The 57,399-nt window shown below is 36.8% G+C and carries 57 protein-coding genes, 2 pseudogenes and 1 other annotated feature (1 of these 60 cut by a window edge); of the genes and pseudogenes, 16 read left to right on the top strand and 43 right to left on the bottom strand.

The window, feature by feature from the left end; all coding sequences use genetic code 11:
* Positions 1–145: 145 nt before the first annotated feature.
* Entirely contained in the window at positions 146–1,480 is a 1,335-nt protein-coding gene (locus ACK3CR_RS16385) for a hypothetical protein (protein ID WP_488975777.1), read from the top strand.
* 102 nt (positions 1,481–1,582) lie between these two features.
* Here the strand turns inward: ACK3CR_RS16385 and ACK3CR_RS16380 are convergent, their stop codons facing one another.
* The 3 genes from ACK3CR_RS16380 to ACK3CR_RS16370 form a co-directional block, all read right to left on the bottom strand.
* On the bottom strand, positions 1,583–1,876 hold the full coding sequence (locus ACK3CR_RS16380) for a DUF3231 family protein (protein ID WP_328124740.1): 294 nt from the start codon (positions 1,874–1,876) through the stop codon (positions 1,583–1,585).
* On the bottom strand, positions 1,873–1,995 hold the full coding sequence (locus tag ACK3CR_RS16375; protein WP_488975776.1) for a hypothetical protein: 123 nt from the start codon (positions 1,993–1,995) through the stop codon (positions 1,873–1,875). The genes ACK3CR_RS16380 and ACK3CR_RS16375 overlap by 4 nt, the downstream gene beginning before the upstream one ends.
* A 306-nt stretch (positions 1,996–2,301) precedes the next feature.
* A complete protein-coding gene (locus ACK3CR_RS16370; protein ID WP_328124744.1) occupies positions 2,302–2,547 on the bottom strand; it encodes a DUF3231 family protein in 246 nt (81 codons plus the stop codon).
* 254 nt (positions 2,548–2,801) lie between these two features.
* Between ACK3CR_RS16370 and ACK3CR_RS16365 the strand changes: the two genes are divergently transcribed.
* Positions 2,802–3,029, top strand: a complete 228-nt coding sequence (locus tag ACK3CR_RS16365; RefSeq protein WP_488975775.1) for a DUF3953 domain-containing protein — start codon at positions 2,802–2,804, stop codon at positions 3,027–3,029.
* A 117-nt stretch (positions 3,030–3,146) separates the two neighbouring features.
* Complete coding sequence (locus tag ACK3CR_RS16360; protein ID WP_410914910.1) at positions 3,147–4,373, top strand: FAD-dependent oxidoreductase; 1,227 nt, start codon at positions 3,147–3,149, stop codon at positions 4,371–4,373.
* A gap of 12 nt (positions 4,374–4,385) precedes the next feature.
* Here the strand turns inward: ACK3CR_RS16360 and cysI are convergent, their stop codons facing one another.
* The 6 genes from cysI to ACK3CR_RS16330 all read right to left on the bottom strand — a co-directional run bounded on the left by cysI (position 4,386) and on the right by ACK3CR_RS16330 (position 12,109).
* A complete protein-coding gene (gene cysI, locus ACK3CR_RS16355; protein WP_243510359.1) occupies positions 4,386–6,110 on the bottom strand; it encodes an assimilatory sulfite reductase (NADPH) hemoprotein subunit in 1,725 nt (574 codons plus the stop codon).
* A 26-nt stretch (positions 6,111–6,136) separates the two neighbouring features.
* Positions 6,137–7,951 carry an assimilatory sulfite reductase (NADPH) flavoprotein subunit gene (locus ACK3CR_RS16350; protein WP_488975774.1) on the bottom strand — a complete coding sequence of 605 codons (1,815 nt, stop codon included), beginning with the start codon at positions 7,949–7,951 and terminating at the stop codon, positions 6,137–6,139.
* A 358-nt stretch (positions 7,952–8,309) separates the two neighbouring features.
* Positions 8,310–9,773: a nicotinate phosphoribosyltransferase gene (locus ACK3CR_RS16345; protein ID WP_243510363.1), complete on the bottom strand. Its 1,464-nt coding sequence runs from the start codon at positions 9,771–9,773 to the stop codon at positions 8,310–8,312.
* Positions 9,774–9,792: 19 nt separating this feature from the next.
* Positions 9,793–10,698 (bottom strand): cysteine hydrolase family protein, encoded by a 906-nt coding sequence (locus ACK3CR_RS16340; protein ID WP_243510364.1) that lies wholly within the window; start codon positions 10,696–10,698, stop codon positions 9,793–9,795.
* A gap of 86 nt (positions 10,699–10,784) precedes the next feature.
* Positions 10,785–11,585, bottom strand: a complete 801-nt coding sequence (locus ACK3CR_RS16335) for an NUDIX domain-containing protein (protein ID WP_328124750.1) — start codon at positions 11,583–11,585, stop codon at positions 10,785–10,787.
* Positions 11,586–11,923: 338 nt separating this feature from the next.
* Positions 11,924–12,109, bottom strand: coding sequence for a hypothetical protein (locus ACK3CR_RS16330; RefSeq protein WP_488975773.1), 186 nt, complete (start codon positions 12,107–12,109; stop codon positions 11,924–11,926).
* Positions 12,110–12,408: 299 nt separating this feature from the next.
* On the opposite strand from ACK3CR_RS16330, the gene ACK3CR_RS16325 reads away from it, so the two are divergent.
* Positions 12,409–13,614, top strand: coding sequence for an MFS transporter (locus ACK3CR_RS16325; protein WP_243510368.1), 1,206 nt, complete (start codon positions 12,409–12,411; stop codon positions 13,612–13,614).
* Positions 13,615–13,777: 163 nt separating this feature from the next.
* A complete protein-coding gene (locus ACK3CR_RS16320; RefSeq protein ID WP_243510373.1) occupies positions 13,778–14,266 on the top strand; it encodes a CBO0543 family protein in 489 nt (162 codons plus the stop codon).
* Between the two features lie 36 nt (positions 14,267–14,302).
* Here ACK3CR_RS16320 and ACK3CR_RS16315 read toward each other — a convergent pair whose 3' ends face one another.
* Positions 14,303–15,643: an amino acid permease gene (locus ACK3CR_RS16315; protein ID WP_410914539.1), complete on the bottom strand. Its 1,341-nt coding sequence runs from the start codon at positions 15,641–15,643 to the stop codon at positions 14,303–14,305.
* 472 nt (positions 15,644–16,115) lie between these two features.
* Between ACK3CR_RS16315 and ACK3CR_RS16310 the strand changes: the two genes are divergently transcribed.
* Complete coding sequence (locus ACK3CR_RS16310) at positions 16,116–16,586, top strand: hypothetical protein (protein ID WP_243510375.1); 471 nt, start codon at positions 16,116–16,118, stop codon at positions 16,584–16,586.
* A 523-nt stretch (positions 16,587–17,109) separates the two neighbouring features.
* Here the strand turns inward: ACK3CR_RS16310 and ACK3CR_RS16305 are convergent.
* The 4 genes from ACK3CR_RS16305 to ACK3CR_RS16290 form a co-directional block, all read right to left on the bottom strand.
* The gene (locus tag ACK3CR_RS16305; protein WP_488975772.1) at positions 17,110–17,838 is read right to left on the bottom strand and encodes a hypothetical protein; all 729 of its coding nucleotides are present in this window, start codon (positions 17,836–17,838) and stop codon (positions 17,110–17,112) included.
* 98 nt (positions 17,839–17,936) lie between these two features.
* The gene (locus ACK3CR_RS16300; protein WP_430238869.1) at positions 17,937–18,521 is read right to left on the bottom strand and encodes a DJ-1/PfpI family protein; all 585 of its coding nucleotides are present in this window, start codon (positions 18,519–18,521) and stop codon (positions 17,937–17,939) included.
* A gap of 128 nt (positions 18,522–18,649) precedes the next feature.
* Positions 18,650–19,900, bottom strand: coding sequence for a tyrosine--tRNA ligase (gene tyrS, locus ACK3CR_RS16295; protein WP_488975771.1), 1,251 nt, complete (start codon positions 19,898–19,900; stop codon positions 18,650–18,652).
* A gap of 39 nt (positions 19,901–19,939) precedes the next feature.
* Positions 19,940–20,160: a binding site (T-box leader), on the bottom strand.
* 11 nt (positions 20,161–20,171) lie between these two features.
* Positions 20,172–20,633 carry a MarR family winged helix-turn-helix transcriptional regulator gene (locus ACK3CR_RS16290; protein ID WP_430239767.1) on the bottom strand — a complete coding sequence of 154 codons (462 nt, stop codon included), beginning with the start codon at positions 20,631–20,633 and terminating at the stop codon, positions 20,172–20,174.
* A 216-nt stretch (positions 20,634–20,849) separates the two neighbouring features.
* On the opposite strand from ACK3CR_RS16290, the gene ACK3CR_RS16285 reads away from it, so the two are divergent.
* Entirely contained in the window at positions 20,850–21,290 is a 441-nt protein-coding gene (locus tag ACK3CR_RS16285) for an Hsp20/alpha crystallin family protein (protein ID WP_488975770.1), read from the top strand.
* A gap of 154 nt (positions 21,291–21,444) precedes the next feature.
* On the opposite strand, the gene ACK3CR_RS16280 is transcribed toward ACK3CR_RS16285, so the two are convergent.
* The 4 genes from ACK3CR_RS16280 to ACK3CR_RS16265 all read right to left on the bottom strand — a co-directional run bounded on the left by ACK3CR_RS16280 (position 21,445) and on the right by ACK3CR_RS16265 (position 24,776).
* Positions 21,445–21,816, bottom strand: coding sequence for a GIY-YIG nuclease family protein (locus ACK3CR_RS16280; protein ID WP_019395484.1), 372 nt, complete (start codon positions 21,814–21,816; stop codon positions 21,445–21,447).
* A 57-nt stretch (positions 21,817–21,873) separates the two neighbouring features.
* Complete coding sequence (locus tag ACK3CR_RS16275) at positions 21,874–22,998, bottom strand: NAD(P)/FAD-dependent oxidoreductase (RefSeq protein ID WP_488975769.1); 1,125 nt, start codon at positions 22,996–22,998, stop codon at positions 21,874–21,876.
* Positions 22,999–23,100: 102 nt separating this feature from the next.
* Entirely contained in the window at positions 23,101–23,355 is a 255-nt protein-coding gene (locus tag ACK3CR_RS16270; protein ID WP_243510387.1) for a sigma-G-dependent sporulation-specific acid-soluble spore protein CsgA, read from the bottom strand.
* A 17-nt stretch (positions 23,356–23,372) separates the two neighbouring features.
* A complete protein-coding gene (locus ACK3CR_RS16265; protein ID WP_243510390.1) occupies positions 23,373–24,776 on the bottom strand; it encodes a Na+/H+ antiporter NhaC family protein in 1,404 nt (467 codons plus the stop codon).
* A 96-nt stretch (positions 24,777–24,872) separates the two neighbouring features.
* Between ACK3CR_RS16265 and ACK3CR_RS16260 the strand changes: the two genes are divergently transcribed.
* Positions 24,873–25,781: a DMT family transporter gene (locus tag ACK3CR_RS16260; RefSeq protein WP_243510397.1), complete on the top strand. Its 909-nt coding sequence runs from the start codon at positions 24,873–24,875 to the stop codon at positions 25,779–25,781.
* A gap of 19 nt (positions 25,782–25,800) precedes the next feature.
* On the opposite strand, the gene ACK3CR_RS16255 is transcribed toward ACK3CR_RS16260, so the two are convergent.
* The gene (locus ACK3CR_RS16255; protein WP_061805189.1) at positions 25,801–26,547 is read right to left on the bottom strand and encodes a TraR/DksA C4-type zinc finger protein; all 747 of its coding nucleotides are present in this window, start codon (positions 26,545–26,547) and stop codon (positions 25,801–25,803) included.
* Positions 26,548–26,725: 178 nt separating this feature from the next.
* Between ACK3CR_RS16255 and ACK3CR_RS16250 the strand changes: the two genes are divergently transcribed.
* Positions 26,726–27,943, top strand: coding sequence for a CynX/NimT family MFS transporter (locus ACK3CR_RS16250; RefSeq protein ID WP_243510400.1), 1,218 nt, complete (start codon positions 26,726–26,728; stop codon positions 27,941–27,943).
* Between the two features lie 10 nt (positions 27,944–27,953).
* Here ACK3CR_RS16250 and ACK3CR_RS16245 read toward each other — a convergent pair whose 3' ends face one another.
* The 4 genes from ACK3CR_RS16245 to ACK3CR_RS16230 all read right to left on the bottom strand — a co-directional run bounded on the left by ACK3CR_RS16245 (position 27,954) and on the right by ACK3CR_RS16230 (position 33,009).
* Positions 27,954–28,979 (bottom strand): acyltransferase, encoded by a 1,026-nt coding sequence (locus ACK3CR_RS16245; RefSeq protein WP_268584910.1) that lies wholly within the window; start codon positions 28,977–28,979, stop codon positions 27,954–27,956.
* A gap of 112 nt (positions 28,980–29,091) precedes the next feature.
* Positions 29,092–30,828 carry a serine hydrolase gene (locus tag ACK3CR_RS16240; protein ID WP_488975768.1) on the bottom strand — a complete coding sequence of 579 codons (1,737 nt, stop codon included), beginning with the start codon at positions 30,826–30,828 and terminating at the stop codon, positions 29,092–29,094.
* Between the two features lie 103 nt (positions 30,829–30,931).
* Positions 30,932–31,774 carry an aldo/keto reductase gene (locus ACK3CR_RS16235; protein WP_243520872.1) on the bottom strand — a complete coding sequence of 281 codons (843 nt, stop codon included), beginning with the start codon at positions 31,772–31,774 and terminating at the stop codon, positions 30,932–30,934.
* A gap of 32 nt (positions 31,775–31,806) precedes the next feature.
* A complete protein-coding gene (locus ACK3CR_RS16230; RefSeq protein WP_243510403.1) occupies positions 31,807–33,009 on the bottom strand; it encodes an MFS transporter in 1,203 nt (400 codons plus the stop codon).
* A 187-nt stretch (positions 33,010–33,196) separates the two neighbouring features.
* Here ACK3CR_RS16230 and ACK3CR_RS16225 point away from each other — a divergent pair, with 187 nt between their 5' ends.
* Positions 33,197–33,583 (top strand): winged helix-turn-helix transcriptional regulator, encoded by a 387-nt coding sequence (locus tag ACK3CR_RS16225; RefSeq protein ID WP_243510404.1) that lies wholly within the window; start codon positions 33,197–33,199, stop codon positions 33,581–33,583.
* A gap of 29 nt (positions 33,584–33,612) precedes the next feature.
* Here ACK3CR_RS16225 and ACK3CR_RS16220 read toward each other — a convergent pair whose 3' ends face one another.
* Positions 33,613–34,605: an LLM class flavin-dependent oxidoreductase gene (locus ACK3CR_RS16220; RefSeq protein WP_488975767.1), complete on the bottom strand. Its 993-nt coding sequence runs from the start codon at positions 34,603–34,605 to the stop codon at positions 33,613–33,615.
* Between the two features lie 95 nt (positions 34,606–34,700).
* On the opposite strand from ACK3CR_RS16220, the gene ACK3CR_RS16215 reads away from it, so the two are divergent.
* Complete coding sequence (locus tag ACK3CR_RS16215) at positions 34,701–35,144, top strand: YndM family protein (RefSeq protein ID WP_488975766.1); 444 nt, start codon at positions 34,701–34,703, stop codon at positions 35,142–35,144.
* A gap of 28 nt (positions 35,145–35,172) precedes the next feature.
* Here the strand turns inward: ACK3CR_RS16215 and ACK3CR_RS16210 are convergent, their stop codons facing one another.
* Positions 35,173–35,862, bottom strand: coding sequence for an MgtC/SapB family protein (locus tag ACK3CR_RS16210; protein WP_243510406.1), 690 nt, complete (start codon positions 35,860–35,862; stop codon positions 35,173–35,175).
* Between the two features lie 137 nt (positions 35,863–35,999).
* Entirely contained in the window at positions 36,000–36,392 is a 393-nt protein-coding gene (locus tag ACK3CR_RS16205) for a hypothetical protein (protein ID WP_488975765.1), read from the bottom strand.
* A 329-nt stretch (positions 36,393–36,721) separates the two neighbouring features.
* On the opposite strand from ACK3CR_RS16205, the gene ACK3CR_RS16200 reads away from it, so the two are divergent.
* Positions 36,722–37,537 (top strand): Cof-type HAD-IIB family hydrolase, encoded by an 816-nt coding sequence (locus tag ACK3CR_RS16200; protein WP_488975764.1) that lies wholly within the window; start codon positions 36,722–36,724, stop codon positions 37,535–37,537.
* A 31-nt stretch (positions 37,538–37,568) separates the two neighbouring features.
* Here the strand turns inward: ACK3CR_RS16200 and ACK3CR_RS16195 are convergent, their stop codons facing one another.
* The 14 genes and pseudogenes from ACK3CR_RS16195 to ACK3CR_RS16130 form a co-directional block, all read right to left on the bottom strand.
* Positions 37,569–38,000: a threonine/serine exporter family protein gene (locus ACK3CR_RS16195; protein ID WP_019395467.1), complete on the bottom strand. Its 432-nt coding sequence runs from the start codon at positions 37,998–38,000 to the stop codon at positions 37,569–37,571.
* Between the two features lie 25 nt (positions 38,001–38,025).
* Positions 38,026–38,787 (bottom strand): threonine/serine exporter family protein, encoded by a 762-nt coding sequence (locus ACK3CR_RS16190; RefSeq protein WP_019395466.1) that lies wholly within the window; start codon positions 38,785–38,787, stop codon positions 38,026–38,028.
* A gap of 299 nt (positions 38,788–39,086) precedes the next feature.
* Positions 39,087–39,290, bottom strand: a complete 204-nt coding sequence (locus ACK3CR_RS16185) for an IDEAL domain-containing protein (RefSeq protein ID WP_019395464.1) — start codon at positions 39,288–39,290, stop codon at positions 39,087–39,089.
* Between the two features lie 237 nt (positions 39,291–39,527).
* Entirely contained in the window at positions 39,528–39,824 is a 297-nt protein-coding gene (locus ACK3CR_RS16180) for a hypothetical protein (RefSeq protein WP_488975763.1), read from the bottom strand.
* 103 nt (positions 39,825–39,927) lie between these two features.
* Positions 39,928–40,521 (bottom strand): NAD(P)H-binding protein, encoded by a 594-nt coding sequence (locus tag ACK3CR_RS16175; protein ID WP_488975762.1) that lies wholly within the window; start codon positions 40,519–40,521, stop codon positions 39,928–39,930.
* Positions 40,522–40,572: 51 nt separating this feature from the next.
* Positions 40,573–41,538 carry a DMT family transporter gene (locus ACK3CR_RS16170; protein ID WP_488975761.1) on the bottom strand — a complete coding sequence of 322 codons (966 nt, stop codon included), beginning with the start codon at positions 41,536–41,538 and terminating at the stop codon, positions 40,573–40,575.
* Positions 41,539–41,558: 20 nt separating this feature from the next.
* Positions 41,559–42,212 (bottom strand): GntR family transcriptional regulator, encoded by a 654-nt coding sequence (locus ACK3CR_RS16165; RefSeq protein ID WP_488975760.1) that lies wholly within the window; start codon positions 42,210–42,212, stop codon positions 41,559–41,561.
* Between the two features lie 70 nt (positions 42,213–42,282).
* The gene (locus ACK3CR_RS16160; RefSeq protein ID WP_268584897.1) at positions 42,283–43,665 is read right to left on the bottom strand and encodes a DEAD/DEAH box helicase; all 1,383 of its coding nucleotides are present in this window, start codon (positions 43,663–43,665) and stop codon (positions 42,283–42,285) included.
* A gap of 230 nt (positions 43,666–43,895) precedes the next feature.
* Positions 43,896–44,063, bottom strand: a complete 168-nt coding sequence (locus ACK3CR_RS16155) for a hypothetical protein (RefSeq protein ID WP_488975759.1) — start codon at positions 44,061–44,063, stop codon at positions 43,896–43,898.
* A 372-nt stretch (positions 44,064–44,435) separates the two neighbouring features.
* Positions 44,436–44,510: pseudogene (locus ACK3CR_RS16150) on the bottom strand (S-layer homology domain-containing protein); the annotation flags it as partial.
* A complete protein-coding gene (locus ACK3CR_RS16145; protein ID WP_488975758.1) occupies positions 44,511–45,005 on the bottom strand; it encodes an S-layer homology domain-containing protein in 495 nt (164 codons plus the stop codon).
* A 481-nt stretch (positions 45,006–45,486) separates the two neighbouring features.
* Complete coding sequence (locus tag ACK3CR_RS16140) at positions 45,487–45,675, bottom strand: hypothetical protein (protein ID WP_243510424.1); 189 nt, start codon at positions 45,673–45,675, stop codon at positions 45,487–45,489.
* 260 nt (positions 45,676–45,935) lie between these two features.
* Positions 45,936–47,207: a cation:dicarboxylate symporter family transporter gene (locus ACK3CR_RS16135; protein WP_243510425.1), complete on the bottom strand. Its 1,272-nt coding sequence runs from the start codon at positions 47,205–47,207 to the stop codon at positions 45,936–45,938.
* Positions 47,208–47,566: 359 nt separating this feature from the next.
* Positions 47,567–48,274, bottom strand: a complete 708-nt coding sequence (locus ACK3CR_RS16130; RefSeq protein ID WP_488975757.1) for a DsbA family protein — start codon at positions 48,272–48,274, stop codon at positions 47,567–47,569.
* 215 nt (positions 48,275–48,489) lie between these two features.
* On the opposite strand from ACK3CR_RS16130, the gene ACK3CR_RS16125 reads away from it, so the two are divergent.
* A complete protein-coding gene (locus tag ACK3CR_RS16125) occupies positions 48,490–49,113 on the top strand; it encodes an SIMPL domain-containing protein (RefSeq protein ID WP_488975756.1) in 624 nt (207 codons plus the stop codon).
* On the opposite strand, the gene ACK3CR_RS16120 is transcribed toward ACK3CR_RS16125, so the two are convergent.
* A complete protein-coding gene (locus ACK3CR_RS16120) occupies positions 49,110–49,613 on the bottom strand; it encodes a GNAT family N-acetyltransferase (protein WP_243510441.1) in 504 nt (167 codons plus the stop codon). The genes ACK3CR_RS16125 and ACK3CR_RS16120 overlap by 4 nt on opposite strands.
* Positions 49,614–49,858: 245 nt before the next feature.
* On the opposite strand from ACK3CR_RS16120, the gene ACK3CR_RS16115 reads away from it, so the two are divergent.
* The 3 genes and pseudogenes from ACK3CR_RS16115 to pucL form a co-directional block, all read left to right on the top strand.
* Positions 49,859–51,469 carry a PucR family transcriptional regulator gene (locus ACK3CR_RS16115; RefSeq protein ID WP_328124764.1) on the top strand — a complete coding sequence of 537 codons (1,611 nt, stop codon included), beginning with the start codon at positions 49,859–49,861 and terminating at the stop codon, positions 51,467–51,469.
* Positions 51,470–51,645: 176 nt separating this feature from the next.
* Positions 51,646–52,959 carry a nucleobase:cation symporter-2 family protein gene (locus ACK3CR_RS16110; RefSeq protein WP_243510447.1) on the top strand — a complete coding sequence of 438 codons (1,314 nt, stop codon included), beginning with the start codon at positions 51,646–51,648 and terminating at the stop codon, positions 52,957–52,959.
* Between the two features lie 121 nt (positions 52,960–53,080).
* Positions 53,081–54,085, top strand: a pseudogene (gene pucL, locus ACK3CR_RS16105) (factor-independent urate hydroxylase); the annotation flags it as partial.
* A 330-nt stretch (positions 54,086–54,415) separates the two neighbouring features.
* Here the strand turns inward: pucL and ACK3CR_RS16100 are convergent.
* Both ACK3CR_RS16100 and lpdA read right to left on the bottom strand, forming a co-directional pair.
* Positions 54,416–56,263 carry a sigma-54-dependent Fis family transcriptional regulator gene (locus ACK3CR_RS16100; RefSeq protein WP_488975755.1) on the bottom strand — a complete coding sequence of 616 codons (1,848 nt, stop codon included), beginning with the start codon at positions 56,261–56,263 and terminating at the stop codon, positions 54,416–54,418.
* 176 nt (positions 56,264–56,439) lie between these two features.
* Positions 56,440–57,399: the 3' portion of a dihydrolipoyl dehydrogenase gene (gene lpdA, locus ACK3CR_RS16095; RefSeq protein WP_488975754.1), read on the bottom strand. 420 nt of this gene lie beyond the right edge of the window; only the last 960 of its 1,380 coding nucleotides appear in the window; the start codon falls outside the window, past its right edge; the stop codon is at positions 56,440–56,442.

Genomic DNA, 57,399 nt, shown 5'->3' with positions numbered 1-57,399 from the left:
TTTAAGACATGTTTGTTTAATAGTCTTAAATTATCTGTTAAAATTATAATAGCAGGTCTTAACTTAGTTTGTAAATAATTTGTCAGAAAATTTAACATATTCAAATAAATTATTATTTGCTTTTTCGAGAGGAGAAAGGTTCCTTATGTTAACGTTACACATAGGCATCATTGGACCAAAAGATTTAATCGATCAAATAGTAAAGGAGCTAAACACTTATCAATTAAATAATCTTGAATATCATTTTTTCTTCATTCAACAAGTTGAAGATACAAGAACCTTAAATTATGAGGATCTTCATCAATGTGACTTACTTCTCTTTGCTGGACAAATGGCTCATAATATTTATCTTGAACAAAAAAAGCTAGAGCGCAATCAAAAAAACGTACCAACAATCTCTATTAAATATGATGAGTCTGCCCTGTATAAGACACTATACGAACTTGCAATAGAAGAGAAAGGTTCTATTTCGTCTTTCATTCCATTTACAATTGACGTTCTTCACCAAGATGAAGGTCATCATTTATTACGAGAAATTGATTTAAAAGATTGGATGTTTATTAATGGTCTAGCCACATATACAACAAATCAGTGGGCGACCCTTCATGAAGAATTTTACAAGCAAGGGAAAAGCAAGTATGCCATTACCTGTTTAACAAGTGTTGCAGAGGAACTTGTCAAACGTGGCATACCGGTAAAGCGCGTTATGCCTACCTATTCGTCTATTAAAACAGCTATAGAACTTTTAGTTGTAACATCTGAAAATCTTATACGACAAAAGCAACAAATAACAGCTATTTATATTGAATGGATAGAATCTGAACGCAGGCCACAAAATCGATATGTTATCTACCGTCAAAAGCTTAAATTCGAAAGTATCATCGTGGATTTTTGCGAACAGTATGGTGCTTCACTTGCTTTTTCTGATCAAAACAAAGCATCTGTTTATACAACAAAAGCTGTTGCAGAAGCATTCACCAACCATTTTCACAGCTTCCCTCTTCTTCAAAAACTTACAGAAGAGACAAGTACTCAAATATTCGCTGGTATTGGATTGGGGGATGAAACCTCAACAGCTGAGTATTCTGCTACTAAAGCTTTAAAATTTGCGTTAGTAAAAGGGAAATCATGTGCCTATGTTATGTTTGCAGATGGAAAAATGAAAGGACCATTGCAAGGAGATAACTATATTCCTTTATCTTTTACTACCATTTTAAAGGAAGAGGAATTAAGTAAAATCGCGCAGAAAGCTCACTTAAGTGCGATGACGGTTTCAAAACTTTTATCCTTAATTGAACAAACAAAAGAACCTTATGTAACAGCATATACAGTGGCAGAAGGATTTAATATTTCTCTCAGAAGTGCAAATCGCATTTTAACAAAACTTGCAGAAGCCAATTTGGCAGAGCCTTGTGGAGAAGAACAGCCTCCAGGACGTGGACGACCGCGAAAAATGTTCCGTCTTTGTTTCTTACCCTAGGTCGGAAAGTAAACATGTATTTCAAGACTCGTCCACCTGATAGATTTTAATAGTAACAAACCTTGTACTTTTTAAAGTACAAGGTTTGTTACTGTTATTACTTCATAATTTGAGGCGGTTCTTCCATCCATGTTTGATCATCATTTTTGCTCCTTCATGGGCATATTGAAAAATATCTTTCATAAAAACAGACAATTTTCTAGGTAAATCATTTCTCATACTAAAAGCCGTGCCAAGCGAATTTCCTCCTAGCGAAAAGCTGCAAAAAAGACTTACACAATAAAGCATCATTTTATCTGAAAAAGGAGGAATTGTAGACGTTGTGATGTTCCCTCCCGCTATTCCTGGAACAGGGATGTTATCCTCTAAAAAGAAGTTTCCTAACTCTTTAATCATACTTTTAGCAAGTTCTCCTCCTTTATTCCAACTTCTTTTTTTTCAGCACACTGAGCAAATCCAAAAATCATTTTCATTCCCATCATATTTGATTCAATAGCATGATAGATATGAGCCATTTCTACAGTGTTTAATGACCTTTTTCCTTTGATAGGGTTCAGGACACCTAAATAACTCGCACCCTTAACAAATTCAACAGATTTTACAGGGTCAACAAAAGGTGACTTCGGAATGAGTCCGCTCTCAATTAAATACTCTGTACAGAAATCAAAATATTTTTGGATAACGATTGATAATTAACGAAATATTTCTCTTAAATCTTTTCGATATGACATCGTTAAGTTCAAAGTATGTATAGCCATACTAATTTCTTTAATTAATCGAACAAGCATAATATCAAATCCGTTGTCATATAGCTTAGGTGCTTATTTATGCACATCTTCAGCTGTGAACCCTATCGGAACTGGAATTTCTTCTTTTTGAAATATCCCTTGTATTTTCTCTATAAATGGGTTAATTTCTTCATAAAGATTTTTCATAATCTTTTTTGCTTCATCATCTTCATCTTTTTCAATAAAATATTCTAACATTCGGGCGACCATTGTTTTTTCTTGATATGTAATCCATAAGACTCCAATTTCAGAAGAAGAGATAGAAGGATGTTGCGACATTGTGATTCCTCCATATTTCAAATTTTATTTTCTTATATTTTAGCGATACTTTATAACAAAGCACTTTTTATTATCGTTTGCCTCGCATGCTAAAACATACATTGTAGAGGAAGTATTTTTCATCTTATTTCACATTCCTGTATAGCTTTTTTTACAAAAAATAAAGCGCTTTTATTGACTCACTGTCTCGTTTTCTTTTATAAAGCTCGGAGATTTGATATGATGAGATTACATACATATGATGGAGGTCACCAGTGAAGATACTACGTTTTATGGTCGCGATTATTGTTATCTGTTCTGCTCTTTACACTCTTTTTTTTAACAATTCTACTTCCCTTTCTATTATGCAAATTTCTTTATGTATCTTGATTTTTATTTCAGGTTTTATCGAGCTACAAAACAAAAGAAAAGGCTATGCCATTTTTATGTTCTTAGTGGGCCTTTTTCTTGTTATAACAACGATTTATATTTCTTACGGATGAATTTTGGGATGAAAGAACGGTATAGTAACCGTTCTTTTTTAAGACCTTTTTTCGTCTATAAAGAGAATTGAATCATAACATATTAAAAAAGATGTATTGGGGATGGAGGAGACTTATATGCTTGTAGGCATTATCGGAGGTGGCATTGGAGGCCTTACGCTTGCTCAAGCTCTTCGCGAAGCAAATATTAATGTTATTGTATTTGAACGTGATCAAAAGCCTACACAAACCAGTGGATATCATTTGCACCTTCATACAGATTCGTTGAACGCACTCCGTAAAGTTCTCCCTCAGAAACTTATGAAGGCACTGCTTTCTAGCGGTACAGGCAAAGAATCATTCACAAAGTTTTCTCTCTTGGATCATCACGGCAACACAAAGCTCTCTTTTCCCGTTGAAGAGGAAGAAGTCCTTATGATTGGTAGAGTGCCGCTTAGAACAATTTTAGCGTCAAACTTAGAACATATTATACGCTGGAACACAGCATTCTCACACTATGAAGAGAAAAAAGATCGCGTTGTTGTTCATTTTTTCAATCGAAAAAGTGTTGAAGTTGATGTATTAGTTGGAGCAGATGGGGTGCATTCAGCCGTTGCCAACCAGCTTCTTGGTAAAAAAAGTGCCAAAAGCGCTAATACAGCTGCTATTGCAGGAAAAGTTCCTTTAACAGTTGAAGTAAAGAAACTCCTCCCTAATGACCTATTTCATGGGCCAGCCTTTGCGATAGGCCCAAAAGGAATTGGAATGTTTCTGACCGTTCACAATCAGTTGAAATCCCCAGGAAACGAGCTAGCACAAAACGAACCTCCATATGTTGTTTGGTCTGTTGGGGCACCTGCATCTTTCTTTCATAACAAACTCTCTTCACAAGAACTTCAAAACGAAGCACTTTCTCTTATTTCGAAATGGGATAGCTGTTACCAAAAACTAGTTTCTCTCTCCCCTGCTCAAAATATTGCTTTTTTTCATTTTTACTTTCCAGCAGCACTTGAACCTTGGCGAAATTCGAAAGTAACGGTTATTGGTGATGCGATTCATCCAATGCCGCCTACAGGAGGTGTTGGCGCAAGTACAGCGATCATTGATGCAGTAAACTTAGCTCAAAATCTAGCAAACCGTGATCAGATCAGCTTAGCTCTTAAAGCTTATCAGGCTGAAATGCTCCATTATGCTCCACAAGCTGTAGATGAAGCACGTCCTCCACTTTTTTGGCAGCGGAGATTTGCTAATCCTGTTATTAGAACATTTGCCATGTCATGTTTTCTTCCCCTCGCTCACCAAAGTATAATGATAAAAGAACGATTGAGAAGAAAAAAAGCTAAAGAAAAAAAGGCTGCTAATTAGCAGCCTTTTTTATCAATCATGAAAGTTTGTTCCGTCTGTTACAGCTTTTATGACTCCAACACGTACAACAAAGTCACCGAAGTGTTCTCCTTCTTCACGCTCTTTCGCATAGCGACTAAGAAGTGCTTTCAACTCTTCTAAGATTTCAGCTTCTCCAATGTTTTCACGGTACATTTTACTTAAGCGACTTCCGTCAAAAGCTGCACCAAGATACATATTGTACTTGCCTGGCGCTTTTCCGATAAAAGCAATCTCTCCAAGCGTTGGGCGCGCACAGCTGTTCGGACAGCCTGTCATCCGCACGTTGATTTCTTCATTACGAAGACCGTTCTCATCTACAATTTCTTCAATTTTATCGATAAGTTTCGGTAAATAACGCTCAGCTTCAGCCATCGCTAGACCACATGTTGGAAGAGCTGCACATGCTAGTGAATTACGGCGAAGTGCTGTATGATGTGATCCATCTGTAAGACCATATTGATTCATAAGTGCTGTTACTTCGTCTTTAATTTCTTCTGTGATATTAGCAATCACTAAGTTTTGATTTCCTGTTAAACGAAAATCACCAGTATGAATTTTTGCAATTTCACGCAAACCTGTTTTCATCTTGTAGTCTTCAAAGTCCCCAACGCGGCCTCCTTCTACAAAAAGCGTATAGTGCCAATTTCCATTGATCCCTTGTGTCCAACCGTAACGATCACCATTATGATCGAAATGATATGGCTTTGCTTCTTGAAGTCTGAAACCAAGACGATCATAAAGCTCTTCTGTTACAGTTTCAAGCCCTAGTCGATCCACTGTATATTTAAAACGAGCATTTTTACGAACTGAGCGGTTTCCGTAGTCGCGCTGAATTGTAATAACTTTTTCTGCTACATCAAGCACCTGATCTGGTGTACAGAAACCAATCACTTTAGCAAGCTGAGGGTACGTTTCTTTATCACCATGGGTCATCCCCATTCCGCCCCCAATTGCAACGTTAAAACCAATTAGCTCGCCATCCTCAACAATAGCAATAAAACCAAGGTCTTGAGAAAATACGTCAATATCGTTTGAAGGTGGAACAGTGATACCGATTTTGAACTTACGAGGTAAATAAAGAGCACCATACATTGGTTCTACTTCTTCCCCTTCAGGTGTTCCAGCCACTTTTTCTTCATCTAACCAAATCTCATGATATGCTCTCGTGCGAGGAAGCAAATAGTCGCTTAATTTCTTCGACCATTCATAAACTTCTGCATGAACTTCAGATTGGTATGGATTAGGGTTTGCCATAACGTTACGGTTAACGTCACCACAGGCTGCAATCGTATCTAAGAGGGAAGCATGAATTTTTTGAATTGTTGTTTTCATGTTCCATTTTAAAATACCGTGCATTTGGAAAGCTTGACGTGTTGATAATTTAAGCGTTCCATTTCCGTATTGCTCAGAAAGATCATCCATCACAAGCCACTGCTCTGGTGTTGAAACTCCTCCTGGTGTACGAACACGAAGCATAAATTGATAAGCTGGTTCAAGCTTCTGCTTTTGTCGTTCATTACGAAGATCTCGATCATCTTGCAAGTAGCTTCCGTGGAATTTCATTAAACGGTTATCATCATCCGAGATTCCAGAGCTAATGCGGTCAAGCATCGTTTCTTTTAACGTTCCACGCAAATAATCACTTCGTTCTTTAATTTCTTCTACATCACTAGGTGGTCCTTCTGGTGCTTTTAATAGTTGGTTCACTTTCCCCATGTTGAATTACTCCTTTCAATCCAAGCTCAATATACGTCGCGTTGATAACGCTTTTGTTGCTGCATATTTGCTACATACTCTTCTGCATTTTGACGAGACATATTTCCTTCTTTTTCAATAATATCGATGAGTGTTTCATGAACATCGTGTGCCATATGTTTCTCATCTCCACAAACGTAAAATGAAGCTCCCTCTTCAAGCCATTCGAATAGCTCTTTGCCTTGTTCTTTCATTCGATGTTGAACATATACCTTCTCTTCTGTGTCACGAGAAAAAGCAACATCCATCTTCGTTAACACACCATCTTTGAGCCACTTTTGCCATTCTGTTTGATACAAGAAGTCTGTTACAAAATGCTGATCCCCAAAGAACATCCATGATTTTCCCTCTGCTCCTATTTCTTCACGCTCTTGCATAAAAGAACGGAAAGGAGCTACACCTGTTCCAGGTCCAACCATAATAATTGGTGTATCTGGATTTTCAGGAAGCTTAAAGTTTTGGTTACTTTGAATATAAATTGGCAGTGTATCGCCTGGTTCTAAGCGCTCTGCGCATAAAATTGAACATACGCCATTTCGGTCACGACCATGGGTATTGTAACGAACAGCTCCAATTGTTAAATGAACTTCGTCTGGATTCGCTTCTAAACTGCTTGAAATCGAATAGAGACGAGCAGGCATTTTACGAAGAATAGCAACAAAATCATTTGCAGAAACAGGCCATGGACCAAAGTCACGGACAAGATCCAGTAGGTCGCGTCCATCGATATACTCTTTTACCTTTTCTTCGTTTCCTGCTGCTAATAGCTCTGCAAGATCGTCATTTCCTGAAAGTTTTAGAGCTTGCTCAAGAAGCGGTTTTGTAAGAACAGTAATTTCAAAGTGAGAAATTAAAGCTTCTTTTAAAGGACGAACGTCTCCTTGTTTATTTGTTGTTACAATTTCTTCCGGATCCCAATTTAACTCTTCGATAAGAAGGTCAACAAGCTTTGGATCGTTCTCTGGATAAATTCCAAGGCTATCACCTGGTTTGTACGTTAAACCTGAATCTTCAAGCGATAATTCTAAATGACGCGTTTCCTTATTTGAACCACGGCCATTTAGATTAATAGATTCAAGCACTTCCGCTTTGAACGGGTTTTTTCTTGAATATGGAGATTCTACAACGGCTTCTGCTGTTGCCGCACTTTGTGCTAATCCTACATTTTGTTCTTGCCCTTCATTTAGACCTTCAATAACACCATTTAGCCACTCTTCAGCAGGCTCATCGTAGTCAAGATCACAGTCAACACGTGGATGAAGACGCGTGCCGCCAAGTTCTTCAAGACGAGCGTCAAATTCTTTTCCTGTTTGACAGAACTGTTCATATGAACTGTCCCCTAAAGAAAGAACAGAGAAACGAAGATCTTCAAGTTTTGGAGCGCGTCTTCCATGTAAAAATTCGTGGAATGATAAGGCATTATCTGGTGGGTCTCCCTCACCATGCGTACTCGCTACAATAAGAAGATTTTTTAGTTTTTTCAAACTGTTTGGTTTAAAATCACTCATAGATGAAACAGTTACTTTAAACCCTTTTCCTTCAAGCGTTTTTCCCGCCTGCTCTGCTAAGCCTTGAGCATTACCAGTTTGCGAACCGTAAAGAACGGTTACTTCTTTTGAAATAGTTGGCACTGGTGCAGCAGGTGTAGCTACTGGTGTAGTTACTGCACCGCTGTTTACGGCACTTGAAGCTAGATAACCGCTTAACCATACTTTTTGGGTTTCTGTTAATGTCGGTAGAAGACGATTTAGAAGCTCTACCTGCTCCTCATTAAACGGACTGTTTATTACCTGAAGTTGCAACACTATCCACCTCACAAAAATATAAGCTTAATTTTTCGCCATCATATGTATCATGACTTTTTCAAAAATTCTCTCTATTCACCTTCCAAAGAGAGAAGTAATTACTATAATCATAATTTCACTATTCCTATAAGTCAAGTCGGTTTTAAAGTTATCTTTTGATTTTCTTCAAAATTCATAATAGATTTCTATTATAATAGTACAAAAAGGGGGAGAAATACAAGAGAGTACGAACGATTTATCTTGTGAAAGTTAAAAAAATCGGTCATTCCCTCCTAAAACCACTATTCCAACTTGTTTACTTTGTTTTAAAAGTATTATAAAAGAGAAGATTAGCCAAACTAATCTCCTCTTTTCTTTATAAGTTGTTCTTTTTAACTTTTTCTTTCATTTCATTAAAACAACGCATTTTATGATCCCAGCACTCTTGACTTAAGTCAACAGGATATTCTTCAGGATTAAGCGTTCGTTTATATTCGTCCCATAACAGGCTCATATTATCACGTGCAAACGCTTGAACTTCAGGCAATTTGGGACGGGTACATGTTATTTTCCCATCTGTTACAACTTCTACATGAAGCTCTTTTGCCGTAAAATTTGTTACAAACTTGCTAATGTACGTATGCACAGGGTGAAACATTTTTAACTTTTCTTCCGCTTCAGGATTTTCATGTTCAAGCGCAATATAATCTCCTTCAGAATGTTGATTTTCATTATTAATAATTCGATATACTCGCTTCTTTCCTGGTGTTGTCACTTTTTCTGGGTTTGCTGAAATCTTAATTGTATCCATCATTTCTCCGTCTTCATCTTCAATAGAAACAAGCTTGTATACCCCTCCAAGTGCAGCTTGATCGTAAGCTGTAATCAGTTTCGTCCCAATGCCCCATACATCAATTTTAGCTCCTTGAGCTTTTAAATTCATAATGGTATATTCATCTAAGTCATTTGAAGCTACAATTTTCGCATCATGGAATCCTGCTTCATCAAGCATTTTACGAGCTTTTTTAGAAAGATACGCAAGATCCCCGCTATCAAGGCGAATGCCAATAAAATTAATTTTATCTCCATACTCTTTTGCAACACGAATAGCGTTCGGAACTCCTGAGCGAAGTGTATCGTACGTATCAACTAAAAATACGCACTCTTTATGTGTATCTGCATACTTTCGAAATGCTGTATATTCATCTCGATAAGCTTGAACCATTGCATGTGCGTGCGTACCTGCGATTGGTAAGTCAAACATTTTTCCCGCTCTTACATTACTTGTTGCTGAAAATCCACCAATATAGGCAGCTCGCGTTCCCCATACCGCTGCATCCATCTCATGCGCGCGGCGTGTTCCAAACTCCATTGCAACATCATCGCCAATAACTTGCTTAATTCTAGAAGCTTTTGTGGCAATAAGGGTTTGATAGTTCACAATATTTAAGAGCTGTGTCTCAACAAGCTGTGCTTGAGCAAGAGGCGCTTCAACTCGCAAAAGCGGCTCATTTGGAAAAACAAGCTCCCCCTCTTTCATTGACCGAATACTTCCTGTAAATTTCATCTCGCTTAGGAAAGTAAGATAATCTTCTCCATATCCTTCGCTTCGTAAATATTCAATATCACTTTCTGAAAAACCAAAGCTCTCTATAAATTGTAAAACACGTTCAAGCCCTGCATAAACGGCATATGCATTACCAAAAGGGCTCTTACGGAAATAAAGTTCAAATATTGCTTTGCGATTGTGAATCCCGTCTCTCCAATACGTTTCAGCCATGTTAATTTGATAAAGATCAAGGTGAAGCATAATGCTATCATCACTATATTTTCCGCTCATTGTTATTCCTCCACATTTTTTATAGTCGAACATCTTTCCAATTCATTAATTTAATACCATACGTTTTCGCAAGATGCGCATATTCTTTTTCTGTTTCTTCCTCAAAACCCTGAATAGAGGACATGCAGTCTTGCAGGACGATTATATTTGAAGTTAAGTTATCATCGTTTCTATAATAGTGTGTAATTTGCTTAATAGATTCCAACACACAGTGAGACTTTGCTTCTCCTGCAATAATAATTCTGTCATACTCTTTTAAACGATTAAGAAAGCTATAATTTGTATCATCTTTTTCAGCATGTTCAGACTTAATAATGCCGTACATTTCACTTAAAGGATTTTCTCCTTTTACAATTTTCTCAATCGGTGTTTTATGCACTGAGCTATGATAATGAATCATGTTTGCAAACTGGCCCTCTAAGGAAGCTCCTTCTGTTCCTTTTATACAATGATAGTTCCAAATACAAAGCTGTTTTTTGCCATACTTCTCTAAGTTTTGAACATATTTTAAACTTTTCTCTCTTTCATAAAGAGGTTTCCATTTATTTGTTAACACATCTTCCGCTGTGATGATTGTAAATGGTTGCGGGTGTTTCCCTTGCTCATTTTCCCACCAACATTCATGAAAGATTTGGGAAGGTTCATGTGTATCAAGCGAAACAGAGATATTTGTAATCTTTTCTAAGTTTTCATAAATAAAACGCGTTACGTTTTCCACATCTCTGTGCGAACCGAGAACAGGAAGTGCTCCATCTTCCATAAAGTCGTATTGATAGTCGATTCCAATAAACAAAACTTTTTTCCGTTTTTCTTCTATTGGTAGTTTCTCTTTTGAGGACAGTGTTAATACATCACCAAGTTTTTTTTCATTCCTCTTTCCGATTTTTTCTATCTCAACAATGTGTTCAAAAGGCGCTTTTTTCATCTTCTTCATCCTCCATTAATTGTAATTGGTAATTGTAAAATTACAAATTAGTAAAATTAAAGTTTGATTAGGAAAGAAACTCTTTCCTAATGATAAACAGACTGAACGACTTCAATATTATTGAAACGGTAAAGCTGTGATGGTCGAAATGAATTGCGCTTTGTTTTTTTCGGCTGACCTTTTTCATCCAATACTTTCTCAATAAACGGAAGTTTTGGTGCCTTTGTAAAAAAAACAGAATCTGTTGAAATACGAGGATCTTCTCCGACGGTTAATAGAACACGTTGTAGTTCAGATAATGAAAATTCACTCGGTAGAAAATTTTTAGCAAGCGTTGTTTGAATCATATCTTTTTTTATAAAAGAAAGAGCATCTTCAATGATTTGTCGATGATCAAAAGCAAGATCAAGCTTGAATACTTCTTCCATTGTGAAGAGTTCTACTTCTGCTGCATCGTCACTTGCTTTTCGCTGTTCTACAAGTTCTTCAGGTACAACAGCATAAAAAGCATTTGAAATCATCCATCCCCGCGGATCTCGCCCAATGCGATCATACACGCCAAAATGCTGAATATGAAGACCGTCTATGTTTGTTTCTTCTTTGAGTTCTCTTTTTGCTGCTTCAGAAGCTGTTTCCTTATGATTCGCATCAACAAACCCTCCCGGAATTGCCCATTTTCCTCCTTCGACATTCGGATTTCCTTCTTTATCTTTTTCAGCTCGTTTAATAAGCATAAGAGAAAGCTTCATAACTGGTGGTGCTTTTTCTTCTTTCTTATATGACTGGATGGTGAAAATGGCGATGTCTGACGTATAGCCATCAGGCGTAATATAGTCTGATGAACGATAATGATCTAACATCTCTTTTTCTGTCTTGTATTTCGCCACACGAATTCCCCTTTTTTTTCATTTTCTTCACTTTAGTAATTTGTATTTATCGAATTACTATTTATATATACAGCATACGCTTATTCTTTTCTCTTTGCAACTAGTTTTTCAGAAAAAATGATAAATATACGACTTGTTTATGATTGTTAATACCCAAAACTAGAGTCCCTTACTCTTCTATTGTAAAGTTAATCAAAAAGTAAAGAAGGTTCGTGTGTTCTTCATTCTTTTTACATCTTTTATATTTCATTTCAATGTTTACAATCTGGCTTGATACGTTCACCGTATCAAGTCTGTTAAATTTTCATACAAAAAGAGCATCTAAACCTAGACGCTCCTCACGTTCTTTTCTTATGATCAACCTTCCAAAAAAGCAGTGAAAAAAACAGAACAAGGCCTAGAAAAAAGCCAGAAAATTGGACTATAAACACTTCTCCTGTTTTTATATACTTTAAAAAGAACGTCCCTCCAAAAATAACCATCATACAGAGGGAAAGTTGAAACAAAGTTTTGTAAAGTGACATCCCCACATCCCCCTTTGCTCACACTCCTATTTTATCACAAATAAGGATGTTTATAGAAGTTATCCTCTAAAATGGAACCTGACTTAGCGAGATCTATTGCTTTTTCTAAGTCAGAGCTTTTATATTTATAGCTCTCCTCTGTGTCCTTTACATTACATATTTTCGCTCTTATTCTATTAAACTTAATGGTTATTTTAATTTCTTCCCTTGTATAATTCCTATGAATTCAGTATGATAAATAACTGGACTGCATTTTAGATATATTTTATTCCATTTTATAAAGAAAGGCTGAATAGGTTATGAATTCTTCACAAGCTCAAAAGCTTAGCGGAAAAAAAGAGCCTTTTCCAATTGCTCTTCTTTCCCTAACGTTAGGTGCTTTTGCCATTGGAATGACAGAGTTCGTTATTATGGGCATCCTTCCAAACGTTGCGGAAGACCTTCACGTTAGTATTTCAAAAGCAGGACAGCTTATTACAGGCTATGCGTTAGGCGTTGCCATTGGGGCCCCTATCCTAACGATTTTCACACACAGGGTTCCTCAAAAAATGCTGCTTTGCTTACTTATGTTTTTATTTATTCTTGGAAATGCCTTTGCTATTATTGCCCCAAATTATGAATTATTAATGGGCGCTAGACTTTTAACTGCATTATGTCACGGTACATTTTTTGGTGTTGGAGCTGTTATTGCTTCAAAGCTTGTTCAAGCACACAAACGTGCAAGTGCTGTTGCTACAATGATGGCAGGCTTAACGATTGCTAATATTGTCGGCGTGCCTGTTGGCACCTTCATTGGGCAACATTTAGGATGGAGAGCTTCATTTGGAGCAATTACAATAATGGGGCTGATTGCTTTTATTGGCATCATTATTTTCATTCCAAAACTTCGTCAAGAAGCGTCTTCAAACTTAACAAAACAGTTTGGCGCATTTAAGCAGCCAAAGCTTCTTCTTTTTCTTCTGCTTAGTGCATTAGGATGTGGAAGTTTATTTACTGTTTTCACTTACATTACGCCGTTGCTTGTAGACGTCACTGGCTTTCATGAACATAGCGTAACATGGATTCTTGTGCTGTACGGCTGTGGCGTTACGTTAGGAAACATTGTAGGAGGAAAACTGGCAGATTGGAAGCTTATGCCCTCTATCTTCGGAATATTTGCGGCCATTTGTATCCTTCTTTTAGTATTCACTGTTACAGTAAAAAGCCCTGTGGCAGCAGTTATTACAATGTTCTTTTGGGGAGCAGCAGCGTTCGCTGTTATGCCTGGTGTTCAAGTTAAGATTATGAATCTTGCACACGAAGCCCCTGCTCTTGCTTCAACATCTAACCATTCTGCAGCAAACTTAGGAAATGCATTTGGAGCTTTTCTTGGAGGAGTTGTTATTACTCATATGGGGCTTACATCTCTCCCTTGGATTGGCGCTATTTTCGTTGCGGTAGCGTTTCTAATAGGATTTTCAATTTATGTTGTTGAAAGTAAAGGGCAAAGCCGTGTTCAAGCATAATGAAAAAACCGTCTGTTTTTAAAAAGGCAGACGGTTTTTTCTATTGTTCTTTTCTCTGTATAATACGCCTAGTTCTCATCCACAATAAGCGACAGAAGCTAAGTATCTTATTATCATAACAGCATTCCCTTATTATCAAGGATCGCAAAAGGTGGTTGAAAACATGAGCAAAGCATTTGAGAAAGGCTTTTTGAAATTTTTGTTCTTCTTCACATTGCTACTATGCCCTTTTTTATTAAAAAGAATGGGAATGAAAAACTTTTTGCTAACCTTCTTGCTGAATGGCTTTACAAATGGAATTATCGACAGGTTTGTTGTTAATAGAAAATTAATCAAATATCCCGTTAGACTGCTAAAACGGGATTTCAAAATTCACGTCCTGTTTGATTTTCTCTTATACCCTGTAACGTCCATCCTTATCAACGAAACAACAAAGAAGGACGGAGTAATAATGACAGTTTGTAAAACACTATGTTTTATCAGCGTCATTGTCCTAGTCGAAACGTGGGCTGAAAAATATACAAAGCTGATTAGATGGAGCAGGAAATGGACTTGGTATTATAGTTTCCTTAGTATGGCAGTAAAATCATTGCTAAATAGGATCATTATCGGATCATTACGCAAAACAACAACAACAAAGAAAATAACCTAAAAAAAGCGTGTGAAATATCTATTTCACACGCTTTTTTTATCCTGCTTTATGCTGCTCGTTTTCGTTAGCTAATGTGGAACGTTTATGAATTCCAAATACATAATAACTAATCGTTACAATAATGAGAAAAACAATCCCGACAACTAGCGATACTCTTGTTTCATCGTTAAACCACATTCCAACAAGAACCATTAATAAAAAGGCAATTGTTAAGTAGTTTGTGAAAGGAGCAAAAGGCATTTTGAATGGATGTTTCTTCATTTCTTCTCCTTTAGCCTTTCTAAAACGGATTTGACTAATTAAAATCACAAACCAAGGTACCATACCTGGAAGAACACTTGCACTATATACGTACACAAAGATTTTAGGAGGTGCAACGTAATTTAACACAACGCCAATTGCTAAGCCGATAAGCACAGCTATCGTACCGTATAGTGGAACACCATTGCGAGAAACTTTTGTAAAAAACTTTGGTGCTTGTCCATTTAGACCTAATGTGTAGAGCATGCGTCCTGCACTGAAAATTCCACTGTTACATCCTGACATTGCTGCTGTAATGACTACGAAGTTAATGATCCCTGCCGCTGCTGTAATACCTACTTTTGCAAATGTAGACACAAATGGACTGCCTAATGAGTTAAGCTCGTTCCAAGGATACACCGTTACAATAACAAAAATAGCTCCAATGTAGAAGATTAAAATACGCCAGATAATACTTTGAATGGCACTTCTCAATGTTTTCTGTGGATTTTGTGCTTCCCCTGCTGTAATTCCAATGAGTTCTACTCCTTGATAAGCAGCAATTACAAGAGAAAGGGCAAAGAAAAACCCAGACCAGCCTCCAGCAAAAAAGCCGCCATGCTCCCAAAGATTTGAAATTCCGATTGCATCTCCGCCATTTCCAAGTCCAAAGAAGATAAGGCCAATTCCAGCAATAATCATAAGGACAATTGTAACTATTTTAATCATAGCGAACCAAAATTCAAATTCCCCAAATGATTTAACAGACACTAAATTAGCCGCTCCGAGAATAGCCATAGCTACGATCCCTGGAATCCAAGCTGGCAAGTCTGGAAACCAAAATTTCATGTATGCTCCAACTGCAATAATTTCGGACATTCCAACAATAATCCACTGAAACCAATTGCTCCATGCTGTCATATATCCTGCTAATGGATGAATATACTTATGACCAAATGTGGCAAAAGAACCTGTGCTTGGTTCAACGTAAAGCATTTCCCCCATTGCTCTCATAACAAAAAAGATAAAAATACCGCAAATCGCATATGCTAGGAGTACGGACGGGCCTGTCCACTGAATTGTACTTGTTGAGCCCATAAACAACCCAACACCGATTGTTCCTCCTAGAGCGATCATTTGAATATGACGCGACTGCAGTCCTCTTTGTAGCTCTTCTTTCTCCACTTTTGTTCCTCCTCTTTTCTCTGTAGTCTCCACGTGATGAAAGAGGGCTAAGCTTTTTCTGTTTGTACTAAAGCTGCCTTCCAAAATCATCTTTATATTTACTGGAATAGTTGAGAACATGCTTATTATTTATAAGTGCAATACTTTATTACTTATTCTATAATAATAAATTCTCCCTAAAAATACAATTGTTTTTTTCAGGAGAACAGCATATCCTTTCTATAATGATAGAGAAAATAAAAAGAGGTTCTCATTTTCTAAATATTTCCTTATGAGAATATAACTAAATTCAAATATTCAGAAAACTTTAGATAACTCTTTTCTTTTTCTAACCTTTCCTCTCCTTTTGTATAACTTTCCTCTATAACGTTCATTCTAAGAAAACACAGATTTTTTTATAAAATTTTGCTGAAAGGAAAAGAGAATGGTTGGACTGATTGTTGCTATTATTGTATTTAACGTGATCGCCTTTAAAACAAATAGAACGTTAACAGCTCATCAAATTTTACATATTTGGATGTTTACCATTGCCTTTCAGCAACTATTTGATCTGATGATTGAATATAAATATCACGGTTATTGGTACTTTGATCGGGAAATTGACTGGCTAGGGCTTCTTCCTCATACACTGTTGATTCCTCCTGTAAATATTATGTTTTTAAATTGGTATCCTGTTCATAAAACATTGATTCAAAAAGCAGCTTATATTGTCCTTTGGGTAATTTTCATTCTTCTCTATGAAGTAATAACAAAGTTACCTGAACCATGGGGGTATTTTCACTATGGCTGGTGGAGATTATGGCATGCTGCAATTCTTGATCCTTTCTTGCTACTAATTTTGCTTGGCTATTATAAACTAATAGCTTTCTTAGAAGAACGTGCCATTCAAAAATAAATTTTATGCTATAACTGCTTTTTCAACCTATCAAACAAGGCAACAAATACGTGAACAGCTTATTCATTCCCGTATTTATAACAGAAATGTTAGAAAATAAAAAACCTGACGTTCACTATAGAGCGTCAGAATATAAAAGAGGAAATTTTATTTTTCAACTGCTTTTATCAATGTATCACGTATGAAGTGCCTTGCGCTTTCAGCTTTTTCTAACCTTCCGCTATGTGTAAATCCGTGTACTGCTCTTTATATTGTTTATATTTCACCTCTATGCCAGCCTTTTGTAATTTTCCTGCATATAATATTCTATTTCCTTTGCAAGCGAGTCTCGCTCAACTGTAATGATAAGCACAGAAGGCATTCTGTTGAAGTCCTCCGCAAAAAGGAGTTAAAGGAGCAAATTTAGCGTTTCTTGTCATTTTGAAACATAGAGATCATTGAAAAGTTCTGCTACTTTAGGAGGGATCACTTCCTCAAATGGTGGTTTTTATTGAAAAAAGGCTTTTAAAAAGCCTTCTTTGTTTTACTGCTTATGAACATAGTTAAATAAAAGGTAGGTCATAACAAGCAAGTTTTCATGATGCTGAAACTTTTCTTTTACGTCAAAATAGTATCGATTCTTCAAAAATTCATATCGCCCGCCTTCTGCTACCAGTTCTCCCCCTTTTTTCACCTTTATATTTGATCCAATGCTAGAACAGGAGAATTCATAAAGAGAGCCGTTATAGTGCAAACAAAGCTTTTCTTTCAACTTAGCCGAATTTTTCAGTGAAAAATCAGTTTTAATCATTCCAATTTCCTTGTTATCCTGGATAATTTTCCAGCCCCAATTCAGCTTCCATACTTTTTCAGTTTGGTCAATAAATCGGATTTCATCTCCAGCCTCCCATTTTACAGCTAGGTTCATATACCACTGTCCGTCTCCTTCAAGAATGTCCACAATTATTTTATGCCCCCACTTCGCATAGTAACGGCGGTATTCTCCCCGCTTTGTTTCACCGAAATAAAGCATTTTTCTTCCTTTTGAATGTCGTTCGCCTATTTGGGTTGTCCAAAGCTTGTTTTCTGATTGTGCTGGTATGTACTTTTCATCAAGGCTGACTCTCCACTTTATAAAAATTAAAAGAAAAAACGCTCCAACTAGAAAGAAAGAGACTATTACAATATGCTCCCACTCAAATTCCCCCAAAATAATATAACGTAAAATAATGCCAAGCAGGGCAATAAAAAATAAAAAGAGCAATCTACCCAAAGTGTGGCCCACCTCCTTCTCTTATCATATACGAAAAAGGGAGAGAAAGGTTACCACTTTTACTATTTTTTTCTTAAGAAATTGTTTACATAATAAGTTTATGAGAAACCCATTAAACCTCTTACTTTCTCAACGTTTTTTCTGGAAGTTAACTTTTCTAACATAAGAAAGGAAACATCAAACCCTACCGATGGACTTGCGCATGTAATAATGTTTCCCTCATCAATAAGCGGAGCTTGGACTACCTCTGCTCCAAACTGTTGTAACTCCTGCTTTCTCGTACTTCCAGGATAGCTGTATGTTGTGGCTTTTTTCCCTTCTAAAATTCCGCTTTTTCCAAGCGCTAAAGCAGCCATGCAAATAGCTCCAATTATTTTTTTCTGCTGATGAAACTGCTGAATAATATCTTGAAATTCTTTAGAAAATGCATCTGTAAAATACCCTGCTTGTTCAAATCCTCCACCAATAGCAAGGGCATCGAAATCTTCTACTTTTACATCCTGTAAAAGCATTTCAGGCTTCACTCGAAAATTCCACGTACATTTCAATTCTTCCCTCAGTCCTGCTGTCACAAGTTCTGTCTCACCGTTACCTTCTATTTTGTTCCATCCAAAAACATCTGTAAAAACACTCGCTTCAACAGCTTCAAATCCGTCTGCTAAAAGAAGCAACACTCTTTTCATTTTGACCTTCTCCTTTTCACCCTATATGTAATGCTTTCTTCTGTTGTTATCATAAGCTAATAGTGTAAAGATTATTTACGGAATGGCTATGTTCGCAAAAAAAAGAAAGAGAGAGGTCCTCTCTTTCTTTAAGCTTTTACTCTTATTTTTGCAAATTTGCGTTTTCCAATTTGAATAACTAAACCATCAGAGATTACTAACTGCTCATCTTTGTGGACCACTTTCTCTCCATTTATTTTTACGGCGTTATTCTCAATCATTCTACGGGCTTCGCTTTTAGAACCAAGTAAGTTAGCGTGCATAATAAGATCAATAGGAGACGCTGTTTCTCCGCCCTTCCATTCTATTTCAGCTACATTTGTTGGGATCGCTCCTTGTTGAAATACGGAAGCAAAGTGTTGGCCTGCTTTTTTAGCTGCTTCTTCATCGTGGTACATGCTTACAATCGTTTTAGCGAGAAGCATTTTAGCTTTTTTCGGATGAAGCTCACCTTTTTCTAAACCTGCCTTTATTTTAGCTATTTCCTCTGGAGTGAACTTTGTTACAAGCTCAAAGTATTTAATCATCTGCTCATCTCTAATAGACATAGCTTTTCCATACATCTCCTCAGGAGTTTCGTCAATTCCAATGTAGTTATTTTTAGATTTCGACATTTTTTCAACACCGTCAAGTCCTTCTAACAAAGGCATTAAAAGCGCAACTTGTTTTTCTTTTCCAAACTTTTCTTGAAAATGTCTTCCCATTAAAATATTAAAATGTTGATCTGTTCCACCTAGTTCAATATCACACTCTAACATCACAGAATCATATCCTTGCATCACAGGGTAAAAAAATTCATGTAAGGAAATTGGTTTTCCTAATGCAATACGTTCTTCAAAGTCATCTCTTTCTAATAATCTTGCTACAGTTATTTTACCAGCTAAGCCGATAACCTCTTCAAAATTTAGCTTTGAGAGCCATTTAGAATTATAGTAAAGGTCTACTTTTGACATATCCATTACTTTTCCAAATTGCTCAAAGTATGTTTTAGCATTTCTCTTTACTTCTTCATCTGTAAGCTGTTTGCGCGCTACTGATTTTCCTGTTGGATCCCCAATTTTCCCCGTGAAGTCCCCAATTAACAGCTGAATCTTATGTCCATTTTCCTGAAACTGACGCATTTTATTCAATACAACCGTGTGTCCGAGATGCACATCAGGAGCAGAAGGATCTAATCCTAGTTTAATTTTTAAGGGTTCATTGTTAAGAATTGACTTAGCGAGCTTCTGTTCTAATTCTTCTGCCGGAATGATTTCTTGCACACCTTGAGTGTACAACTTCATTTGTCTCTTTACTTCTTCTTTTTGTTCTCTTGTTAATTTCTCGATGAAATTTTCCATTTTTCTTCCTCCTTAAATATAAAAAAACCACGTCTCCTAAAAAGGGACGTGGTTTTTGTTGACACGCGGTACCACCCTTATTGAAGAATACAAGTATTCTTCCACTTCATGATTAACGGTTCTTCCGTTCTTTGCTTTTTTATCAGGCAAAGAAAGCTTAAGGATTGTATTTCGCATTATCTTTATATCGACTCACACCACCCGCCGACTCTCTGAAATAGGGAGATAACCGCTACTAGAGTTCCTCTCATTGCTTTTTAAATATGAACTTTTAAAATTTGTTCGCTCGAATTACTTTTCGAAGCAGATGTGACATATAGTCTTTCTCCTCTGAGTCTAAACTTGAGACAATCTCAACTTCACCTTGATGAAAATGAGGATAAAGCTCTTCGATCACTTTTTTCCCTGCATCTGTTAAAAAAACATATGTTTTGCGCCGATCTCTAACATCACTTTTACGGTAACAAAGTTCTTTACGCTCAAGCGTCTTCGTAATATTGCTAATTGTAGCCTTTGTTACGCCAGCTGACGCGGCTAATGCTTTTGTTTCTTCTCCTTCTCTTACCCACAAATCATAAAGAAGTGAAAAAGCAGTCCATGATAATCCATATTGAGAGAGCACTTCTCTCTCCATTTTATTCCGTAGTCCTTGTGCAACTCGATAAATGTTTGTCACAACAGCAATGGCTTTCAAATCAAGTGAGCCAACTTTGGCATTTGTTAAAACATCCATGATTTCTTTCTCTTCTTGCAAAAGCTTTCCTTCCTTATCAAATGAATAAATATGACTCACCTCATTGAATTTTCAAAATCATTAGCTATGAAACGATTTTAACAAGAAAATATTTTTCTTGCAAGCTTAAAATAAATTATATTGTTTTTTATTGCACGTACGTTTTGAAATCAGGATGCATACTCTATAGTAAAAATACCTAGAGGAGGCATTAGAATGGACTCTAATGATAATAAGCTTTCAAAGCTATTTGAAAGTTCTCTTCAGAACGTTGTAAAATCGTTTGACTCTCTATTTCAAGAATCTGCAGGACAGCTTGGTCATTTATTAAATCAACAATCCTTTTATGTTGATGTTTATGAAACAGGGGATGAAGTAATTGTCGAAGCAGAAGTCCCTGGGTTCCGCAAAGAACATATTGAGATTAAACTTATTGGAGATCATTTAAAAATCTCAGCAGAGTACAACCAAACTGTTGAAAATGTAAGTGAAGAATCTGTTTCAATGAGGAGCTCTTCCATAAAAAAAACAGAACGACTTGTTGCCCTCCCATGCTCTGTTCAGGAAGAACAAGCACGGGCGCTTTATCAAGACGGAATTTTAAAAGTCATTTTGCAAAAGGGCGAGCAAAAACAGCGAAAAATTGAAATTGAATAAAAAAACGACCTTATCTAAAGGTCGTTTTTTATCTTACTCCTATTCTTTAGCAAGATTAGATGCACGGGAATCTTGACTATATTCATCTATCTTCTTATAAAAAAAGCGAGCGTAAACCTTTTGATATGAAAGGTTTGCACTCGCTTTTCTTCCCTTATTTATAAAACACTTTATCAATGTTATATTTTGCTTCTAGTTCATTAATGGCATATGTTTCATAAATTTCACGGTCAACAGGACGTTCTACAAAAGATACGGAAATTTTGTAGATTTCATCTCTGTAAGGTTTTAACGGGGATACGTTATCTTCAAGATGTCTTTTCACACGCTGTCTTAGCTTGCGCGCTTTTCCGACAAAAAGCACTTCATCTTCTTTATTATAGAAGAAAATCATACCGCCTTTATCACGTGGAATTTCGTGAAGATCAATGAATCCATTAATTGGGCGGATTCTTGGTTCTGCGCTTTCAGGCTGTTTTCTTCTTGTAATTGTTACATCTGATGCTGGAATACTAATTTTAATCATCATTTCACGTCCTATTCTTCAGTAAAAATAAATCGTAACATACGAAACTATAAAAAGCTATGCTTTTATTGAAGTGAGAGCTTCCTCAACAGAATAATTATGATGATCAAGCTCAGTTTCTTCTCCAAGAACAAGTTTGGCAAGTTCACTCCCAAGATAAGGTCCCGACGTTAAGCCAGATGCACCAAGCCCATTTGCCACAAACACATTCTTAATAGTTGGAACAGGACCAAAAACAGGCAAGAACCCTGGTGTGAATGGTCGAAACCCCACTCTTGTTTCAACAATTTCGCTATTTGAGATGCCTGGTGCAACAGAGATAGCTTTATCTAATACTTCGTGCAGTCCCCCTGCTGTTACCCGGTAATCAAAGCCTGTTTCGTTCTCATGCGTTGCTCCAATAACCATTTTCCCGTCTTCAAACGTTAAAATATACTGATCATTCGGTGGAATAACAACAGGCCAGTTCCCTGTATCTTCTTCAACGTGTAAATGAACAATTTGCGCTTTTTGAAACGTTACTAAAAATTCTAGCCCTAATGGTTTTAAAAGCTCATCTGCCCATGCTCCACCTGTGATGATAACTTCTCCATCATAAATGTCTTCATTGTTTATTTTTACTCCTGTGACTTCCCCGTCTTTTTCTAAAAGAGCGGCACTTCCTTCTAAGAGTATTGCACCATGCTTTTTCGCTCCATTAAGAAGAGCTTCTCTAAGCGCTCGTCCATTTACACGGGCTGCTCCACTTATATGTACAGAACTATATTCATCACTTAAAAGAGGAAATCGTTTTTTCGTTTCTTCCTTGTTTAACCTTGTAATCTCGCCGATTTCAGGCGCCTCTTCTCGACGTTTGTATGCTCTTTTTTCCATTCCATCTAATTTCTTTTCATCATAATGAAGACTAATAGCTCCAACTCTTTTATAACCTGTTTCATACTCTCCATCTTTTTCAAGATCAGAAATTAAACGATGATAGTATTTTGCTCCACCTTTAGCAAGTGCATACCACACTTTGTTACGACGCTGTGAAAGCCATGGACAAACAATACCTGCTGCAGCATCTGTTGCTCTCCCACGGTCTTTTCGATCAACCACAACAACCTCTGCTCCTTTTTTTGCTAAATGATAGGCTGTTGAAGCACCAAGAATTCCTGCGCCAACGACAATATATTTTTTCATTTTTACACCTTTTTCTTTTTATCTTCTCCTCTCCATTCTACAAATACACTCCGTTTTTTTCAAAGGAAGAAAAAAACGAACGAAAAAATCGCTCGTTTCTTTTTAAATAAATAAAACTTCATAAATATCACTAAGCTGACGCGCGCGCTCTTTGTCTTGTTCTTGATTAGAGTAATCAATAGCTTCTGTTAAAATGGCATTCAAATAGTGACTTTCTTTTGTTGTTAAATCTTCTACAAACGCTTCTTCTGTTTCGTATTCGTATGTTGAGAGACGTTCATAAATGGATCTCCCTAGCACATCTCTGTCAACGTGTGCCGCTAAAATTTCACGTAAATACTTTAATGATTGTTCCATACCTTCACTCCCTGTCTTCATATAAAGAAAATAGTTGCTGTATAAAGAACAGCTGCAATAACAGCCGCAATCAAAGCAGGCTTTAATTTATAGCGTGCGTAATCAACAACAGATAAATTCAAAATTTTTGCGATTGTGTTTGTATCATCGCTAAGCGGAGATGAAAAAGCCCCAAAAGAGCCGCTTGCAAATACTGCTCCTATAATTAATGGAAGCGAAACGCCAGAAACAGACGCAATGGAAACACCTAGAGGCATAAGAATTCCCCACGTTCCCCATGCTGAACCAATAAAATAAGAAACAGCTGCTCCAAATAAAAAAAGAAGTGGGGTTACAAACATTTGTGGAATCCAGCCTGAGTGAGCTGTGATGAACTGAGAAAACCCCAAGTCTTCGGCAACAGAGGAAAGCCCCCATACAACTGAAAGAAGAAGCACAACTGACATTAAATCATTTCCTCCAGTAACAAAGCTTGTAATAAGATCATTAATCTTAAAACGTTGAAAAAGAAAGAAAAAGGCTGAAAGCAAAATAGTTATAAGAAGAGATACAACCATTGCTTGAAGAACATCTGCTTTAATAAAGGCTCCAAAAAAGCTATTAGCTTTCGTGTGACCACTCCACCATGTTAAAAAAAGCGTTAATAAAATAACAAGAAGAAGAGGAACAAGAAGATTCCACGGTTTTGACGGCAAGTCTTTTGAAACAGCAGGATGACACGTATGCCAGTCTTCTTCTTCCGCTTCTGTTTCAACTTGTGTTGGAGCATTTGATTTTGAGTGGTGAAAAAAGCTTAAATAAATGCCAACTAAAATAATAACAAAAGCAAAAAAGTTGTATGGAATGCTTTTAATAAACATCGTATACGGATCTTCCGTAATCTTTTGGTTTTGCAGTGAAATTTGAATGATTGAAACCATATATCCTACAAAAGCAGTTGCTACAGGAATTAATACAATAATGGGCGTTGCAGTTGTTTCAATAACAAATCCTAATTCTTTTGTCGTCATTTTCACCTTTCTTAAAAGAGCACGCATAATAGGCGCAATTGTGACAAATCGAAACGTTGGTGCGCTAAATGTTCCAATTGTTGAAACATACGTAAGCAGCAGCGCTTTCTTTTTTGTATCAATCTTTTCAGCTGCTTTTTCTACAAATCCTTTAATTCCTCCTGAGGTTTTAATCATGCCAATTAAACCAGAAAACGCATAAAGGAATACGATAATTTCAATATTATTTTTATCAATTAGTGCCTGCACAATATAATGAAGCATCGTCTCCATCCCTCCAATAAGCGAAGGGGTATGAAGATATGAGCCAATTAATAAGCCAACCAAAAGCCCTGGTAACACTTGTTTCGTCCAGACAGCAATCGGAATGACAACTAAAAACGGGAGAATCGAAATCCAGCTACCTTCCATGTTTATCACCTATCTTAGAAAATATCTCTTTTCCCCCCATTGCAACAGCTCCTTTTGTCGATTACAATTTAGAAAAATGAATAAGGAGGGATTTTTATGAATAAAAAGCTCGCTTATCTTTATATTGTAGGGGGAGCTTCTCTTTGGGGAATTATTGGAGTCTTTGTTACAAAACTTTATGACCTTGGTTTTACTCCAGCTGAAGTTGTTGCTATTCGCGCCTTAATGGCGGCTATTTTTCTTCTTTGCTATACATTTATACATAATAAGAAGATGTTAAAAATTCATATACGCGACAGCCGTTATTTTGTTGGAACAGGTATTATTAGTATCGTCTTCTTTAACCTTTGTATGTTCACAGCTATTAAAGAAACATCCGTTTCTATTTCAGCTATTCTTCTTTACACAGCTCCTGCATTTGTGATGATTTTATCTTATCTTTTGTTCAAAGAAGCGTTTACCCTTCAAAAAGTAGTCGCACTGCTTATGACGTTTTGCGGCTGTGCTTTTGTTGTAGGGATTTTTTCAAATGATACAACCATTTCACTTTATGGTTTACTTGCTGGGCTTGGCTCTGGTTTCTTTTATTCTCTTTACAGCATTTTTGGCAAATTTGCATTAGAAAAATATGAATCAATCACTGTGACTGTTTATACCTTTGTATTTGCTGCAATCGCTATCGTGCCGTTTAGCGGTCTGCTATCTTCACCTCAACGCTTACTTCATCTAGACGTTTTACTTTATGGAATAGGACTTGGTTTCTTCTCCACAATGCTCGCTTTTTTACTCTATACAAAAGGACTAAGTTACGTGGAATCAAGCAGAGCTTCAATTGTAGCTACGCTTGAACCTGTTGTAGCCGCTCTGGCAAGCTTTCTCTTTTTTCACGAACGCCTTGATGTTTTTCAATATTTCGGCATTATTCTCGTTATTTCTTCCATTGTTATTGTTGGAACATCTTCCTCAACAAAATCACTATTTAAAGCAAGAAGCCAAAACCTATAAGATTTTGGCTTTTTAGCCTTTAGTCTTCTGTATATGGATCTTTTTCGTATGGCTCTAAATCACCAAACTCCGTCATAATGCCTTCTTCATCCAACACATTTTCATATTCCTCATGCTCTTTGTTTGGAAAAATGGTAATATTTTTTCCATCGATATCAACCCCAACAAAGTTTTCGTAGTCTTCTACATATCCATAGTTCTCATCTGACTCAATATATGTGTTTTGATAATCTTCAGGAGGATCATAAAAATCTGCTGGAGATTCTGATGTACCATATGATGAAGCATCTTGCCAAGAATCTTCTGCGTCATATGCTACATTTTCAAATTTATCGTCTAGATCATACTGTCCGAACGGAGGCATTAATACATCCTCTTCAATTGGACGTCCATGTGACACAAACTGGTCAGGGGCATGTTCTACACAATATCTTGCTGTTGGTAACGCTTCTAATCGTTCAACTGGAATTTGCTCTTGGCATACTTCACAAATTCCATATGTTCCTTTTGAAATAGCTTCAAGCGCTCTTTCTACGCCTTCATACTCAGCTCTAAAGTTTTCATTTAAAGCAACGTCTTTCTCACGTTCGTACTCTTCTGTGGCAAGGTCACCTGGATGATTATCGTAAAGGGAAAGCTCTGCTGTTGAGTCTCTTAAGCTTCTCTGTAAATTAAAGTGATCATTGTCTTCAAAATGAACGGATAATTCTTTTTTGCGCTCTAAAAGCTGGTTTTTAAACTCTGAAAGCTGGCGTGATGTTAGCATTTTGACATCCTCCCTTTGTTATGTTTCGCTCTTTATAAAATGATGTTCTCGTTTAGCGTTCCCTAAAAGAAGGAGGAAGATTACGTAGAAATAATTGGCGCTTTCTACTATACAGGTTGTGCTCATTGTGATAATCTGACGAAGGAATATGAAACACGTACAGAAAGAAGGATAAAAAATGGAGCACAGTACAAAAACACTTAGAAATTCAAATAGCACAGCAGCTGAGACAAAAGTGTTTCTTTTAATCGGCATTATCTTTATTGGTGCAAATTTACGTGCACCTCTCACATCTGTTGGTCCTTTGCTTTCTTCGATCAGAGAGCAGCTACATCTCTCAAGCACTGCAGGAGGAATGTTGACAACTGTTCCATTACTTGCTTTTGCTGCTCTTTCACCGTTTGCAGCAAAGGTGGCAAATAAAGTTGGAATGGGAACTACCCTGTTCTTTTCCCTGCTTCTTTTAACATTGGGAATTTTTATTCGTTCAACAAGTGGGGTAAGCCTTTTATTTATCGGTACTCTTTTCATTGGACTCGCTATTGCAGTGTGTAACGTTCTTTTACCAAGTTTAATTAAACAAGACTTCGCTCATAATGTTGGTTTAATGACAGGGGTCTATGCGGTTTCAATGAACTTATGCGGAGCAATTGGCTCTGGAATAAGTCATCCTATCTCAGTAGCCTCAAGCTTAGGATGGAAAGGAGCGCTTGGATGCTGGGGAATTTTATCGTTTATCGCACTTTTATTATGGCTGCCGCAGCTTAAAAAGTCTGGCTACCAAAAACAAGCCAAAACGCTTAAAAAGACGCCGTCACTTTCCCTTTGGAAATCAAAACTTGCTTGGCAAATCTCGCTTTACATGGGACTGCAGTCTGTTTTATTTTATACGATCATTGCTTGGATGCCGGATATTTTGAAAGAACAAGGGCTAACATCAGATGATGCGGGATGGACTCTTTCTTTTATGCAGCTTGCTATTATTCCTTTTACATTCCTTATTCCAATTATTGCTGGAAAGCTTAACAATCAGCGCGGCCTTGTCACCATTTCTGGCGTTCTTTTGTTTATTGGAATCATTGGAATTTTATATGGACCTCTTTCTTTTATAAAACTTTTTATTATTTCATCAGGAATTGGAATAGGATCTGCTTTTAGTCTTGCGATGATGTTTTTTACGCTTCGAACAAGCAATGCTAAGGAGGCAGCTGAACTTTCCGGTATGGCTCAGTCGTTAGGCTATTTGTTAGCCGCACTTGGACCATTTTTGTTTGGGTTACTGCACGATGTAACACACGGATGGACAATTCCCCTTTTCCTTTTGCTATTCTTTTCGCTTCTTCTTTTCTTATGCGGAATGGGAGCAGGAAAAAACCGTGTTATTGAAAACAGCTGAAGGTTTTCCTTCAGCTGTTTTTTAAGTTTACAGCCTTTTTGGTTTTTTGGAGCCCAGCATAGGTCATATATGAGAATACAAAAATAAAGAGCGTATAAACAATATTCAATAACAAATGGCCTTCAAGGCTTTCAATCCCAATCATCTTTAAGAGGAAATCTAAAATACGAATAAAAAAGACGTGAATAACGTAAATTCCTAAAGCATTTGCTCCTACTTTAGCAAACAAGCTTCCTCTCCCATACTGAGGATATGAAAGAGCAAAAGAAAAAAGACAGAAAGTCAGAAAGAAAGTAGATAAAAAGTACTCTCCAAAAGGAGCGTGTAGCACATAGCGAAGCACATATGCTTCTGTTGCTTGAAGCAGGATAAATAGAAAAAAGAACGTTCTATAAATGGAAGAAGAAATAGGTCTCGGCGCTGAAAGGCCTGGATGAAGAGCAAAAAAACAGCCAAGGGTTGTATAAAATAAGCCAAAAAAAAGCGCGTCTCTTGTACTCACGGATACCTTATAAAAAAGCGCATAAGACTGACCGAAAAGTCCTGCTATATATAAAAGAAAGCTGATGGGTAAAAGCACATACAGTTTTTTTACTTTTACGAACATATAAACAATAAGAGTACTCCAAATAAGCGCGGTTAAAAACCAAAGCTGATAAGCACTTGTTCCTTCTCCATAGTAAAAAACATTTTTTAATGTCAGCTTTTCAAAATAAGAGGAAATTTCTTTGCTTACGTTCCCTCCTTTTTCATATATGATAAAAAGATCGTAAAGAGCATAAAAAATGAACCAGCAAACATAGATTTTTATAAGCTTAACTATATACTTTAATGTGTATGTCCACGAATATTTTGTGGTAAGCATTTTTAAGCCAAACAGATATCCTGAAGCTGTAAAGAAAAACGGAACCGCAAAACGAGCAAAGTTATCGAGAATAAATAGAACAACTTCTCCATCAATTGGAAATGTATGAATGATAACAACCGCTAATATAGCAAAAAACTTTATATAATCAATTGCTTCGTTTCGCTCCATAATGCACCCCTTCTTTTTTCTTAGTATGAGCGAAACGAAACCATTCAAATCGCTTTTATCTTTACTATCTTTATAACGAGAAAAAAGAGCCCAAAATGAAGGCTCCTCTTATCTAACAATCCACTTTTTCCTCTTCTTTCTTTACTTTTTCACCAACAAACTCCCCGTTTGGCTGAATAATTGTTATACGCTGAACTTCTTGTTGTTCATTTTCCGCAAACTGTACGCTAAATCCATCTAGTCCTTTAAAATAAAAAGCACCTTTTTTATATGGAACAAGCTCATAATCAGGTTGACCTTGTAGCGACAGAACTAACATACTTTCTTTCTTTAAAGAAACGGTTGCTAACATCTCCCCTTGAAGCTTGTATTGACCAACATATCGTCTAAGTTCTTCTTTATCTTGAAGACGTTGGTCAGGAACTTTTTCAAACACAATATCTTTTGTTCCAGGTTCAAGTGCAAACGGACCTGAAAGCGTTGCAATCTCTCCATATACATTTCCTTGAAATGACAGGAGAAGTGTATGATTGAATGCCGCAATTTTCATTTGAAAAACATCATAATGATAGTGAGTTAACTCGGAGTGAACAGAATTGAATGTTGCTTCTAATTTGCCATCCTTATAGGTGATTTTCATATTCCCATACCCTTTATGATGATACGTCCCTTCATAATCTTTTAACGGATGTGATGGCTGAGTATTTGGTACTTTTCCTTTCTCCTCCTTTTCTCCACTTCCTGTCATTGTTGCTTTCAATTCTTTAAGCTTTTCTTGCAGTTCGTTACTCCACTGCTTTTCCTTTAAATGAAGCAGACGATCATAAATATTGTAGACAATGGTATCAGGGAAAAGTGTTGCATCTTTATTTGTCAACACAACTACTCCAATGTTTTCATACGGAAGAAAGGAAACAAGAGCTGTAAAACCATCAATGTTTCCCCCGTGATGAATATGATGATGCCCTCTGTATGGAGAAATAAACCATCCTCCTCCATAAGTAGAAATTGGCACTTCTTTTGTTGGAAACATAAGCTCACAAGACATATGAGGGGTATGAAGGGTTTTCATTTCTTGTCCTGAAATGATTCGTTTTCCGTCAAACTCTCCTTTTTGAAGATGAAACTTCAACCAGTTCACCATTTCCTTTATATTTGAGTTAATAGAGCCTGCTGGCCCAATTTCATCAATGTTTCGGAAAGGGACTTTTGTTACTTTCCCGTCGATTTCTTTATATGGAAGAGAATAATCTTTGCTTTTTTGCATATCTTCAACTGAAAAATTACTTTTCTTCATATGTAGAGGTGTAAAAAGTCGTTTTTTGACTAACGCTTCATAAGAAGAATGAGCAACTTCTCCTGCTAAGTAACCCGCTGTTAAATACATTAAGTTTTGATACTGCCATTCTGATCTAAAATCTACGTTTCCGTCTAAATACTGAATACGTTGGATCAGTTCTTCTCGTGATAAATCTGCTCCGTACCATACTAGTTCATGACGAGGCAAACCTGAGCGATGAACTAGTAAATCAAGCGGCGTTATACGTTCTGATGCTACAGGATCTTTTAATTTAAAGGAAGGCAAATACGTACGAACAGGCTCGTCCCACGCAAGCTTTCCTTCATCAACAAGAAGTGCAAGGGCTGAAGCTGTAAATGCTTTTGTAGATGAACCAATTGCAAATAATGTTTCTTCTGTGACAGGAAGGTTTTTTTCGATATCACGCAACCCAAACCCTTCTGAAAATATCACTTCTCCGTCTTTGACAATCGCAACAGCAGCTCCTGGTACTTCCCACGCTTTCATTTCTTCTTCTAGAAAGGTTTTAAAACCGCTAAGTTCATTCATTTTTTCTCCTCCTTTTTTTCTCTATACTATATACGAAAAAACAAGAAAAAAGTTCCAATAAAAAACGCATATAACTAAAGTTATATGCGTTCTCTACCTTCATTTAGAAGTTAAATTCATTTGGATTTGGACCAACACGACGATTTTCATTTAAAGAGCTAATTTGTTGCATCTCTTCTTTTGTTAATTGGAAATCAAAAATGTTGGCATTTTCAATAATGCGGTGTTCTTTTGTTGATTTCGGAATTGTAATCACTCCATTTTGAACATCCCAGCGAAGAATAATTTGAGCAACAGATTTTCCATGATGTTTGGCAATGTGCGTCAACTCTTCATTTTGTAAAAGCTCTCCTTGCATAAGTGGTGACCATGCTTCAAAACGAATCTCGTTCTCCTCACAAAAAGCCTTTACTTCACTTTGAGTCAAGCGAGGATGGTACTCGACTTGGTTAATCATTGGTTTAATTTCAGCTTGCTTCAATAATGCCTCTAAATGATGAACTTCAAAATTGCTTACGCCAATTGCTTTTACTTTTCCTTCTTTATAAAGAGTTTCAAGTGCTCTCCAAGACTCCTTATACTGATCTTTTCCTGGCCAGTGAATAAGATAAAGGTCAAGATAATCGAGACCAAGTTTTTTCAAACTTTCTTCATAAGCAGAGATTGTTTCTTCATAGTTTAAACCATCATTCCATACTTTTGATGTGATAAATAGGTCTTCACGACGTAAATTGTTTTCTTCCAAAGCTTCTTTAACGCCAACGCCAACTCCCTCTTCATTGCCGTAAATAGCAGCTGTATCAATGCTTCTGTACCCGTGCTTAATTGCATTTTTCACAGCCTCTACAAGCTCTTTCCCCTCTTCTACTTTGAACACGCCTAGTCCAAATCCGGGCATTTTGACTCCATTGTATAGTGTTACTGTATCCTGTAAGTTTTTCATTATTAAAATCCTCCTAAAATGTTTTCTTATCCTTGCTAAGCAATGTTTCTTCCAGCTTTTTGATCTTTTCTTTCTAAAGAGCGACTCCACCCTGTTAGAAGTACAGCGCCAGCTACCATCACGGCTCCAACCCATGTTGTATGAACAAGGCCAAGTGAGTTTGTGACGACTCCTCCAAAATAAGAACCAAGCGCAATTCCTGCATTGAACGCTGCAATGTTAATCGCAGACGCCACGTTCACAGCACTTGGTACAAACCGCTCTGCAAGCATTACAACATATACTTGCAGACCGGGAACGTTCATGAATGCGAAAAGTCCCATCATCAAGATTGTCGCTAACCCTATCCCTTTGAAAGGCGCGGTGAAAAACAATGCTAACAGAATAAGTGCTTGAAAAATAAACATGTAAAACAGCGCTCTTACCGGGTTTTGGTTAGAAAGTTTCCCACCAACCATGTTTCCAATCGCAATTGCTACTCCGTAAAGAAGAAGAAGAACAGCAACAGTACTTCCTTTAAAACCTGTTACATCTTGTAAAAGTGGTGAAAGGTACGTAAAGACAACAAATGTTCCACCATATCCAAGAGCTGTAATAACAAACACAAGCAATAAACGACCGTTTGTTACTAATTTCACTCCATCTTTAATTGTTGTTTTTTGTCCTTTTGACAAGTTTCCTGGCACTAGTATACTATTTGCGATAAAAGCAACAATTCCAATGACAACAATTGTGACAAAAGCAAGACGCCATCCAAACTGCTGACCAATAAAAGTTCCAAACGGCACTCCTGTAACGGTCGCCACCGTTAACCCTGTAAACATTATAGAAATTGCGCTTGCCCGACGGTCTTTTGAAACGAGATCAGCGGCAATTGTTGAACCAATTGACATAAAAACACCGTGAGAAAAAGCAGCGATAACTCTTCCAAAAAGAAGCATGCTAACGTGAATAGCCCCTGCTGAGATTATATTTCCGATAATAAAGACAATCATAATCCATAGTAAAAGTGACTTTCTTGACATATTAGAAGTAACGCTCGTTAAGACCGGTGCTCCAAATGTTACTCCTAGTGCATATAAAGAAACGGTTAGACCTGCTGTTGTAACCGAAATATTTAGATCTTCGGAAATAAGCGGCAAAAGTCCTACACTAATAAATTCTGTCGTTCCTATAGCAAAAGCACTCACAGCTAAAGCAAGCAGTGCAAACGTGCTTTGTTTTTTACTTAAAGACATGAAAAACTTCCTCCTTTATCTATTGATTTTTGGTTTGTTTGTTTTTTTTAAAAAAACAAGGTACAGTAAAAAAAGAATCTAATAAACCGCCGGTAAATGTTATTATGGGAGATAAGAATAGAAAAAGGAAGAACGCACTTTAAAGTGCTGTAGGTACTTTTTAGTACCTATAGAAAAGGAGAAAAAAATGGAAAAAAAGCTTGAAGCAAAAAAGAAATACAACATTTCAGTAGAAGCCACGCTTGAAGTTATCGGAGGAAAATGGAAATGCGTTATTCTTTGTCATTTAACGCACGGTAAAAAAAGAACAAGTGAGTTAAAGCGCCTTATGCCAAACATTACGCAAAAAATGCTCACTCAACAGCTTCGAGAGCTTGAAGAAGATGGCATTGTAAATCGCATCGTGTATCAGCAAGTGCCACCTAAAGTGGAATATGAGCTAAGCGAGTATGGAAAAAGCTTAGAAAGCATTCTAGATGCCTTGTGCAACTGGGGAGCTTCTCATATTACGAAAGTTTATGGAGACAAGTTTTCTGTCTTAGAAGATAGCGTATTAAACGATAAATTAAAATAAAAGATCCTGCTAACGCGGGATCTTTTATTTTATAGAAATATCTCTGCCAAACGCTTAAATGATTTTTTCTTTTCTTCAAAATCATATATATTCGCAAGAGCCATCACTTCATCTGCACCATATCGCTTCATCAGATTAAGAAGCTCTCTCTTTACTGTTTCACGTGAACCAATGATCATTCGCTTTCGATTTTGACGTATTTTTTCTTGATCTCGTTCTGTGTAATGATAAGCTTTTGCTTCTTCTATGTTCGGAACACGACTGTCTAACCCTTTCTCAACCTGAAGGAGCCACAAGTCTTGACTTGAAGCAAGCAACTCTGCTTCCTCATCACTTTCCCCACAAATAATAAAGACCGTTACAATTGAAGCAGGATTTTGCAAGTACATGGAAGGTTTAAACGATGCTTGATACGTCTTTAACGCTTCTGCTCCCCTGTTCGGAGAAATAAAATGGCCGAAAACATAGCCTACTCCATGACTTGCAGCTAAGGAAGCGCTATTCTCCCCAAGCCCTAGCGTCCAAAGCGCAGGAGGCTTGTCTGTTAGAGGGGCGGCTTTAATGCCACTGTAGGAGTGACTTCCTGGAAGCGTTCGATGAAGATGATAGATAACATCTTGAAGCTTTCTTGGATAAGCTTTCAAACCATTTTCCTCTGTATCCCCGAGCGCTCTTCTAATTTTCTCTGGTCCGCCTGGAGACCTCCCAACGCCAAGATCAATTCGCCCTGGATAAAGAGCTTCCAGCTGCTGAAATACTTCGGCAATTTTAAATGGACTATATTGTGGTAAAAGCACTCCTCCAGAACCAACACGAATAGATGAGGTTTTAGCTGCAATATGACTCATTAATATTTCAGGAGCTGTGCTTGCAAGCCCTCTTGTTCCATGATGTTCTGCAAACCAATATCTTCTATATCCTAACGACTCCGCGTATAAAGCAAGCTGTGCTGATTTTTCAAGTGTTTGGTGAGCGTTTTGTCCTTTTGAAATTGGTGCTTGATCGAGTATGCTCAGTTTCATTTCACTTTCATTCCTTCCTAATGTTATGGCACATGTTACCCGAGTATAAAACTTTATTCTTCCGTTCACACTAAAAATAAAAAGGAGGGTCGGATATGAACCATCTAAAAGCGCTACTTGTAAAATTTATTTGTTCTATCATTGCTTTTGCAATTGCACTTGATTTATTTTTTGATGCCACAATTGTTGATATTCTCTCATTTAGTTTATTCGTAACAGTTGCTTCATACTTAATTGGCGATCAAATCATCTTGCGCCGCCTTGGCAACAGAGAAGCTATTATTGTCGAATTTTTGCTAACGTATATGAGCGTTTGGATTTTTGGGAGTATTCTTTTTGACAGCTACCCCCAAGTAGCTTGGGGAAGCATCTTATCAGCGCTAATTATTACAGGAGCTGAAGTACTTGTTCATCGCTATTTCCTTAATTATGTACCGAAAGAAAGAAAAGTGAAAGATAGGCGCTTCAAACGCCGTCTTGCTTATAGTACTGAAATGGCAAAAGAAACGGATATCCATAATAAAAACGAACCAGAATAAAAAGCGAAAGCCTGTAGGCTTTCGCTTTTTATAAGGATTCCATTTCAACGCTTACAATATGCTCAATATGTTTCAGCTCATAATACACTTCTGTTGTATAAACACTTTCATCTACTAAAAGACTTAGCTCAAGCTGAAGAAGATCACTATTTTTCAAATCTTTAATTCGGACTTTTTGTGCCTTCATTTTACGTTGTTTTAGTTCTTTTAAGATATCCGTCATTTTTTCATCGTTATCTACTACAATCTTTACTTTCAGCTCTTTTTCACGAAGCTTTTTCGGACCGATTCCTTTAATTAAAACAGGTAAAATTTCAACGCTTATAATAAGCAACCCTGTTGCCAGAATAGCTTCAAACCAAAAACCAGCTCCACAAGCAATTCCGACGCCTCCCGCTGCCCATACCATTGCTGCTGTTGTTAATCCAGAAATAATATCGTTATTTCGGCGTAAAATTACACCTGCGCCTAAAAATCCGATTCCAGATACAATTTGTGCAGCCAATCGAAGAGGATCCATCGGTCGCTCATACTCTTCTGCGAACTGATAGGCAGCCTCAATGGACACACTTGTTAACAAACAGCTTGTAATCCCAATTACAACGCATGTTTTGAGTCCTAATGGTTTTTTCTTTAGCTGACGTTCAAGGCCAATAATGATAGATAAAATAGCAGAAACCCCAATGTTAAAAATAAACTCATGATTATACAGGTTCATCCTTTTGCTCCTCCAAAGAACTTTTCTCTCTTATTTCGTTATCCGTTCTACTAAAAGTTTGCCCTTTTATTATTAATTTATCAAGTATAATTTACATTATATAATGTACTTAACAATGAATAGAGTAAAAAAGCATCCTATGCAATGGATGCTTTTTCTGTTTCTTTTAGCTTATTCTCCAACGTTTGCATCTCTATCTCTGCTTGCTTTCTTTTAGCAAAGGAAAGCTTCAATGCTTCTTCGTCAAAGCGTGCTTTTTCAAGTAACATTTCTACAGATTCTATAAACATCGGAACAGTTTTCAGAGAGCTTTGATGATTGTTGTTATACTGTTCTGGTACAGCTAACTTCTTCATGTCTTCTAAGCAAGAAGTATATTGTTTTAAAAGCTCTCTATACCCTATATTCACTTCTTTTATCGTTTTTCTTTGTTCCATTAAATCTTGGTTTAAAGAAATATATGCGTTTGAAATATTCGTTAAACTTCTTTGAAGCTCCTCTCTTGCTTCAATATAGTTTTCTTTATTCACGATTATTCCTCCCCCATCGTTATGGCTTTTCTTCTCTTTACCCTATTTAATTTAAAAGAAACACAAAAAATCCATAAAGAGACTACTTCTTCACAGATTTCTGTACAACACAAAAAGAGGCCGTATAAACGGCCTCTCTGACGTATTGCGGCGAAAAACCATATGACCACATTCATATGTTGAGCAAAAGCTCATTTTTCGTCTTATGCAATTAGCTCATCGCTTTATTAATATAACATCATTCATAAAAAATAACAATCTTTTTTTTATTTTCTATTAGAGAGATTTATAGTACGATATGAACATAGAAAAGAAAAGGAGCGAAAATAATGGCCTATAAAATGATTGTGCTAGATTTAGATGATACCCTTTTGCGTGACGATCATACCATCTCACCATTAACAAAAAAAGCACTAATGGATGCACAAGAGAGCGGGGTAAAAGTCGTCTTAGCTTCTGGACGTCCTACATATGCAATGCTTGATATTGCGAAGGAACTTCATTTGGATGAATATGGAAGTTACATCTTGTCTTTCAATGGAGCTAAAATTATTAATTATAAAACAAAGGAAGAACTTTTTAGCAGTACCCTTTCTCCTGAAACAGTGCACCGTTTATACGACTTAAGTAGCAAAGAAGACGTGGGCATTCATACGTATGTAGGTGATACAATTGTAACGCCAAAAAACAATGAATTTACAGAGATTGAGGAACAGATTACAGGATTGCCAATTAATGAAGTTTCTAATTTTAAAGAAGCCATCACAACTCCTGTTGTAAAAGTTCTTATGGTGGATAATCCTGAAAAGCTAGCACTTGTAGAAAAGAAACTCCAAAGAGAACTGAACGGCATTCTTAGCGTTATGAGATCGAAGCCTTATTTCTTAGAGTTTACAGAAGCTGGCGTAACAAAAGGAACGAGCTTGAGCCAACTTATTAAAAAGCTTGGTATTGAACGTGAGGAAGTTATGGCATTTGGTGATAGCTATAACGACCTTGCTATGCTTGAGTTCGCAGGTCTTGGAGTTGCTATGGGGAATGCTCCTGATGACATTAAAGAAAAAGCAGACTATGTAACAGATACAAACATGAATGAAGGTATTCCAAAAGCTCTTGAAAAATTCGTTTTAACACCAGCACACTAAAAAAAGCGCGGGAGAAATTTCCTGCGCTTTTTTATAACCTTACACGACGAATCATTTGATTGAAAATCTCAGATAATACAAGCCCCATTGCGATAGCGCCTGAAATCATAAGCGCTTTTGCCCCGAATTGAGCTGCTAACGCATAGTTATTTTCAACAATATTTCGCATTGAATTGTAAGCAAGCGTACCTGGTACAAGAGGAATGATTCCAGCTACGTTAAAAATGATAATCGGTGTCTTATAAAGCTTCGCAAACACTTGGCTGACAATTGCAATAGCAAACGCAGCCACAAGTGTGGCCACTATTGAATCTGTATCAGCGTCCGCTACAAGCAGGCTATAAATGCACCAGCCAAACATGCCAACAAAGCCCGATTTAATGATTGAATGTCTCGGTGCGTTAAAAATAATGCCAAAGGCAGCGGAAGCAACGAAACTTGTTAAAATCTGATCAATCATCATATTACATATTCCTTTCCTCTGTAAGTTATAAAACTGTAAAAATAACCGCGGCAACCCCGGCTCCAATAGCAAAAGCGGTTAAAAAGGCGTCTGCTCCCTTTGCAAGCCCTGAAATGAGGTGCCCTGACATAAGATCTCTTACTGCATTTGTAATTAAAAGTCCCGGTACAAGTGGCATGAGTGAGCCAATAATAATTTTATCAATTTCGTTTCCAAGCCCTTTTGTAACAAAAGCATAAGCAATAAGAGCAATAATAAGAGAGGCTAGAAACTCAGCTAAAAATTTAACGCGAACAATACGATGAAAATAAATAAAGCAAGAAAATCCAATACCACTCGTAATAAGAGCAGGAAAAAAATCGCTCCATCCGCCTTGTGATAAAAATAAGAAACAGCCACTTGCAATAGAAGCTGCAAGAACCTGAATACGAACAGGATATGTCATGCTGTCTGTTTCAACTTCTTTTAATCGTTTGAACGCCTCTTCAACAGGCACTGTCCCTGTACTAATTTCACGGGAAATGCTGTTCACAACACTCACCTTATGAAGGTCTGTTGTTCTGTCTGAAATGCGAATTAACTTTGTTGGTTCTCCTTGGCCTTCAACAGAGAAAATAATACCTGTTGGGGTAACATAGCTATGTGTACGACCTATTCCATATGAAGCGGCAATTCTCATCATCGTATCTTCGACTCGGTTTGTCTCTGCTCCACTTTCAAGCATCAATTTTCCGGCAAGTAAGCAGAGTTCAATGACATTATACGTTTTTGGGGTTTCATTTTCCATTTTATCTCTCTCCACAATGATTAGTATGCTTTTAGTAAAGAATAAGCGCTACAATATTTTAGCATTCTTACAGTGTAAAACAAAAAGGCTCAACTTAGCAATCTATTTTACCGTCTTTATGTGAAAAGAATTTCATATCATAAATAAATTGAATCTTTTTATCATCGTTAGCTTTCCTAGCCAAACTTATTCCCATTAATTTCAAGCCCCTGCATTTTCTTACCCTATTTGTTATGATGTAAAACAATACAAAAAAGAAGAAGCAGAGTTGCTTCTTCTTTTAACGTTCATCTATTAAGCTATACGGCAGAGAGATTTTTTAGCTCTTCCGTTAACCGTAAAAATTCTTCTTTGTTCTGATTCTCTAGTGACTGGTCGATTTCCTTTTGGATTTGTTGCTCTCGAAACGCATTTAAAGCTTGATCCAATACCATTTCAGCAATAAGCGAGTCCGTAACATTTACTTTAGGGGATTGAGAAGGATTAACTGCATTGTCTTTCATAAGAAATCAACTCCTTGTCCTTTTTTATATTATAACAGAAATTTCAGATAATTCAACTTATTTTAATAATTATTTTTAAGCTGCAAAAATTCCCTTTTTTTTGAGATTGTCGGTGTTTCTTTACTTCTTCTCTTCCCTTTTTTCTTACTTGCTAAACAGAAAAATGTAAGCGCTAAGCAAAAATCAAAAAACTCCTCATAAGTTAAAAGAACACCTGCCACCAGGTGTTCTTTTAACTTATGTAAATCGCTTAAGCTGATCTAGACGGTTTTCCTTTGTCATAATCTCAATTTGTTTTTCTTCTAACAAATCAAAATGAGGGTACCCTGAACGGTTATCAATCGCTTTTTTAGGAAGATTATATTTCTCTCCCCAATCGATTAAACGCTCTATATTGCTGCAGCCTACTTTTGTGACCGTTTTAGCGTTTGGAAAGCGATCATCAAGCCAATAGTGGGTCAAAAATGCAATTTCACCCTCCTCAACGGCTCTCTTCCAATTTTCTAACTCTTTTCGTTTAATACCGAAAGCCATACTTTCACCTGTTTTCTATCTAAGTTTACCTTTTTGTAAGCGCCATTTTATCATGTCTACTATAAGATTACCAATGATTAATTCGAGATAAACGGCGTACATCTTATATATTTTTACTATCTAATTGAGAAATCAAAAAACTTGCTATCTCTTCGTTTGTAATTACTTTTCCTGGCATATTTTTTGTCGCTACTTTAATATGTCCTTTTCCTTTCTTGTCTACAACAAAAGGAAGACGAATAAGCGTCCAATCTAGCGAGCTTGCTTTTAAAAGTTCGTATTCCTTTTCTTTTTCCTTCATCATCGGCGAAAAAAAGAGTTGAAACAGATTTGCGCCTACTTGATTTAGAAATGTTTTTTCATCCCCATTCAGCGTTAAAGACGCTCCTGTCGCTACAATATCACGTTTTATTCCTAGCTCTTTCATTCCCTGTATAATATGTGAAGTTACCGCGCTATAAAAAGGCTTTTCACTTTTAGGATGCCCAACAGTATTAATAACAGCATCACATCCTTTTATTAGCTCTTTTATATCCTCTTTATTCCGAGCATCTCCCTTAATGAAGCAAATTTCACTCCCACTTTCTTCAGGATATCGAGTTAGCATTTTGATCCTATAGCCTTTTTCTAATGCTTTTTTACTTATTTTTTTCCCGACTGTCCCTCTTCCGCCAATAATAGCAATCTTTTTATTCATTTTTTCACATTTTCTTTTAGAACATGGTTTTATTAAAATACATGTTAAGGATTATACAGATAAACTTTGTTCTTTTTTAATCTTTCTATTTGAAGCATAGCTTTGAGCCATCATGCCACCGACAACAAACAAAATCCCCATCCATGAAATAGCTGTTGGTAACGGAGCAGAAAGTAATAAAACTTCTCCTAAAAGAGCAAAAAGAACTTCAAATGACTGCGTTGCTTCCACTGCCCCAAGCTTTTGCATATCATGTTTCACAAGGTCTGTTGCCGCAAAGAAAAGCGCTGTTGCACAAACTCCTGAAAGTAACGCAACAATAAGTGACTGAACCGTTTGATTTACACTTGGCACTCCTTCTTCAAAGAGTCCATAGATTGTTAAAATACCCCAAAATGGCATGCTTGCAATCGTCATTCCTAACAAACGCTCGTATGGATCTACCTTTCCCTCGCAAACTTCCATCATCTTACGATTGCCAAGCGGATAGGCAAAAGAAGCGATTAGAATAGGCAGAACACACAGAATCATACTTCGTAAAGAAATTTCGGTTGCATGATCTATTTGCATAAATACAACACCTAGTAAAATGAAAGAAGAAAATAAAAGACTTCTATAGGGAATACGCCCTCTTACTAAAATATACTCTGAACCCCTTTTAACTCTTGCGTAAAAGAGAGGAGCTAATAATGACCCAGATAAAATGGTAATTTGCCATGTTCCTGCAATAAGCCACCCAGGACCGTAAGCAGCCGCGAAGCAAAGCGGTGCATAAAATAAGCCAAAGCCAACCGTACTCCATAAAAGCCAGCTCCAAGGCTTTTGTTTTATTTCTTTTATTAAGTGAAATAATTTTCGCTTACGATAGACAATGAACAACAAAAATGGAATCATAAAAACAAAACGAAGCACAGCACTCCAAACCCAGCTTCCTCCTTCTACTTCCATAAAGCGATTTAACACAAATGTGGAAGCAAAAAAGAGAGAAGCTAAAATCCCTAATAAAATAGGACGCATTTTATCTCCTCCTAGCTCTATTATCGAGCGAGTTTATCTCCTAGAGTGAGCCAGTTTTTTTCAACAAGCTTCTCTACTTTCTCTTTCTGACCTTTTTGAACAGCTTCAATAATTTCTTGGTGATCTCTATATGAACTTTTCCCTTCTACAGAGCTAAATTTAGAAAGCTCAAGCCGATATACATTTCCGATAAGGCGTGCGAGCATTTTTTCAATTTCTGGATTTTTAGAAGCTCTCACAAATACGTTATGAAAACGGTAATCTTCTTCAATCGCACCTCGAGCATCTCTCTCTCTCACTCGGTATTTAAAGGTTTCATTTGCGTCTGAGAGCTCTTTTATTTCCTCCTCTCCTAGGAATGGAAATGCTAACCTTGCTGCAAGAGCGTGTAAAGCTGCCACAACTACAAATGTATGTTTCGCCTCCTCGCTATATAAAGGAGCAACTTTTGTTGAAGATCCTGGGGAAGATTCAACAAGACCTTCATCTTCGAGTCTTTTTAACGCTTCACGCACAGGAGTGCGACTAACCCCAAAGTCCTCTGCTAGCTGGTGATCATGCAACCGTTCACCAGGCTGAAATTCTAGCGTCATAATAGCTGACTTAAGACCTTCATAAACTTGATCACGCAATGACGGACGGATAATTTTTTTTATTTTCTGATTTTTATTCATAAAACCAATATATCACATTTAGGTTTTTAAAAAAATAAGAACTTCTTCAATATGAAGAAGTTCTCCCTGTTTATCTTGATCGTTTTGGACGACTTGGCTTTCCAGCTTTGCGGCCGCTGTTTTTTCCAAAGCTGTTTTGACGATCATTTCTGCTCCCGCGGCTGCTTCTGCCACCTTTATCTTCTTTTTTCCGCCCTCTTTTTGGGGAGTCTGTTCCTTTGCCCCTTTTTCCTCTTGTAGGAGAAGAGGCCTGACTTTCACGCTTTCCTTCTCTCTTCGGTTCTTTTTTCGTTTGCTTTCGTTCCCCTTGAGGCGCTCTCTTTTGTTGAGAACGAAGTGGCTCATCATCTACTGTTTTACGTTTAAGCTTAAAGCGAATTTCCTTTTCAATAAGCGTCATTGTTCTTTCGTCTTTCTCAGCCACAAAAGTAATCGCTAGTCCTTTTCCACCCGCTCTTCCTGTTCGACCAATTCGGTGAATGTAGCTTTCTGCATCTTCTGGAATATCGTAGTTAAAAACGTGTGTTACTCCTTCTACATCAAGACCGCGAGCTGCTACATCTGTTGCGACAAGAAGCTGTATTTCTGCATTTCGAAAGCTCTTCATTACTTTTTCACGCTTTGCTTGCGTAATATCTCCGTGAAGCTCTTCTGATTTGTAGCCATTACGTTTTAAAGCATCATTTAAGACGCCAGCACGACGTTTTGTACGACAGAAAATAACCGCTAAAAAAGGTCTATGTGTTTTTAACGTTTCTAATAAATCATACTGTTTTTTGCGGTCTGTTGTTTCAATAATAAACTGTTTAATTTCTTTAACCGTTACTTTTTCAGCTTTAATCGTAATATCAACAGCTTGTTTTAAATGTTTTTTCGATAATTTACGTACTCCATCCGAAATCGTAGCCGAAAACAGAAGCGTTTGACGATTTTTTGGCGTTTGAGCGATAATTTCCTCCACTTCATTTAAAAAGCCAATATGAAGCATTTGATCTGCTTCATCTAAAACAAGCGTTCGAACGTTCTGCAGGCTAATCGTTCCTCGGCGCAAATGGTCGAGAAGCCGGCCTGGTGTTGCCACAACAATTCCTACGTTTCCTTGCAGTTTTCTCATTTGACGTTCAACGTCTTGCCCTCCATAAACAGCAAGTGCCTCTGGCAAGCCAAGCTGCTTAGTGAGCTTATTGCTCTCATCTGTAATTTGAAGAGCTAGCTCACGCGTTGGAGCAACGATTAACGCTTGCACACTTTCATCTTCAAGATCCAGTTTTTCTAAAATCGGAAGAAGAAACGCAAGCGTCTTTCCTGTTCCTGTTTGCGCTTTTGCAATAACATCTTGTCCTTTTAAAACTGCAGGAATCGCTTTCGTTTGCACTGGCGTCGGTTTCACGATTCCTCCTGCTTTTAATCTTTCACATACTTCTATACTAATTCCTAGTGATTGAAAGCTCATATTTAGCACTCCTTGCTTTTTACGTTCATAAAACAAAAAATGGCTTCAGCGAATGCGAAACCATTTTTCTATGTTTTTTATGAAGAATAGTTACTTTTCGTATTGTACCATGAATGGATAGAAAAGCTAGTTTTTTATGAGAGTGAATCCTTTTTTAAAGCCTTTTTCTACGCATGTTGACATCCAATGAAAAAGCTAGCAAAAGGAAGTCCTCTTACTAGCTTTTCACATTAGTAAATCTTTTTAAGTTCTTGAATTTTATCAGCCGGCTTGACAGAAGTATCAAGCATTAACACAAGTCCAACACCTTGAACATAGTATTCAGACGTGTCAAGGCTGCTTTTTATTTCAATTGCATTTTTAAAAGTGCCTGCTTGAGTTGTAATCGTTTTGTTCATTGAAGTAACCACATATGTAATAGGGTCTTCATCTTCATAGAAATCATCTGTCCACTTTGTATTTAATTTAAGCGGATATGGGACTGTCGAAGAAATAAAGCCGTCTTGCCATCCAGCAATAAAGCCGTCCTTATCTTCGCTATAAGCATAATCGTACGTATCTCCGTCTGTGTCTCGGCCTGTCCAGTTGTCAATGCCAGAAACTGTACCTGTATACTTTACCGTTTCACTATAATTTTCATCAAACGAATAGCTATAAACATAAGTTTTGCGTGGATTTGGCTTTAATCCACCTGTTATAGTACGGTTTGCCGCATCTTCTTTGAAAGAAGAATCAAGCGTACGAGCTAGAAAAACGGAAAAATGCTGACGTGAAATAGACTGATATGGCTTAAATGTGTTGTTAGAATAACCTGTTGTTACGTTATTGTATGCTAATGCATTGATTTATGTGTAAAAGCCATCTGTGCTTGGCACATCGTAAAACTCGCTAACAGTCGTTCCTTTTAGATTATAAGCAAGACTTAAAACTTTAGCCATTTGCCCTCTTGTAAGAGTGTCCCATGGATTAAAATATTTCTTACCTGTTTTTGAATCTTGCTTCCCAGAAATAAAGCCAAGCTGAACAGCTTTAGCTGCTTCCTCATAACCGTAATCGCCTTTTTTCAAATCAGCAAAATTCGGATCTGGAGCTCCGCTTAAATCATTTATTCCTTTTGCACGCAGAAGCATTTGTACAGCTTGAATTCTCTTGATAGATGCTTCAGGTTGAAAAGTACCATTATTATACCCATTAATGATTCCCTTATCTGCAAGGAAATTAATCTCTTTTTCGTAAAGAGTAACGTCTGTAAATTTGCTGCTAGCGTCTGCGTGCTGAAACGGAATAATGACCGTCATTATAAGACTTAAGGCTAGCAACATGCGCCCAAACTTTTTCAATCTTACTCCTCCTAAAGTATTACTAAAATATTAAACTTGCATTACTAATTTATCACGCTATTTCATTAAAAAGTCAACATAATTTTAATGTGGAAAACATGGTAATTTATTACTACAATAATCTAGTACCTTTTCCTCTTCTTAAAGTTTTCTAAATATATCTTTTCTATTTATTCATTTCATTATGAGGATCTACCCGAGAACCTCCCTAGCAAGAAAGTCCTACCTTATAGATATATAAAATTGTCATCGAGAAAAGGTTTTATGTCTGAAGCGGTTCCTGCTGTATAGCAAGAAAGCGTTTGTTAATAGTTTGAGAAAGAAACCATTATGAATGTACGTACACAGGAGATTTTGAGGAATATATCGAAGAGAGCTACAAGAAATACAATTGTTAATTTATATATTATGATCAAATAATAACAAAAAAACCCTCTCTTTCTATGAGAGAGGGTTTTACTCGTTTCCCACTCTTGCTCAATTAAGCTCCTTTCTTTCTTAAGAAATTAGAGAGCAGAATAAGAAGAAGTCCTAAAATAGCTGTAAATTTCACCATTCCGTTGTCTTGTATAATACTGTGATCAAAAAAATTCATCCATCCAACAAAACCAATAATAAATAAAAGAAGTCCAATTGCGAACACAAATTTACCTTTAGCTGTTCGTTTCATTTCTTCCTCCCTTCTCCCCCTTTCTCTTTACTAATCTTTACCCGTCTAGTAAACATTCAAAAAGTCTTTTAAAGGATATTGTACAACTAACAAAGCAAGAATGTATTAAACACGGTTAGAAGTACTAAAATTTAAAAAGTTTCTATACCTCGCATTTTCTAAGTCTTATTGTTATTTGAAAATACGGGTTCAAAAAAACCTTTACTCTATTAGAGTAAAGGTTTTTTTTCGTACTATAATTAAAATGAATCTAGCTCTTTTTAAGCAGCATTCGACTTTTTAAGTGAAGCCGTATATTCTGCTGCTTTTTGTTTGTCAAAATTCCCTTCCCATCTTGACATCACAATAGAAGCTAAAGCATTACCGACTACATTTACAGATGTACGAAGCATATCTAAAATACGGTCAATTCCAGCAATGAAAGCCATTCCTTCTAGTGGTAACCCCATTGTTCCTAGCGTTGTTATCACAACAACAAATGAGGCACCTGCAACGCCTGCCATCCCTTTAGAAGTTAACATGAGTACGAGTAGCAGAGTGATTTGCTCTCCGATAGACAGATGAATTCCATACATTTGAGCAATAAAGATAGCTGCGATCGCTTGATAAATAGAAGAGCCGTCTAAATTGAATGTATAACCTGTTGGAATAACAAACGATGTCACAGCTTTTGGGCAGCCGAACTTTTCCATTTTATCAATTAATTTTGGTAAAACGGCTTCTGAACTTGCTGTTGTAAAAGCTAAGATAAGCTCCTCTTTTAAAATCTTCATGATGACAAAGATATTTACTCCTACCATCTTAGCGATAATTCCTAAGACAACAAAAACGAAGAAGAACATTGTTAAATAGATAACAAGAACAAGCTTACCTAATGGAATTAGTGAACCAATTCCAAACTTCGCTACGTTCACACCAATTAAAGCGAAAACGCCAAAAGGAGCAAATTTCATAACTAAGTTCGTGATCCAAAACATAGCCTCTAATAAGCCTTCAAAAAAACTTAGTACAGGCTTTCCTTTTTCTCCAACAGCCGCTACGCCTAAGCCTAATAGGACCGAGAAAAAGACAATCGCTAGTAAATCTCCCTCAGCTAAGGATTGCACAATGTTACTTGGTATAATGTGCACAAATTGATCCGCAATGCTTCCCTTCTCTTCTGTCTGAGCAGTCTCTTCATAGGAAGATATATTGCTTTTTTCAAGGTTCCCCATTTCAATCCCTGTACCAGGATGAAATAAATTAGCAGCGAGCAACCCTATTAGAAGAGCAATTGTTGTCACAATTTCAAAATAAAGAAGCGTTTTTCCACCTAGTTTACCTAATTTTTTAATATCCCCTACTCCAGCAATTGATACAACAAGAGCTGATACGACAATAGGAATAACAATCATTTTAACTAGATTTAGAAAAATATCCCCAATTGGTTGAAGAATTGCCATCGCCGTTTCATTCCCATAAAAAATGGCACCTACAGCAATTCCTAAGGCTAGGCCAACAAAAATTTGTGTAGCCAACCCAAATTTTTTCATTTTCTTAACCCCTCTCAAACATTTACCCTTAAATGTTGTCTTTTGATGATTTCGTTTCTAAGCTGTAAAACCTTTAGAGCTCAATTTGAGAACACTTAGATATGAATCTTCATACCTAAATGTGTTTAATTATAAATGTTTTATACTAATTAAACAAGAATTCACTTTCTCTATTTCTTATATAATAATATAATATTACACGTATAGAATCCACATCATATTTTAAAAAGAGTGCTAAAGTAATTTTTTCATTTTTATGTAAAAATAATTCAATATTTTACTGTTTATTGGTATATTTCTTTGCTATAAATCAAAACAAAAAGGCTAACTCACCATGAGCTAGCCTTTTTACACTCTACTTACTTTGCATCTTCTAGTTCTTCTTCAACCATCTTCTTTAGATCTTCATATGATTTGCCTTCATAAAGCTTTCCATTTACATAAACAGTTGGAGTAGAATTAATTTGAAGATCGTTAACAACTTTTAGATCTTCATTAAGCGGTTTTTCTCCTTCTCCATCTTTGAAGGCTTTGACAACTCTATCTACTTCTTCTTGACTTGCAAACTCACTCAAACGCTCTGTTAATTCTTTCTCCGTTAGAAAGTCAATTTTTTCATATTTATAATCAGCAGGCTGATTTTTGTATAAACTCTCATGGAACTTCCAAAATGTTTCGTCACCAAGCTCCTTGTACACTACTTCTGCAAATTGAGCAGCACGCGTTGAATCGTTGTTAATGAACGGGAAATTCATAAAGTAAAACTGAACTTTCCCTGTTTGAATAAGCTCTTTATCAATCTGAGGAAAGTAAGTTTCGTTGAATGTCTTACAAACTGGACATTTATAATCTCCAAATTCTACAATTTGAACTGGCGCTGATTCTTCCCCCAGAACAGGTTGTTTTTCATAATCAAAAGAAGCTTTCTCATCTCCCATGTTGTTTAGAACAACTAATCCAACAGCTCCAATAACAAACACAGCAATAATAATATAAAACCATATGTTTGATGATTTTGTTTTGGACGTGTTTTTATATCCTTGCTTTTGCTTTTGCTTTTTGCTCATGAATTCCCTCCGTCTTTTTCTTTGCTTTTATCCAAGCTTCTCATCTATTCTTTTAAACTTACATAAGTTCACAATGTAACTATACGTATTGATGATAAAAAGTGTCAAGCATTACGACAATTATCCTCTCTTTCTATTCATAGAGAAGAAAAAGAAACATATGCTAGAAATAGGAGAAGTTTATTATATTTAAAGAAAGAGAGTGAGGATTATTGATGAATACAATGCTTCTTGAAGGAGAAGGAACAGTGGTTATGGAACCTGATCAAGCTTCATTGATCATTGGAATTGTAACAAATAATAAAAGCCCAGTGAAAGCCCAAGAAGAAAATACTACCCGTTCCCGTAATGTTATTGAAGCTTTAAAAACTTTAGGAATTTTAGAGCAAAACATTAGAACAAGCTCATATTCTATTTATCCTCGCTATGATTATATTGAAGGAGTATCAACTTTAAAAGACTATGAAGTTCAACATCTCCTCCTTGTTACAGTGAAAGATTTGTCTCTTCTTGGTCTTCTCTATGAAACAGCTCTTGAAAACGGAGCAACAACAACTCATAGTATGCAGCTTAGTCTATCAAATACTGAAGCCGCTTATGAAGAAGCTTTAAGTAATGCGCTTCTTGGCGTTCAACATAAAGCACGCAGCTTAAGTAAATCTATTGGCATAAAAGTAAATCCTATTCCATTAAAAATAGTAGAGAGAAGAATAGAAGAAGGAACAGTGTTCACTCCTTTTGCCCAAAAAGCGCTAAGTGCTGAAGGTGGCCCTCCCATTGAAAAAGGAGAACTTACTATTACGGCTTATATAAAAGCTCTTTTTCATTATGTATATTAAACAAACAACCCCATGAAAATAACATCACTATATTGTTCTTCTCGTATTTTCATTACTTTTCTTTGTCGTCCTTCTTCGCAGAAACCAAATTTCTGATAAAGTTGGATGGCTTTTTCGTTGTGGGAAAAAACTTCAAGATCAATTTTTTCAAGCCCTTCTTCTTCCCTTCCCCATCTAATAAGATACTGAAGCAAAGAACTCCCAGCACCGCTTCCTCTAGAATCCCTCTTTACGCCCATTCCGAATGTTCCCGTATGACAGAAGCGAACGTAAGGAACTCTCGAAAACGATAGAAATCCAATCACCTTTCCACCTTCCTCTGCTACAATTGTTAATCCTCCTTTTTTCTCTCGTTCTCCTATCTTTCTTCTATAATCTTCTTCCCTTTCTTCCTCATCATCTTTTGATCGAAGAAAAAAGGTCGTGTTTCTTGCAATCTCATTTTTAATCTTTACAATATGTGTTGCATCTTGCTCGGTAGCTTTACGAATACTTAGCATATTTCCCTTCCTTTTTTACAAGTTTATTTTTATGTATTCTTCTTTTAACACTGTATTCCTTCTTGTTTCCTTTTTTTATGTTAAGTTTCTTAACACTAATGATTTATCTTCTGAACTTTACTGCTAATATAGAAAATAATCATCGGTAAAAACGTTCGTTTTCACACATTTTTTTAGTTATACTAGCTAATTTTTCAAAAGGTGAGATCACTAGGTTTATGCTTTTTAAAGAAAGAGGTGAGAATGTGAAAGTAAAAGACGTATTAGAGCTTCCTTCTCTAGAAGAAGCGTTCACATTAGCAGGACACTCAGGACTTCATAGAAACGTTCAGCATGTGAACATGATGGACGCTCCTGACATTATTCGCTATTTATCAAAAGACGACTTACTTCTCACAACAGCTTATCATTTCAAAGATGATCCTTCAGCGCTTTTATCGTTAATAAAAAAAATGCATGAACAAAACTGTGCAGGTCTTTGTGTAAAAACAAAACGGTTTTTAAAAGAACTGCCAGCTGATGTTTTAGCACTCGCAAATAAACTCTCCTTTCCCATTATTGAAATACCTGAAAACGTTGCCCTTGGAGATGTCGTAAACAATACATTAGGCACCATTCTAAACACGAGAACAAATGAGCTGCAGCAAGCCATTCACGCTCATCAACAGTTCACAAATCATGTTTTAAGCGGACGCAGCATTGATGAGTTGTTACAAAATCTATCTCTTATGATTGGCTATCCTGTTCTACTTCTTAACCAGCATTTCAAACTTTTAACTCAAACCCATTATGATGAAAAAGCTCCAGAAAGCTCAAAGAAATGGAACACGCAAAACACTTCTTTTTTCCTTAAAAAAACTCCATATTCATGTTTCTCTATTCGAGCTACACATGAAGTTTTTTCCGCTTTCCCAGTTCCAACACACGAAAAGAGATGCGGCTCTCTACTAGTCAAAGAGAATCTTGCCAAACTTGATCAAGGAAAGATTTTGATGATTGAACAAGCAGCAAATGTTATTGCTTTTGAGCTGATGAAGGAAAGTGCTTTAAAACAATACGAACGAAGAGCAAAAAATGAGTTTTTCACTAACTTTGTAGATGGAAAATTCACATCAAAAGATGAAATAAGAAACCGCACAAAAGAATTCGGGCTAAACTGTGAGCAAAAATATATTCTTATCGCAACAAAACTTGATCGAAATGAAAAAGGCATCAGCTTTACAGCCCACCAAATGGAAACCGATGTTGTATATGAATTTTTAGAGGAAGAGCTTGAATCTATTCCATGGCCTTGTCACTTCTTTCTCAAGGGAACAATTGGCGTTATTTTTGTAGAAGTAAATGATAGATGGATTGGTCTTCATGAAACAATGGTTTCAGCCTTACAACATATTCAAAAAAGAGTTTTAGCAAGCTTTCAGAGAACGATTTCTTTCGGGATAAGCAGCATTACTCAAAACTTATTTGAAATAGAAAGTGCTTACGAAGAAGCTCTCGATGCCCTTGATACAGGTCATTTCTCTGGAAGCATGCAGTTTATTCAAACATATCAAACAAAAGATGTCACAGAACTTCTAAGAGTCGTTCCTAGACAGGATTTAAAAAAGTTTTATGATCATACGCTTCACAAACTTTCTTCTCATACCCAAGATGAGGAGCAACGCTTATTGCATACACTCTCTGTTTTTCTAGAAACTCACTGTCAAATATCCGAAACAGCAAAACGATTATACGTGCATCGCAATACGGTTATTTATCGTCTTGAGAAATGTGAAGAACTGCTTGGCAAAAGTTTAAAAGATCCTGATACAACGCTAAGGTTAAGACTAGCTCTCCGTATTGGAACAATATTGTAAACTACAAATGTTATATTTTATAACACGTAAAGTTATTTATTTCAGAGTTTTCATAACATTTTTACGATTAATATAAAAATATTAGTTACTTTAACTAATGACTTAACCTTTTTTCTAATGTAACATGTTATTCAACTTAACATATAAAAGTATTTTAAAAGAGGAGAGGTTGATTAATGAACACTCGGCAGTCACGAGGAAAAATTTTTTCATTTGGTCTTCAGCACGTTTTAGCAATGTACGCTGGAGCTATCCTTGTTCCCTTACTTGTAGGAAGAGCACTTGGTTTAAATGCGGAAGAATTAGCATATCTTGTCGCAATTGATTTGTTAACATGCGGCATTGCTACTCTTCTCCAAACATTAAAAAGCAAGCATCTCGGAATTGGCTTACCTGTTATTCTTGGCAGTTCTTTTGTAGCCTTAACACCCATGATTAGCATCGGTTCTCAGTACGGAGTTCCTGCTATTTATGGAGCTATTATTGTCACAGGTCTCTTTATCTTTTTTGCTTCTTCGTTTCTAGGAAAACTTGTCCGCTTCTTTCCTCCTGTTGTCACAGGAACAGTTGTTACGATTATTGGGGTATCCCTTGTTCCAACGGCAATTAAAAACATGGGAGGCGGAGCAAATAGCTCAGACTTCGGTTCTAGTGAGAACTTGCTGTTAGCTTTTAGTGTTCTCTTTCTTATCATAGCTATGAACCGCTTTTTCTCAGGATTTATGCGCTCCCTTTCCGTTTTAGTCGGCATTATCGCTGGTACTATTTTTGCTGCTTTTTTAGGTAAAGTGAATCTAGATCCTGTAAAAGAAGCTTCATGGTTTCACTTCCCACAAGTTTTTTACTTCGGTTTGCCAACTTTTGAACCTGGAGCTATCTTGACAATGCTTATCGTCGGACTTGTTATTGTGATTGAATCAACGGGAGTGTTCTTTGCCCTTGCAAAGATTTGCGATCGTTCTTTAACAGAACAAGAACTTGCAAACGGCTACAGAGCAGAAGGTTTAGCTATCTTTTTAGGCGGTATTTTTAATGCATTCCCATACAATACGTTCGCTCAAAATGTCGGACTTGTAGAACTATCTGGAATTAAAACACGTAATGTTGTCGTTGCAGCAGGCGGTATTTTAATCTTTCTTGGCTCTATTCCAAAGATCGCCGCATTTGCGACGATTATTCCAAATGCTGTTCTTGGAGGGGCAACCGTTATTATGTTCGGGATGGTGATTTCTTCCGGAATGCGAATGTTGAGTAATGTTGAATTCACGAACAATAACTTACTTATTATAGCGTGCTCTATCTCACTTGGACTCGGTGTAACTGCTGTTCCTAATCTCTTTGCATCCCTTCCATCTTTTTTAAGTATTCTTGTAAGTGACGGTGTTATTACAGGAAGTCTTGCTGCTATTATCCTGAATTTGTTTTTCAATACTAAAAAGAAAAAAGTAGAAGTTCCTCTTCCTAACTCTTTAAAGGCAGAAGAAGCTTGAGGAAAATGAACATCTCCGGATTCTTTAGTTTACAGCAGTTTACGAAGAAATTCGGCGATATCTTCGCGCATTCTCTACGAGTTATTTCTCAGATTTATCAGCTATATAAAATTGCCCTCTATTTCGCTTACATGACCAACAAAGGAGAGATAAGGTGATGAAAAATAATAACCGGATAATGACTTATGGAAAAGGAGACGTTTTTGCTTACCGTACGCACTTGGCCCCTTTAAAAGGTATTAAAGAAATTCCAGAATCAAATTTCACAGGACGCTCTAATATTATATTTGGAGCTAATATTCGCGTCGAAGTTGGAGGCTCTGCTTTTCTTTCTTCTTTTATTGAAGGGGATAATCGGCTCGTTGTAGCAACAGATTCTATGAAGAATTTTATTCAACAGCATCTTGCATCATACAGTGGTACAACAATGGAAGGATTCCTTGATTATGTTGGAAGAGCCTTTCTCCTTAAGTACTCTCAAATAGATAGTGTAAAACTTACCGGCGAACATTTATCATTCCAAGAAGCAAACATATTTGAGAATGAAGAAATAAAAAAGATCCCTCTTGTCTTTAATCATTCACGAAATGAAAAAGCTGTTTCTTCTGTTCATCTTATTCGTCATGGTCAAGACATTAATGTTGAAAGTAGAGAAAGCTCAATTTGTGATCTTCAGCTTATTAAAATAAGCGGCAATTCGTTTGTTGGATTTATCCGTGATGAATACACAACTCTTCCGGAAGATGGAAACCGCCCTCTTTTCATCTTTTTAAACATTGGCTGGAACTATGAAAATAGTAAAGATGCGCTCGGAGAAACTCCATCACTTTATGTTGCGTCTGAACAGGTTCATGACATTGCCTCTTCTGTTTTTCATGAACTTGAAACACCATCGATTCAAAATTTAATTTACCACATCGGCTGCCGTATACTAGAGCGTTTTCCGCAATTACAAAGTGTTAACTTCCAATCTCAGAACCATACATGGGATGCAGTTGTTGAAGAGATTCCAGGTGAGAAAGGAAAAGTATATACAGAACCAAAGCCACCGTTTGGCTTCCAACTTTTCTCCGTCACGAAGGAAGATTTAAAAACAAACTCTTCAAAAGAAAAAAAACAAAGTTAAAGTGAGTACTTGCCTACCAACACATATTTTAGATTTAGTAAATGGAAAACCGGAAAGTCTTGTGAAAGTTGAGCTTTATAATAGTACTCAGGAATTGTTAAAATAGCTCATGCAAATGAAGATGGACAGCTTTCATCTTCTCTTCTAACTAAAAACGGGAGGAAGAAAATTATATTGGGGACTATTTTAGAGAAACCTTCCTTTTCAAACAAAGTTCCTATGCGTTTTTATATCAATGACAGCATACAACACTATCGTAACCTCTTCTCCTTTGGGATACCAAGTTTATGGTGGAAGCTAAAAAAGTCAGGGACTCTACCCCTGACTTTTTTAATGGAGATTATATTTTTGAAGACGTCTATAAAACGTGCTGCGCGGGACATTGATTAATTTTGCGGCAAGCGTAATGTTTCCATTTGTTTCCCGAAGTGCCGTCTTCATTTTCTCTTTTTGAATTTCTTCTCGAAATGAAAGCGAGGGAAGTTCCTTTTCTTCTCTTTCAGGATACGAAGAAAACGAGTTCAATAGAATATTGTCTAAAATATTTTCTACTTCCTCTCCTTTTGCTTCTTCCACAATTTTAATTCGATGAAGTATATTAAACAGTTCACGTATATTGCCTGGCCAATCATAGTGAGCAAGTTTCTTTAAAAAAAGAGGGGATAAAGTTACATGCCAATTATATCTTTCACAAAAATACTGAACGAGATGTGGAATATCTTCTTTTCGACTTCGTAGTGGTGGAACATGGACTGGATAAATATGAAGTCTGTAATATAAATCTTCACGAAACTTTCCTTGCTCAACAAGAGCTTTTAAGTCTTGATGTGTTGCTGTAATAATTCGAACGTCAATGGACTTTTCCTCTTCACTTCCAAGAGGAGTAACAACACGTTCTTGCAAAACACGTAAAAGAGCGGTTTGCATCGTAAAAGGTAGGTCACCAATTTCATCTAAAAATAGTGTCCCGTCGTTCGCTTGCTGAAATTTCCCCTTATATCCTCCACGCTTTGCTCCTGTAAATGCTCCTTCCTCATATCCAAAAAGCTCACTTTCAAGCAAGTTTTTTGGAAGCGCTCCACAGTTTAATGCAATAAAAGGACCATTTTTTCGTCCGCTGTTTTCATGAATTGCTTTTGCAATCATTTCTTTTCCTGCCCCTGTTTCACCGGAAAGGTAGACACTTGCCTCTGTTGGTGCAGCACACTTTGCCTCTGTTAGGGTATGTTGAAAAGCTTTACTGATGCTTTTTGCGCCATTAAATATAAAAGGAGCGGAAACAAAAAATGAATCTCTATTTTTATGCCTCTTAGGTTTTAAATAGGCAATATATCCAATAGCCGTCAACCGATTTTTCGAGAATACAGGAACTTCAAACTGTACATCATACCCTTCATTTAATAAACTTGCCTTTGACATTTCAGCCCAGTTCCCCTTCTTTTCCCTTACGCTTTTGCTTGCTCCTACAACGTTCCCGTTATTTGTGCAGACAATAAGCGGACGCTCACTTTCTATCCATTCCATTGTGTTGTGTAAAAGCGCAATCTCTTCTTCCCTTTTTAGGTGTACTTGTGCTTTTTCAATCATATAGGCTGCTGAATTAGCAGTCACAATCATAGACTCATGAGCATGCTCAGCAGGACACGAAATATTAAAAACACCAAGAACTTCTCCCTCTCCTCCTCTTATAACAGCTGAAGAACAGCTCCATTCATGGGAAGCTTTTGCATAATGTTCAGCTCCTGTCACCATCATTGCTTCCTTATTTTGGAGAGCTGTGCCAATTGCATTTGTCCCGACTTCTTTCTCTGTCCAGCATGATCCCTCAGTAAAATTAATTTCCCTTGCTTTTTCTAAAACGTGCTTAGCTCCATTCATTGATAAAATATATCCTTCTGCATCGATCAACAGCGAAACCATACTTGTCTCCCGAATAAACTTTTCTATTTCATTCATATATGGTAAGGCTGCATGAATTAAAAAAGAATTTTTACGTCGTTGTTTTTCTAACTGTTCTTGATTTAAGACGCGCTGTCCAACTTTTAAATTCGGATTTACTTCTTCACTTCTACAGCGATACCAAGACTCTATAATTCTCTTATTTAGACGACTTTCTTCTAGTGTGCCTTCTTTTATAAAACGCTCCCACATATTTAAAGAAAAACTTCCCTCTATCATTAAATCCTCTCCTATAATCGTTGTTTTACATAAGAAAGGTGTCTGCTCTAGAAAGTTGATTTCATCCTTTAATCATGTATTATTCTTTTATTATAGAAGTTTTAGAAAGCGTTTTCAACAAAGTCTATATCATAAGAAAATGGACTGCTGTTAACAGCAGTCCATTCTATCCCGATTTATGCATGTACAGCACTTCCTGTCGTGTTCAAGAGCGCTTCATGAATAGCTTCTGAAAGTGTTGGATGAGCAGCAATAAAATCTTCCATTACATCTATTGTTAGTTCACTATGAATCATTACTGTTCCTTGCCCAATGAGCTCTGTTGCTTTTGGACCAACGATAGAAAGGCCAATAATCTCATTAAACTCTTCTTCTATCATTACTTTCACTTTTCCAAACGACTCACCTGTAATAAGGGCTTTTCCGTTTCCCCCAAATAAAAACTCTCCAACTTTTACTCTATCATATACTTCTCTTGCTTCTCTTTCTGTAAATCCGACACTTGCTACCTCTGGAAAAGTATAGACACACCGAGGTACTGCTCGATAATTCACCTCAGTCTTCTCTCCACATGCATGGAGTGCTGCAACTGCCCCTTCATGAAAAGCAACGTGTGCTAGCTGAATACCTCCTATAATATCTCCGCATGCATAAATGTTCGGGACACTTGTTTGCATGTGTTCATTTACAGTAACTCCTTCATCTGTAAATTCTACTCCAGCTCTCTCTAGACGGAGATCGCTTGTTTTTGGCTTTCTTCCGACGGAAACAAGTACATAATCACCTTGTCTTTCTTCACATCTTCCCTCACTTGTTATAAAACTAACTTTTTTAGCTTTTTTCTCTACACTCTCTAAGCGAGCATTTGTATAAATTTCTACTCCATCTTCTGCAAGCTTTTCATGTAAAAGAGCTGAAATATCTTCATCTTCATGTGGAAGAAGGGTTGAACTTCCTTCAATAATGGTTACTTTTGTTCCAAGACGGCTATAAATACTAGCAAACTCACATCCAATAACGCCTCCTCCAACAATAATTAGAGAAGATGGAAGTGTTGAAAGCGACATTGCCTGCCCGCTATGGATTATCCAGTCTCCATCAAATGGAGCGAACGGTAAAGACACAGGAGCAGATCC

The sequence above is a fragment of the Priestia sp. TRM10 genome (assembly GCF_057808375.1).
The sequence above is the reverse complement of the archived record's forward strand: the minus strand, read 5'-3'. Positions and strand labels throughout refer to the sequence as shown.

Excerpts from the sequence above, each read along its gene's own strand:
- ACK3CR_RS16260 (WP_243510397.1), top strand. The coding sequence starts at position 24,873 with ATGAATAAAAAGCTCGCTTATCTTTATATTGTAGGGGGAGCTTCTCTT.
- ACK3CR_RS16195 (WP_019395467.1), bottom strand. The coding sequence starts at position 38,000 with ATGATGATTGATCAGATTTTAACAAGTTTCGTTGCTTCCGCTGCCTTT.
- ACK3CR_RS16100 (WP_488975755.1), bottom strand. The coding sequence starts at position 56,263 with ATGATAGAGGGAAGTTTTTCTTTAAATATGTGGGAGCGTTTTATAAAA.
- ACK3CR_RS16185 (WP_019395464.1), bottom strand. The coding sequence starts at position 39,290 with ATGAAAGACAATGCAGTTAATCCTTCTCAATCCCCTAAAGTAAATGTT.
- ACK3CR_RS16165 (WP_488975760.1), bottom strand. The coding sequence starts at position 42,212 with ATGAATAAAAATCAGAAAATAAAAAAAATTATCCGTCCGTCATTGCGT.
- ACK3CR_RS16140 (WP_243510424.1), bottom strand. The coding sequence starts at position 45,675 with ATGAAACGAACAGCTAAAGGTAAATTTGTGTTCGCAATTGGACTTCTT.
- ACK3CR_RS16175 (WP_488975762.1), bottom strand. The coding sequence starts at position 40,521 with ATGAATAAAAAGATTGCTATTATTGGCGGAAGAGGGACAGTCGGGAAA.
- ACK3CR_RS16130 (WP_488975757.1), bottom strand. The coding sequence starts at position 48,274 with ATGAGCAAAAAGCAAAAGCAAAAGCAAGGATATAAAAACACGTCCAAA.
- ACK3CR_RS16310 (WP_243510375.1), top strand. The coding sequence starts at position 16,116 with ATGGTTGGACTGATTGTTGCTATTATTGTATTTAACGTGATCGCCTTT.
- ACK3CR_RS16385 (WP_488975777.1), top strand. The coding sequence starts at position 146 with ATGTTAACGTTACACATAGGCATCATTGGACCAAAAGATTTAATCGAT.
- cysI (WP_243510359.1), bottom strand. The coding sequence starts at position 6,110 with ATGGGGAAAGTGAACCAACTATTAAAAGCACCAGAAGGACCACCTAGT.
- ACK3CR_RS16160 (WP_268584897.1), bottom strand. The coding sequence starts at position 43,665 with ATGAGCTTTCAATCACTAGGAATTAGTATAGAAGTATGTGAAAGATTA.
- tyrS (WP_488975771.1), bottom strand. The coding sequence starts at position 19,900 with ATGGAAAATTTCATCGAGAAATTAACAAGAGAACAAAAAGAAGAAGTA.
- ACK3CR_RS16230 (WP_243510403.1), bottom strand. The coding sequence starts at position 33,009 with ATGTCTTTAAGTAAAAAACAAAGCACGTTTGCACTGCTTGCTTTAGCT.
- ACK3CR_RS16240 (WP_488975768.1), bottom strand. The coding sequence starts at position 30,828 with ATGAATGAACTTAGCGGTTTTAAAACCTTTCTAGAAGAAGAAATGAAA.
- ACK3CR_RS16300 (WP_430238869.1), bottom strand. The coding sequence starts at position 18,521 with ATGAAAAGAGTGTTGCTTCTTTTAGCAGACGGATTTGAAGCTGTTGAA.
- ACK3CR_RS16125 (WP_488975756.1), top strand. The coding sequence starts at position 48,490 with ATGAATACAATGCTTCTTGAAGGAGAAGGAACAGTGGTTATGGAACCT.
- ACK3CR_RS16370 (WP_328124744.1), bottom strand. The coding sequence starts at position 2,547 with ATGTCGCAACATCCTTCTATCTCTTCTTCTGAAATTGGAGTCTTATGG.
- ACK3CR_RS16330 (WP_488975773.1), bottom strand. The coding sequence starts at position 12,109 with ATGTCACTTTACAAAACTTTGTTTCAACTTTCCCTCTGTATGATGGTT.
- ACK3CR_RS16380 (WP_328124740.1), bottom strand. The coding sequence starts at position 1,876 with ATGATTAAAGAGTTAGGAAACTTCTTTTTAGAGGATAACATCCCTGTT.
- ACK3CR_RS16220 (WP_488975767.1), bottom strand. The coding sequence starts at position 34,605 with ATGAAACTGAGCATACTCGATCAAGCACCAATTTCAAAAGGACAAAAC.
- ACK3CR_RS16315 (WP_410914539.1), bottom strand. The coding sequence starts at position 15,643 with ATGATCGCTCTAGGAGGAACAATCGGTGTTGGGTTGTTTATGGGCTCA.
- ACK3CR_RS16345 (WP_243510363.1), bottom strand. The coding sequence starts at position 9,773 with ATGAGCGGAAAATATAGTGATGATAGCATTATGCTTCACCTTGATCTT.
- ACK3CR_RS16275 (WP_488975769.1), bottom strand. The coding sequence starts at position 22,998 with ATGAAAAAATATATTGTCGTTGGCGCAGGAATTCTTGGTGCTTCAACA.
- ACK3CR_RS16270 (WP_243510387.1), bottom strand. The coding sequence starts at position 23,355 with ATGGAACAATCATTAAAGTATTTACGTGAAATTTTAGCGGCACACGTT.
- ACK3CR_RS16155 (WP_488975759.1), bottom strand. The coding sequence starts at position 44,063 with ATGAACAAAACGATTACAACTCAAGCAGGCACTTTTAAAAATGCAATT.
- ACK3CR_RS16320 (WP_243510373.1), top strand. The coding sequence starts at position 13,778 with ATGAGCAAAGCATTTGAGAAAGGCTTTTTGAAATTTTTGTTCTTCTTC.
- ACK3CR_RS16340 (WP_243510364.1), bottom strand. The coding sequence starts at position 10,698 with ATGAAAAAAGCGCCTTTTGAACACATTGTTGAGATAGAAAAAATCGGA.
- ACK3CR_RS16135 (WP_243510425.1), bottom strand. The coding sequence starts at position 47,207 with ATGAAAAAATTTGGGTTGGCTACACAAATTTTTGTTGGCCTAGCCTTA.
- ACK3CR_RS16375 (WP_488975776.1), bottom strand. The coding sequence starts at position 1,995 with ATGGCTCATATCTATCATGCTATTGAATCAAATATGATGGGAATGAAA.
- ACK3CR_RS16325 (WP_243510368.1), top strand. The coding sequence starts at position 12,409 with ATGAATTCTTCACAAGCTCAAAAGCTTAGCGGAAAAAAAGAGCCTTTT.
- ACK3CR_RS16360 (WP_410914910.1), top strand. The coding sequence starts at position 3,147 with ATGCTTGTAGGCATTATCGGAGGTGGCATTGGAGGCCTTACGCTTGCT.
- ACK3CR_RS16210 (WP_243510406.1), bottom strand. The coding sequence starts at position 35,862 with ATGAACCTGTATAATCATGAGTTTATTTTTAACATTGGGGTTTCTGCT.
- ACK3CR_RS16290 (WP_430239767.1), bottom strand. The coding sequence starts at position 20,633 with ATGGATGTTTTAACAAATGCCAAAGTTGGCTCACTTGATTTGAAAGCC.
- ACK3CR_RS16180 (WP_488975763.1), bottom strand. The coding sequence starts at position 39,824 with ATGGCTTTCGGTATTAAACGAAAAGAGTTAGAAAATTGGAAGAGAGCC.
- ACK3CR_RS16255 (WP_061805189.1), bottom strand. The coding sequence starts at position 26,547 with ATGCTAACATCACGCCAGCTTTCAGAGTTTAAAAACCAGCTTTTAGAG.
- ACK3CR_RS16110 (WP_243510447.1), top strand. The coding sequence starts at position 51,646 with ATGAACACTCGGCAGTCACGAGGAAAAATTTTTTCATTTGGTCTTCAG.
- ACK3CR_RS16200 (WP_488975764.1), top strand. The coding sequence starts at position 36,722 with ATGGCCTATAAAATGATTGTGCTAGATTTAGATGATACCCTTTTGCGT.
- ACK3CR_RS16225 (WP_243510404.1), top strand. The coding sequence starts at position 33,197 with ATGGAAAAAAAGCTTGAAGCAAAAAAGAAATACAACATTTCAGTAGAA.
- ACK3CR_RS16285 (WP_488975770.1), top strand. The coding sequence starts at position 20,850 with ATGGACTCTAATGATAATAAGCTTTCAAAGCTATTTGAAAGTTCTCTT.
- ACK3CR_RS16280 (WP_019395484.1), bottom strand. The coding sequence starts at position 21,816 with ATGATTAAAATTAGTATTCCAGCATCAGATGTAACAATTACAAGAAGA.
- ACK3CR_RS16250 (WP_243510400.1), top strand. The coding sequence starts at position 26,726 with ATGGAGCACAGTACAAAAACACTTAGAAATTCAAATAGCACAGCAGCT.
- ACK3CR_RS16245 (WP_268584910.1), bottom strand. The coding sequence starts at position 28,979 with ATGGAGCGAAACGAAGCAATTGATTATATAAAGTTTTTTGCTATATTA.
- ACK3CR_RS16170 (WP_488975761.1), bottom strand. The coding sequence starts at position 41,538 with ATGCGTCCTATTTTATTAGGGATTTTAGCTTCTCTCTTTTTTGCTTCC.
- ACK3CR_RS16215 (WP_488975766.1), top strand. The coding sequence starts at position 34,701 with ATGAACCATCTAAAAGCGCTACTTGTAAAATTTATTTGTTCTATCATT.
- ACK3CR_RS16120 (WP_243510441.1), bottom strand. The coding sequence starts at position 49,613 with ATGCTAAGTATTCGTAAAGCTACCGAGCAAGATGCAACACATATTGTA.
- ACK3CR_RS16190 (WP_019395466.1), bottom strand. The coding sequence starts at position 38,787 with ATGGAAAATGAAACCCCAAAAACGTATAATGTCATTGAACTCTGCTTA.
- ACK3CR_RS16265 (WP_243510390.1), bottom strand. The coding sequence starts at position 24,776 with ATGGAAGGTAGCTGGATTTCGATTCTCCCGTTTTTAGTTGTCATTCCG.